The sequence below is a fragment of the Pseudomonas sp. LBUM1663 genome, from assembly GCF_059695905.1.
On record NZ_CP166792.1, the window covers coordinates 455440 to 513110 of the forward strand.

The following is a 57671-nucleotide window of genomic DNA, read 5'->3' on the forward strand; positions in this document are numbered from 1 at the left end:
GGTTCCGGCTGCTCCAGGCATTCCGGGAAATGCAGGGCCAATACGTGCTCGCCGAGTTCTTTCTGCTTCTCGGGGCGTTTGGTGTAGTAGAAATATTCGAAATGACCGAAGCGCACATGGCTCGGCGCCAGGCGCAGGACCATGGCTGCGCGTTCCTGCTTCTCGCGCCACACCGGGGTGTCGGAGCCAATCACGCACAGGGCACGGGTGGTCGGGATGTTCAGGGCATTCAGCGCTTCGGAGGCTAGAAACTCGCGAATCGAAGACCGAAGCACTGCCCGCCCATCGCCCATGCGCGAAAAAGGCGTCTGGCCGGCGCCCTTGAGGTGCAGGTCCCAGTGCTCGCCGGCCTCGTTGTAGACCTCGCCTAACAACAGGCCGCGACCATCACCCAGCTGCGGGTTGTAGGAACCGAACTGATGGCCGGAATAGACCATCGCCCGGGGCACTGCGTCGGCCCAGAGCTTATGGCCGCTGAACAGCTCGGCGAACTCCGGGGTATCAGCAACGGCAGGGTCGAGATCCAGCAGCGCCATGGCCGCAGGGCTGGCCACCACCAGGCGCGGGTTGTCGATGGGCTCGGGCAGCACATGGGCGGAAAACGTATCGCCCAGGCGGGCGAAGCGATTATCGAAGGTCAGTTCGTCGAGGGCTTTCAACGGCCATCTCCAGCAGAATGTCCGAGCATTCTGCTAGGGATAGGGCGGTTAGTCGAGCTTGGCGGGCGGCGGCTCTTGAGGAGACTTGCCATCCACCAGCGGCACGATGGTTTTGGTTTCCGGCTCGATCGGCACCATTTTGTATTCCTGGCCGTGAAGGTTCTTGAGGTAGACCTCCATCTGCCGGAACGAGATGTTGATGTGCTGCTTCTTGAACTCGCAATTGATGAAGCGGTTGACCTCGTCCAGCACCGGGTTGCGGTCACCGAGGTCACGCACGTGCATGCGCAACTCGTGGTCGAGGGTGCTTTCGCCGAAGTTCAGGAAATACACGTGGGGTTCCGGGTCTTTCAGGACACGCGGGTTATCGCGCGCGGCTTTGAGCAGCAGCTCTTTGACCAGGTCCAGGTCCGAACCGTAGTCGACGCCGAGCTTGAGGGTCACCCGGGTGATGGTGTCGGTCAGGGACCAGTTGATCAGTTGCCCGGTGATGAACGTCTTGTTCGGGACAATGATGTCCTTGCGGTCGAAGTCGGTGATGGTGGTGGCGCGGATACGGATCTTGCTGACCGTACCTGACAGGTTGCCGATGGTGATGGTGTCGCCGATCCGCACCGGGCGCTCGAACAGAATCATGATGCCGGAGATGAAGTTCGCGAAGATTTCCTGCATCCCGAAGCCGAGACCCACCGACAGCGCCGCTACCAGCCATTGCAACTTGTCCCAGCTCACGCCGAGTGTCGACAGGGTCGAGACGAAGCCGATGCCGGCGATCGCATAGGAGAGCAGCGTGGTCGTGGCGTAGGCGCTGCCCTGTGCCAGGTTCAACTTCGACAGCACAAGCACTTCCAGCAGCCCCGGCAAGTTGCGCGCGAGGGCGAAGGTGATGCCGATGATGATCAGCGCGCCAAGCATGTCGCCGATGCTGATCGGCACCATGCTCATGTTGGCGCCGGTGCCGCTGGTGTATTCATAGAGGGTGACGTTGTCCAGGTACGAAAACACCGAGATCAGATCGGACCAGACCCAATACAGTGCCGCGATGAAACCACCCAGCAGCGCCAGACGAATCAGGCGCAAGGACTGTTCGTTGACTTTCTCGATGTCCAGCGTCGGTTCTTCGATCACCGCTTCGCCGTCGCCGGCCTCTTTCGCAGCCTGGCGTTTGGCCAGGGCGCGTTGGTAGGCCAGGCGCCGTGCCGCAACGCTGAGACCGCGAACGAAGGTGGCTTCGATCACCAGCCAGAACATCAGCAGGTAAAGGGTGTTGATCAACCGGTCGCTGAGCTTCAGCGCGGTGTAGTAGTAGCCGAAACACACGGCCACGAACAACGCCACGGGCAGGACGGTGAACATGACCCCGACCGCTTTGCGGAACAGCGAAGCGTTCTGATGCGTCGGGCTGGCGATTAGCAGGCGGCTGAGCAGCCAGGCCATCAAGGCGTAGCAGATCAGCACGACAGGCATGCCGAGCACGTCATCAGCCAGCGTCGCGGGTTGCAGTTCGGCCACCGCCACCACGGCAACCAATGCCATCACCACCAGCCCGAGTCGGCGGACCCAACCCTGAAGGAATTCGACCTGGGGTTTTTCCCAGCGGAAATGCAGTTCAGCCACGCCGCCCGGCGCGAGGATCCGGTAAGCGGTGTAGAACACCAGCCAGGCCTGGGCCATTTGCAGCAGCGCCGCGCCCATGTTGGCGTTCTGCCCGCGGGCGTCGATCTGCAAGGCCAGACCGCACAAGGCCAGACCCAGCGAGACCGGCATTGCCAGCAGGATGTTGATCAGGATGGCCTGGGGCGTGTGCCACTGACTGTCGCGCTTGAAGTGGCCGATGTCCTGGTGAACTTTGCTCAGTCGGGCATACAGGCTTTTACGCCGCCACAGCAGGGCACCGATCAGCAACACCAGGGGCAGGAACAGCAACGGCCGCTGGATCAGGCCATCACTCAACTCGCTCAGGCTGGAAGCCCACGGCAGCGTGGTGACCTGCCGTTGCAGGCGTTCCGGTACGGCACGCATCCATTCCAGGTCCAGCGGCTTGTTGCTGGGGATCCAGAACATCTGCTCATCGAGGGTCGCCCGCAGGCTTTGCGCGGTGCTGAGCAGCTGTTTCTGATTGAGTTGCAAGGTGATGGATTCGTTGAGCACCGCACTCAGTTCGCGGTTCAGGCGTTCCAGCAGGTCTGCGCGGGTGGTGGCCAGTTCCAGCAGACTTTTTCGCAGCTGCGGGGTGACTTGCTCCGGCGGTTGGGTGGACAGCAGGTTGTCGACATAGGTCGCGGGGTTGCTGAGCAATTCCCGCTGCTGGCTGACTTCAAACTGGTACAGGCGAATATCGGCGATCTGGTCGGCCAGGTCGCGGTCGAGCTTGAGACGCGGCAGGGACTGTTTCTGCTTGTAGAGAATCTTCGACAGCAGCAGGCTGCCCTTGAGTACGTTGATTTGTTCGTCCAGCGCCGAATCGCTTTGGGTCACATTGTCCAGCTGCTGTTTGGTCTGCAGGTTCTGCTGGGTGACCTCATTGAGTCGGTCGGTGCTTTTGAGCAGGTAGTCCGAAAGCTTCAGGTTGGCCGCACTTTCGGTGGCCAGCAGCGCGCTGCTGCCGGACTTCTGCGCTTCGATGGACTGCTGCGTCACCGTCTCCTGGGACTGGGCCAGACGCTTCTGGTTGATCAGGGTTTGCAGCTCCTGGATTTCCTGATCCAGGCGATCGGATTTTTCGCTCAGCAAGTCGTGCTGGCTGTTACCCAGATCCTGCAACTGGTTGTTGCCGGCCAGTTCCTGGCGACGCAGCGGAATCAGCGCATTCAGTGCCGCGAGTTCGGCATTCAGCAGGTCACGCTGTTCACCGCTCAAGGTCTTGCCGGCGTCCTTGCCGGCCTTGAGGATGTTGTTGATCTGTTGAATGCGCGTCTGGCTGGCGGAAATTTCCGCCTGCGCGCGCTCGGGGCGGGTCTGTGCGGTAATCACCAGGCTGTTGGCATCGGCCAGCGCCTTCTGCAGGTCGCTTTGCTGGGTCGAGCGCTCGGTGAGCATTTGCTCAAGCTGCTGGATCGACTGGTTGGCGTAGCGTTGCGGCACCGGCGGCATTCTGGTGGCTTTGAGCTTGGCCAGCTCACGCTGGTTCTCGATGTTCTGCTTGGGCGCGGTGGCGAGCTGCTGCTTGAGTGCGACCAGCTTTTGTTCGTAGTCACGCTGGTTGCCGAGCTGGGTCAGCGTGCTTTGCAGGACGGATTGCAGGGCTTTCTGATCCGCTTCCGGCAGTTTGCGATCGGCGATCTTGTCCAGATTCGCCTGCACGGCTTCGCTGGTCGGCGGTTCGGCCGCTTGCAACGTACCGACAGAAAGACTCAAGCCCAGCAGGGCCATGATGAAAAAAGTGCGCAGGGTTGACATAGAGACCGATCGAAAACGAGACGAAGTGGGGGGCGTGTTGACGTTTAATCACGGATCGCGTTGGAGCTGTGAGCGATCCGCGCAAGGCGCGGGACGAAGGTAAGGGTTGTTTCCTTACCAAGTCCCGCAACGCAGTGCGGCTCGCTCACAGCTCCAACCCGCAGGGCCCAGCCCCGCAAAGCGCAATCCGTCGTTATTCGTCGTTCATTTGGAGCAACCAAACTTCTCTCCTCATGCCTAGTCTTGCGCTTTGCGGGGATGGGCGCGACCGTGATTAAACGTCAACACGCCCCCTAGTTTAGAGGAAGAGACCCGGACCCGGGCGACTTCCTTCGGGGAATCTGACGCCCACTTTGCCGATCTTGTTCCCCTCCATGACCGCAACAGTCCAGATGGTGTTGTTCCACTCCACCTGGTCGCCGACGACGGGAGCTCCGCCGACTTTTTGGGCAATGAAATGCCCCAGGGACATGTCCGGATCGATGCCTTCGACTTTCAATCCGTACAGCGCCGCAACCGCGGCCAGCTGGGCGTCTCCTTCGAGCACGAAGTCGCCGAAGAAGCGCAGATCGAGGCCGCGTTGCGGTGCCTGACTGAAGAGTTTTCCGAGGGCCGGAAGGTTGTGTTCATGGCCGATAACACACAGCAAATCATCGACTTCGAGCACCGTACTACCCGACGGATGGAGCAGTTGCTGACCACGAAACAACGCCGCAATACGTGTGCCTTCGGGCATTTTCAGTTCGCGAAGGGGCGAACCGATGCACCATTTCTCGGCACCGAGGCGATAAACGAACAGCTCCCACTCGCTGGTGACATGCACCTCCAGCGCTGCGCGCGAGATCGGCGCCGGCTCCGGCGGAACGGTCACTTTCAAAAGCTTCGCCACCCACGGCAGGCTCGTGCCCTGCACCAGCAGCGACACCAGCACGATAAAGAAGGCGAGGTTGAAGTAGAGCTGGGCATTCGGCAGGCCGGCCATCAGCGGGAACACCGCCAGAATGATCGGGACCGCACCGCGTAGTCCGACCCAGGAGATAAACGCCTTTTCGCGGCCGTGGAACGCCTTGAATGGCAGCAGGCCGACCAGCACTGACAGCGGTCGTGCAAACAGAATCATCCACAGCGCCAGGCCCAGAGCCGGCAGGGCGATCGGCAACAGGTCATGCGGCGTCACCAGCAGCCCCAGCACCAGGAACATGCCGATCTGCGCCAGCCAGGCCATGCCGTCGAGCATGTGCAGAATGCCGTGGCGGCTGCGCACCGGACGATTGCCGATCACCAGGCCGCAGAGATAAACCGCCAGGAAGCCGCTGCCGTGCAGGGCGTTGGTCAGGGCGAACACGACCAGGCCGCCCGCAATCACCAAAATTGGGTAGAGGCCGTTGGCGAGGTTGATCCGGTTGACCAATTGCAGCATGACCCAGCCACCGCCGAGGCCGACCACGGCACCGATGCCGAACTCACGCACGAAGTGCCCGAGCAGGCTCCAGTGCAGGCCGGTCTGGCCGCTGGCGAGCATGTCGATCAGGGTGACGGTGAGAAACACCGCCATCGGGTCGTTGCTGCCGGATTCGATTTCGAGGCTGGCGGTGACCCGTTCGTTCAGGCCTTTACCGCCCAGCAGCGAGAACACCGCCGCGGCGTCGGTCGAGCCGACAATGGCGCCGATCAGCAAACCCTGAATGATGTTCAGGTTGAACAGCCAGGCGGCGACCATGCCGGTCAGCGCGGTGGTGATCAACACCCCGACCGTCGCCAGCGACAACGCCGGCCACAACGCCACGCGAAAGCTGGATACGCGGGTGCGCAAGCCGCCATCGAGCAGGATCACTGCGAGGGCGAGGTTGCCGACCAGATACGCCGTGGGGTAGTTGTCAAAGATAATGCCGCCGCCGTCGACGCCAGCGGCCATGCCCACGGCGAGGATGATCACCAGAATCGGGATGCCGAGGCGCGAGGAAAGTGAACTCACCAGAATGCTCGCACCTACCAGCAACGCGCCGATCAAGAACAGGCTGTTGATGGTCGTCGCATTCAAAGGCAGTACTCCAGAAAGCTGAAAGGCGGGCACAAACTGACCATGCAGTCTGCGTGCCAGCGATTCTAACCTGTTGAAATGTGATGCTGTCAAAAAGCTTTTGCAGCCGCGACAACGTCACCGGGTTGAGTTCGATCCCTGTGGCGAGGGAGCTTGCTCCCGCTGGGTCGCGCAGCGACCCCGAAGAGGCGGCGCGGTGAGTCAGATTCAACGCGCAGGCCAATTGGCGACTGCTTCGCAGACGAGCGGGAGCAAGCTCCCTCGCCACAGTGAAGGTGTCGCTGCTTACAGGCTAAACCGCCCAACCATGTTGTTCAGGTCCAGCGCCAATCGCGACAACTCATTGCTCGCCGCACTCGTCTGATTCGCCCCGGTCGCCGATTGCACCGACAAATCACGAATGTTCACCAGGTTGCGATCCACTTCCCGCGCCACCTGCGCCTGTTCTTCAGCCGCGCTGGCGATCACCAGATTCCGCTCGTTGATCTCGAGAATGGCGCTGTTGATCGTGTCCAGCGAAAGACCTGCACCACGGGCAATGTTCAAGGTCGATTCAGCACGTTCGGTGCTGTTGCGCATCGAGTCCACCGCGTGTTCGGTGCCGCTCTGGATGCTGCCGATCATGCGTTCGATCTCGCTGGTCGACTGCTGAGTGCGATGCGCCAATGCACGCACCTCATCCGCCACCACCGCGAAGCCACGTCCGGCTTCACCGGCACGCGCGGCTTCAATCGCTGCGTTCAACGCCAGCAGGTTGGTCTGGTCAGCCAGGCCACGGATCACGTCCAGCACCTTGCCGATGTCACGGGATTCGTTGGCCAGATCACCAATCAGGGTCGCGGTGCTCTGCACATCGGCGCTCATGCGTTCGATGGCGCTGACGGTTTCCTGCACCAGGTCACGACCGTCGCCGGCCGAGGTGGTGGCGTTCTTCGAGGCTTCGGACGTGCTCACGGCGTTGCGCGCGACTTCTTCCACGGCGCTGGTCATTTCATTGACGGCGGTGGCGGCTTGTTCGATTTCGTTGTTCTGCTGGGTCAGGCCGCGGGCGCTTTCGTCGGTGACGCTGTTCAGTTCTTCAGCGGCGGACGCCAGTTGCGTGGCCGAGCCGGAAATCCGTTGCAGGGTGTCACGCAGTTTGTCCTGCATCTTCGACATGGCCAGCAGCAAGCGGCCGGCTTCGTCTTCGCCATCGACATGAATCGGACGAGTCAGGTTGCCCTCGGCGATTTCTTCGGCCGCGCTCAAGGCGTTGGCGATCGGCTTGGTGATGCTGTTGGTCAGCAGCCAGGCGAACAGCAGGGTCAGGGCAGTGGCAATCACCAGCAGGGTGACGACCAGGTTGAACGCCGAGGAATACTGATCCGTTGCTTGTTGATTAAGGTCGACCGCTTGTTGGTTGTTGATCAGCATCAGGCGGTTGAGCACGGCGTTGACGGCTTCAGAGTTGTTCAACAGATCGGTGTTGAGCAAGGTGCGCAGTTCTTCCACCTGGTTGTTGCGCGACAGACTCTTCATCCGGTCTTCAAGCTGACGGTACTGGCCAAGCAACTGCACGTATTGGTCGTAAGCCGCACGCTCGTCAGGGCTGCTGATGAATTTTTCATACTCAGTCTGTGCGGCACGGATCTGCTGGTTGCGCTGTTCGAACAGCTCGATGGTTTTTTGCTGCACGTCGGGTTCGCGGTTGGTCAACAAGCGATAGGACAGAACCCGAAGGCGCAGGGTCAGTTGGGTGAACTCATCCAGCGCCTTGATGCTCGGCACGCTGCTCTCGACGATGTTCTCGCCGGCGCCGCGAATCTTGCTCATCTGGTTCAAGGCAAACACACCCAGAACCAGCATCAAACCGCCAATCAGGGCGAAACCGAGGAACGCCCGCGGTGCGATATTCATATTACGAAGGGACATGCTGTTTACCAAAGTGAGCGCACCCGTGCGGCGCTGAAGCTGACGTATGAGTGACTTATCGGTCATACGACTAAAGTCTTGAGTGCCTGCGCGTTTTTGTCGCAGACGGGCTCCGGCGACGAAGTGCAGGAACCAGATCCGCCAATCACAGTCTTTAAAGCTCGCGAGGAAGGTCGCCCGCCAGGAAAATCAAGGCCTTGCGCCTGAATAACCCTGGCATCCGTGGTGACTTTTCTTTATCTTACGCGCCCTTTGAAAATGCTTGGAAAATCAAAATGTTGGAAGCATCCCTTAGCCAATTGGAACAGCTGGTCAGCGATCTGGTGCAACAGAACCAGACCCTGCTCGCCACCAACCAGACCCTGAGCGCAGAACTGGCCCAGGCCAAGGATGAAAACGAAAGCCTGCAACTGAACCTGATGGAGCAGGAAGAGAAACAAGGCGCCACCGCGGCCCGCATCCAGGCCCTGGTTGAGCGCGTCAGCGCCGGCCCGGTCAGCGCATGAATCACGGCGCCGCAGGGGTAAAAGTCGTCTCGATCCTGGGGGAGGACTATTCGATCAAGGCGCCGGCCGGGGAAGAGCAAACCCTGCTGGACGCCGCGATGATGTTGAAAGCTGCCTTGGCCGACACCAAAAGGAAGTACCCGACGCTGATCGGTGACCGACTGCTGGTGCTGGCTGCGATGAATCTGTGTTCCCAGCAGATTGAAATGCAAAAGCAGCACAAGCAGGAACTCGACCGTTACCAAGAGCAAGTCAGCGCCACGGTTGAAGTGATCTCCAAGACGATCAATCAGGCCTGATCGGCTTTGCGCACAACCAAAGAATAGATTGTCGTTTGAGTTGTATACAATCGGCACGGCTGTTGCAGTGTTTCAGCCTCTTATTCTTTGGGGGTGCTCCATGCAGTTCTGGCGACGCAGTATTCAATGGCAGTTAATCCTGAGTATGGGCACTGCCCTGCTGGTCAGTATTCTGATCGTGGTTGGCATTTATACCCTCGTGGTCAACCGCCTCGCCCAGAGCTATCTGGTTGAACAGGCACTGCCGTCGAGCATCGAAGCGATGCGCAACGACATCGAACGAATCCTCGTCCAACCCCTCACCGCCGCCAAGGACATCGCCAGCAACAGCATGGTGCGCGACTGGCTGGCCGGGGGTGAAAACAGTGCCCAGACCGCCGCATTCGTCGAGTATCTTGAAGGCATCCGCGCCGAACACAAAGCCTTCACCGCGCTGATCGTCGGCACGGCTTCAAACCATTACTTCACTGAAAAAGGCCTGGACCGGACCCTCAGCCGTTCCAACTCCAAAGACGCCTGGTTCTACGCATTTCTCGACAGCAACCAGCCGCGCACCCTCAATATCGACAATGACACCGCGACCGGAGAATTGGCGCTGTTCATCGACCTCAAGGTCGAGCAGGCCGGTAAAGTCGTGGGCGTTGCCGGGCTTGGGTTGAGCATGAAAGAGCTGTCAGAGCTGATCCACAACTTCAACTTCGGTGAGCGCGGCAAGGTCTATCTCGTGCGTTCCGACGGTTTGATCCAGGTCCACCCTGAGGCGCAATTCAGCGGCAAGCGCACCCTGGCCGAGCAAATCGGCGCACCCGCAGCGCAAGCGGTCATGGGGCAACTTTCCAGCTCAAAAGCATCTGCCACCAACAGCAGCTTCGTCCGCGATGGCGAAGACTATCTGGCGTTGAGCCTGCCGTTACGGGACCTGGGCTGGACCCTGGTGGCCGAAGTGCCACAGTCGCAGATCTACGCCGAAGCCCGTCGCGCCATGTGGATGAGCAGCGGCATAGGCCTGGCGGTGGCGCTGGTGTGTCTGTTGCTGGTGGTCTTGCTGGCCCGTGGCCTGGTGCGGCCGATCCGTCAGGTAACAGCCGCGCTGGTAGCCATCGGTAGCGGTGGGGGAGATTTGACCCATCGGTTAGATTCCAGTCGCGCCGATGAGTTGGGTGACCTGGCGCGCGGCTTCAATCGATTCCTCGACAGCCAGCGCGAGATGATCGGCGAAGTGCTGACCACCAGCGAGCGTTTGCGCACGGCCGTCGGCCAGGTGGCGCGAGTGGTGGAGAACACCGCGGAACGTTCCGGCCGTCAGCAGGAAATGACCGACATGGTGGCCACCGCCGTTCATGAGATGGGCCTCACCGTGCAGGAAATCGCCCAGAATGCGGGTAACGCGGCGGTCGCTTCGCAGAACGCCCGGGATGAAGCGATGCAGGCGCGGGAAGTGGTCGGTGGGTCGATCAGGCATATAGAAAGCATGTCCGACGAAATCGGCATCGCCGCCAGTGCCGTCGGCGAATTGGCCGATCAGGTCGCGTCCATCGATCAAGTGCTGGCAGTGATTCGCGGGATCTCCGAGCAGACCAATTTACTGGCACTGAATGCGGCTATCGAAGCTGCGCGGGCCGGGGATATGGGGCGTGGGTTTGCAGTGGTGGCGGATGAAGTGCGCACGTTGGCGCGGCGCACTCAATCGTCGACCGATGAGATCCAGCAGATGATCGGCAGCCTCAAGCAGGGTGCGGAGAATGCCGTTTCATCCATGCATTCCGGGCAGGCAGCGACGGGCACCGGCGTCGAGTCGAGCCAGCGCACTGGCGCATCGTTGACGGCGATTACCGGACAGGTCGAGCGCATCAGCGACATGAACCATCAGGTGGCGACGGCCACAGAGGAGCAGTCGGCGGTGACGGAAGAGATCAACCGGAACGTGCAGGGGATTTCCGATTTGGCCCGGGCGACGGCGGGGGAAGTGAGAGCTTGCCGTGAGGATTGCCAGACGTTGCAGAGGTTGGCGGATGATCTGGCGCGGCAGATGGGTGGGTTCAGGCTGAGCTGATAAATGTATCGCCTGTACTGACGCCATCGCGAGCAGGCTCGCTCCCACATTGGATCTGTGAACACTTGACCCTGTGGGAGCGAGCCTGCTCGCGATTGGATTTCAGCAGCAGCAAAAAATCCTGATCAAAACCACTCATCCTGCATCCCAAGACAAACATCATCCCGAGCCTCAAGAATCGCCAACTCATGGTGGCAACCCGGCACTTCCCATGTCAGGAAATATCGCGCTGCCTGCAGCTTGCCCTTATAGAAGCTCACATCCGCCGCATGCCCTTTGGCCAACCCTTCCTCGGCCCGAATGGCCTGTTCCAGCCAGCGCCAGCCAATCACCGTGTGCCCGAACACTTTCAGGTACAGCGCCGAATTCGCCAGGCTGCTGTTGACCTTGCCTTGCCCGAGATCCGTCAGTAAGCCGATGGTCACCGCTTGCAGGCGCGCCACCAGTTTCTCCAGCGGTTCACGCAGGGCGGTCAACGACTCATGCGCCTGCGACCGTTCGGCGGTGTTGGCAATCAAGCGGATCAACTGCTTGAGCCCCGCGCCACCATTCTGCGCCAGTTTGCGTCCCAGCAAATCCAGCGACTGAATCCCGTGGGTGCCTTCGTGGATCGGGTTCAAACGGTTGTCGCGGTAATACTGCTCCACCGGGTATTCGCGGGTGTAACCATGGCCGCCGAGAATCTGGATCGCCAGTTCGTTGGCCTTCAGGCAAAACTCCGAGGGCCAGGATTTGACGATGGGAGTCAGCAAATCCAACAGCTCGTGGGCCTGCTTGCGCTGGTCTTCAGTCTCCAGTGTGGTGGTGTCATCGAACAGTCGCGCTGCGTACAGCCCAAGGTCGAACGAGCCTTCGACGTAGGCTTTCTGCGTCAACAACATGCGCTTGACGTCAGCGTGCTGAATGATCGGCACCGGCGCGGTGTTGGGGTCCTTGCTGTCCGGCACGCGACCTTGCGGACGTTCGCGGGCGTATTCCAGGGAATACAGATACCCGGCGTAACCGAGCATCACCGCGCCCATGCCGACGCCGATCCGCGCCTCGTTCATCATCTGGAACATGTAGCTCAGACCGTGGTGCGGTTTGCCCACCAGGTACCCGACGCACTCGCCGTTGTCGCCGAAGTTCAGCGCGGTGGACGTGGTGCCGCGCCAGCCCATCTTGTGGAACAGCCCCGCCAGCAAGACGTCATTGCGCTTGCCGAGGCTGCCGTCATCGTTGACCAGGAACTTGGGCACGATGAACAGCGAAATCCCTTTCACCCCGGCCGGTGCATCCGGCAGTTTCGCCAGGACCATGTGCACGATGTTTTCCGACAGCGGGTGATCGCCACCGGAGATGAAAATCTTGTTGCCCTTGAGTCGATAGGTGCCGTCAGACGCAGGCTCGGCGCGTGTACGAATATCCGACAGCGAAGAACCGGCGTGCGGTTCAGTTAGGGCCATGGTGCCGAAGAAGCGACCGTCGATCATCGGTTGCAGGAAGCGTTGCTTCTGTTCGTCGGTGCCGAAGCTTTCAATCAGGTTCGCCGCGCCCATGGTCAGGAACGGGTACGAGGTCGACGCCGCGTTGGCTGACTGGAAATGCGCGAAGCAGGCCTGGGACAACAATGTAGGAAGTTGCATGCCGCCGGCGTCGAAACTGCGCGCTGCGTTGAGGAAACCGGCTTCGAGGAATGCATCCACCGCCGGTTTCACTTCCGGAATCAGAATCGCCTGACCGTTCTCGTAGCGCGGCTCGTTTTCGTCGTTCTTGCGGTTGTGCGGGGCGAAGAACTTTTCGGCGATGCTGCGGGCAGTGCCGATGGCGGCATCGAAGGTTTCGCGGTTGTGCTCGGCGAAACGCTCACGCTGGGTCAGGCCTTCGGCATCGAGGACTTCGTACAGCTCGAAAGCCAGATTGCGGGAACTGAGCAACGTCTCGGACATGGCGGCCTACCTTTTTTTGGAATGGACCGAGTCTAGGCGTGGGAATAAAGACTGAACAGGATGATTGATGAGCGTGATGGTGTGTTGCAGACACCGCTAATCAAATGTGGGAGCGGGCTTGCTCGCGAAGGCGGTGTAACAGTCAATATTGATGTCGACTGACACTCCGCCTTCGCGAGCAAGCCCGCTCCCACAAGGGGTTTTGCATACCGGGCAGCCATTGCGGTTGCCCGGTCTTGTTGCGTTTAACCGATCGTCATCAAGCTCGCATTACCACCCGCTGCAGCGGTGTTAACGCTCAACGCCCGCTCAATCACCAGACGCTCCAGCGCAATGCTGGTCTCGCCCTGGGACAGGCCATGAACCCCGACAATCGCGCCGGCACGCTTGGCCACTTGCTGGCACACCGCACGCAGCTGGTCGGAATGGCCATGATGCAGAACCGCATCAAACACCACTTCGTCCTTGCTCCAGTCGGAAACAAGCTTGATTCGCGCCTGAACTTCCTTCGGCAGACGTGCGAACACAGCCTTGGTCAATTCAGCCTCCGGCCACACCGCCGAACCGCCGACAGCCAATACCGCCGCCAATTGAGTCAGCAGGTCGCCTTCGACTTCCGCCAGGCACAGCACGTGTTCACGCGGCAGGATGGCGTAGCTGTTGCGCTCGCCGGTCGGCCCCGCCAAGACACGGGTGATACCGCTTTGCGATTGCGCCGCGAACTGCACACACAGCGTGCTCAGGTCAGCGAACTTGTTGCTGTCGGCCCAGGCCTTCAGGGCTGTCAGCGGTTTGCTCATTGCATCACGCAGACGAACGTCTGGTGCGGCAATCGCGTCGCCGCGAGCGAAGGATTGTTCGATCGCATCGGTAGGACGCGTGGACAGCAGACGGTACAGGTACAGCGGACCACCGGCCTTCGGACCAGTACCCGACAAGCCTTCGCCGCCGAACGGTTGCACGCCAACCACGGCACCCACGATGTTGCGGTTCACGTAGACGTTACCGGCGTTGACGTTGTCGATCACCTTGGCGATGGTCTCGTCGATCCGGGTGTGCACGCCCAGCGTCAGGCCGTAGCCGGAAGCGTTGATCTGACCGATCAGTTGGTCGATGTCTTTGCGCTTGTAGCGAACCACGTGCAGCACCGGACCAAAGATCTCACGTTGCAGCTCGTCGAAGCTTTCCAGTTCGATCAGGGTCGGCATCACGAAGGTGCCGCGTTTGACTTCTTCGCTGTTGGCGATCGCCACCTGATACACGTTGCGACCTTTGTCGCGCATGGCCTGGATGTGCTTTTCGATGCCCGCTTTAGCTTCGGCGTCGATCACCGGGCCAATGTCCACGGACAGGCGCTCAGGGTTGCCGAGGCGGCATTCAGCCATGGCGCCCTTGAGCATTTCGATGACACGGTCAGCGGAATCTTCCTGCAAGCACAGCACGCGCAATGCCGAGCAACGTTGACCGGCGCTGTCAAAGGCCGACGATACGACGTCGATCACAACCTGTTCGGTCAGTGCCGAGGAGTCGACGATCATCGCGTTCTGGCCACCGGTTTCGGCGATCAGCGGAATCGGACGACCTTGAGCATCCAGGCGACCCGCGACGTTACGTTGCAGCAAACGAGCAACTTCGGTGGAGCCGGTGAACATCACGCCTTTGACCCGATCGTCGCCGACCAGACGAGCGCCGACGGTTTCGCCACGGCCCGGCAGCAGTTGCAGCACGCCTTCCGGAATCCCGGCTTCGAGCAACAAACGCACGGCTTGTGCAGCCACCAGCGGAGTTTGCTCCGCTGGTTTGGCCAGTACCGGGTTACCGGCGGCCAGTGCTGCAGCGACTTGACCACTGAAGATTGCCAGCGGGAAGTTCCATGGGCTGATGCACACCACTGGGCCCAGTGGGCGGTGGGCGTCGTTGGTGAAATCGTTGCGTGCCTGCACTGCGTAGTAACGCAGGAAGTCCACGGCTTCACGCACTTCGGCGATGGCGTTGGCGAAGGTCTTGCCGGCTTCGCGAGCCAGCAGGCCCATCAGCGGCTGGATCTCGCCTTCCATCAAGTCAGCGGCACGCTCCAGAATCGCAGCGCGTTCGGCGGGTGGGGTGGCCTGCCAGATCGGTGCAGCGTTCAGGGCGCACTGGATCGCGTTGTCGACGTCTTCGACGGTCGCTTCTTGTACGTGACCAACCACGTCACGCAGATCGGACGGGTTGAGGACTGGCGCAGGCGTTTCGGAGCTGGACGCGCAACCGAGCATCGGCGCGGCTTTCCAGTGGTTGTGAGCGGTGGCCAGCAGGGCGCAAGACAGGGAAGCCAGACGATGTTCGTTGGCCATGTCGATGCCGCTGGAGTTGGCGCGCTCGGCACCATAAAGATCACGCGGCAGCGGGATACGCGGGTGCGGCAGGCCGAAGCCGCCTTCCAGCATCGCCATCTGCTCGATGCTGGCCACTGGATCGGCGACCAACGCCTGAATCGAGATCGACTGATCGGCGATCTGGTTGACGAACGAGGTGTTCGCGCCGTTTTCCAGCAGACGACGGACCAGGTACGCCAACAATGTTTCGTGAGTGCCGACCGGTGCGTACACGCGGCACGGTCGGTTCAACTTGCCATCGGAAACTTTGCCTACAACCTGTTCGTACAACGGTTCGCCCATGCCGTGTAGGCACTGGAACTCGTACTGGCCGGGGTAATAGTTCTGGCCGGCAATGTGGTAAATGGCCGACAGGGTATGGGCGTTGTGCGTGGCGAACTGCGGGTAGATGACTTCCGGCACCGAGAGCAGTTTGCGGGCGCAGGCGATGTAGGAAACGTCGGTGTACACCTTGCGGGTGTAGACCGGATAGCCTTCCAGCCCTTCGACCTGGGCGCGCTTGATTTCGCTGTCCCAATACGCGCCTTTTACCAGGCGGATCATCAGGCGATGACGGCTGCGACGAGCCAGGTCGATCACGTAGTCGATCACATACGGGCAACGCTTCTGGTAAGCCTGGATCACGAAACCGATGCCGTTCCAGCCGGTCAGTTGCGGCTCGAAGCACAGGCGTTCCAGCAGATCCAGCGACAGTTCGAGGCGGTCGGCTTCTTCGGCGTCGATGTTCAAACCGATGTCGTACTGCTTGGCCAGCAGGGTCAGCGACAGCAGCCGCGGGTACAGCTCGTCCATCACACGCTCGTACTGCGCGCGGCTATAACGCGGGTGCAGTGCCGAGAGCTTGATCGAAATGCCCGGGCCTTCATAAATCCCACGACCGTGGGACGCTTTGCCGATCGAGTGGATGGCTTGTTCATACGAGGCCAGGTATTTCTGGGCATCGTGCTCGGTGAGTGCGGCTTCACCCAGCATGTCGTAGGAATAGCGGAAACCTTTGGCTTCGAACTTGCTGGCGTTGGCCAGGGCTTCGGCGATGGTTTCGCCAGTCACGAACTGCTCGCCCATCAGGCGCATGGCCATGTCGACGCCCTTGCGGATCATCGGCTCGCCGCTCTTGCCGATGATGCGGCTCAGGGAGGACGTCAGGCCCGCTTCGTTATGGGTGGCGACCAGTTTGCCGGTCAGCAACAAGCCCCAAGTCGCGGCGTTGACGAACAGCGACGGGCTGTTACCCAAGTGCGGGTGCCAGTTGCCGGTGCTGATCTTGTCGCGGATCAGCGCGTCACGGGTGCCTTTGTCCGGGATGCGCAGCAGCGCTTCGGCGAGGCACATCAGCGCGACGCCTTCCTGGGACGACAGGGAAAACTCCTGCAACAGACCCTGAACAATTCCGGCACGGCCGCCGGCGCTCTTCTGATTGCGCAGTTTCTCGGCAATCGAGGAGGCGAGCTTGTTGGTGGCTTCGGCCATCGCCGCCGGCAGACGCGCCTGCTCGATCAGCATCGGCACCACTTCAGGTTCCGGGCGACGGTAAGCGGCAGTGATCGAGGCGCGCAGTACCGATTGCGGCAGGATGCTTTCGGCGAACTCGAGGAAGCACTGGTGGGCGTGATCCAGAGGCGCATCGACGGTTTCGTCGGAATCCTTGGTCAAGCCGCTCAGCTCGGTCAGGGTTGCACCACCCTCGAGTTTTTCCAGGTAATTGAAAATTGCCTGCTTGATCAGCCAGTGCGGCGTGCGATCAATCGAGGTCGCGGCCGCCTTGAGGCGTTCGCGGGTCGGGTCGTCAAGTTTGACCCCAAGGGTGGTGGTAGCCATATTTTTATCCTCATGTTTGCCACGACCGCGTGGCATCAGCTGGCGGCAAGATTAGCTGGGCAACCTTTGAGGTGCAACCGGGTGCAACCCTTTTTTTGTCGGAATAATAAGCAGCTCGTCAGGAAATAAATTCCGGAACGAACGTACCGCGCCGGCTTGGTGCTTTTCATTCTAGTAAACCGACAGGACTGCCCTAAAAGGGAGCAAAAAAAGGGGTTTTTCAGGTAAATCCGACTAGGTGCAACTTATTCTCAAAAAATGGGTTGCACCTTATTTGCTTTGTTGAATAGCATTCGCGGCCAAGGTGCAACCGGTCATAAAAGACAGGTGTACCGGCTGATGGCTTTCCTGGGGAAACATCAGTCATAAATGCGTGGGACCTGAAATCGTCTGTCAAACGTCGTCGTTTGCGCGCGGTTCACCAGCCGCCGCTACATAAAAACAAAGCCAGGGCGAAACTTAATGAGCGTTAGCAATCCAACTCTGATCACGTTCGTGATCTACATCGCAGCAATGGTGCTGATCGGCTTTATGGCCTATCGCTCCACCAACAACCTTTCTGACTACATTCTGGGCGGTCGCAGTCTGGGCAGCGTCGTGACTGCATTGTCCGCCGGCGCCTCCGACATGAGCGGCTGGTTGTTGATGGGCCTGCCGGGCGCTATCTACATGTCCGGTCTTTCCGAAAGCTGGATCGCCATCGGTCTGATCATCGGTGCTTACCTGAACTGGCTGTTCGTCGCCGGCCGTCTGCGCGTGCAGACCGAGCACAACGGCGATGCATTGACCCTGCCGGATTACTTCTCCAGCCGCTTTGAAGACAAAAGCGGCCTGCTGCGGATCATCTCTGCCATCGTGATCCTGGTGTTCTTCACCATCTACTGCGCTTCCGGCATCGTGGCCGGCGCCCGTCTGTTCGAAAGCACCTTCGGCATGTCCTACGAGACTGCACTGTGGGCCGGTGCTGCGGCGACGATTGCCTACACCTTCGTCGGCGGTTTCCTGGCCGTGAGCTGGACGGACACCGTACAAGCCACGCTGATGATCTTCGCCCTGTTGCTGACGCCGATCATCGTGCTGCTGGCCACCGGCGGCGTCGATACCACGTTCCTGGCCATTGAAGCGCAGGACGCCAGCAACTTCGACATGCTGAAAAACACCACCTTCATCGGCATCATCTCGCTGATGGGCTGGGGCCTGGGCTACTTCGGCCAGCCGCACATCCTCGCGCGCTTCATGGCGGCGGATTCGGTCAAGTCGATTGCTAAAGCACGTCGCATCTCCATGGCCTGGATGATCCTGTGCCTGGGCGGCACCGTCGCTGTAGGTTTCTTTGGTATCGCGTACTTCTCGGCGCACCCTGAACTGGCCGGTCCTGTGACCGAAAACCACGAGCGTGTGTTCATCGAGCTGGCGAAAATCCTGTTCAACCCATGGGTTGCCGGTGTACTGCTGTCGGCCATTCTGGCTGCCGTCATGAGCACCCTGAGCTGCCAGTTGCTGGTGTGCTCGAGCGCCCTGACCGAAGACTTCTACAAAACCTTCCTGCGTAAAACCGCTTCCCAGGTTGAACTGGTCTGGGTCGGCCGCGCCATGGTGCTGCTGGTTGCCCTGATCGCAATCGCGTTGGCCGCTAACCCGGAAAACCGCGTACTGGGTCTGGTCAGCTACGCCTGGGCAGGTTTCGGTGCTGCGTTCGGTCCGGTTGTCCTGATCTCCGTGATCTGGAAAGACATGACCCGCAACGGCGCACTGGCCGGCATCCTGGTCGGCGCGATCACCGTGATCGTGTGGAAACACTTCGAGCTGCTGGGCCTGTACGAAATCATCCCTGGTTTCATCTTCGCCAGCCTGGCGATCTACATCGTCAGCAAACTGGGCGCGCCGACTCACGGCATGCTTCAGCGTTTCGCCGCTGCCGAAGCTGATTTCCGCCTGAACAAGTGATCGGAATGAGCTGATGCTCTGACCGTTCGCCGAACATCAAAACGGCCCGCTTCCTTATGGAGGCGGGCCGTTTTTTTTGGTTTGCAGGAAATGTCTGTAGCCAAACATCCCAACTTTTGAAGGACAAATCCCTAAAAAAGTAGGGAAAATCTGATTTTCCTGTCCCTCCCTCAACACCCCTTGTCGCTCATGCAGAATCGCCCGCCCTCATTCTGCAGAGACACATCGGATGTTCGCTCCTGCCAATCAACCGCGTTTCACGTTGACGATCGACGGCGTCCAGATTGAGCTCAAGGTGCTTGAGTTCACGGGCACGGAAGCCATCAGCCAACCCTACCGTTTCGACCTGGAACTGGTCAGCGACCGGCCGGACATCGAGCTCGAAAGCCTGCTGCATCGTCAGGCCTTTCTGAGTTTCGATGCACAAGGTTGCGGCATACACGGTCAGATCTTTCGCGTCGGTCAAAGCGATTCCGGGAAACGTCTGACGGGCTATCAAATCAGTCTCGTACCGCGACTGACCTACCTCAGTCAGCGCATCAACCAGCGGATCTTCCAGCACAAAAGCGTGCCGGCGATCATCGCGCAGGTCCTCAAGGACCATGGCATCCAGCGCGATGCCTTCGAATTTCAACTCGGCAGCGACTATTCACCGCGCGAGTACTGCGTGCAATACGCCGAAAGCGACCTCGCGTTTATCCAGCGCCTGTGTGCCGAAATCGGCATTCATTACCACTTCCAGCACAGCCCCGACGGGCATCTGCTGGTGTTTGGCGATGACCAAACGGTATTCCCGCGCCTGCCCGAGCCGACGTTGTACCTGCCGGGCAGCGGCATGGCAGCGGACGCGCCGGCCATCAAGCGTTTCAACGTTCGCCTGGAGACCCGCACCACAGCGGTCAACCGTCGCGATTACGACTTCCAGAAACCGCGTCTGACCCTTGAAAGCCGTGTTGATAGCGAGCAGCGTCCGGTGCTGGAGGATTACCACTTTCCCGGTCAATTCACCGACCGCGAGCATGGCAAACAGCTAACGCAGCGAGCACTGGAGCGGCACAACGCGGACTTCCGCCAAGCCGAAGGCCGTGGCGACGATGCGGCCTTGGTCAGCGGACATTTCCTGCACCTTGCCGAGCACCCGCGTCAGGCGTGGAACGATCTGTGGCTGATCACTGGCATTGAACACCGTGGCCGACAACCGCAAGTGCTGGAAGAGTCCGCCACCAGCGACGACCCGGACGATTTCCAGGGTTACCGCAATACGTTTCTGGCGACGCCGTGGGACGTTTCGTTTCGCCCACCGCTGGGGCCGGAAAAGCCCCGCATGCTCGGTTACCAACCGGCGGTGGTCACCGGCCCGGTCGACAGCGAAATCCATTGCGATGAGTTCGGTCGGGTCAAGGTCCAGCTCGCCTGGGACCGCGACGGTCAGCTCAACGAGCATTCCAGTTGCTGGCTGCGCGTGGCTACCGGTTGGGCCCACGACCATTACGGCAGCGTGCTGATCCCGCGAGTCGGCATGGAAGTGCTGGTGGGTTTCATCGACGCCGATGCCGACAAACCGCTGGTAATGGGTTGCCTGCCCAACGCTGCAACACCGGTGCCGCTGGATCTGCCCGCCGACAAGACCCGCAGTATTTTCCGCAGCCAAAGTAGTCCGGGCGGCGGCGGTTACAACGAATTGCGCATCGAGGATCGCAAAGGCGCCGAGGAAATCTACCTGCGCGCCCAGCGAAACTGGACGCAGCATGTGTTGAATGATCAACAGGTGCAGGTCGATAACCAGCGCAGCATCGTCGTCACGGGGACCGCTCGCCATGAGCTGAAGGCTGACGAACAACGCATCACCCATGGCCAGCGACAGACCGAAGTGAAGCTCGACGATCATCTGGTGGTGATGGGCGACCGGCACATCCGCGTCACCAGCCAGGCACTCACCGCCAGTCAGCAATTCCATGTCAGCGCCGGCCAGCAAGTGGTCATCGATGGTGGTGCCAGCGCGACGATTCAGGCGGGTGGGCAGTGGATCAACATCGGTCCTGGTGGAATTTTCAGCAGCGTGCCGATTCAGGTCGGTGGTGCGTTGATGCCGCCGATGGCCGCTGAGCCAGTGTCGCCAAATACTCCGTTGAAACTCGTCGCCGCCCCGGCAGCGGTGCTGAGTGCCGCACAGATCATGAGCCTGCAAAGCGATGCGCCGTTCTGCGAAGAATGCGAGCGCTGCAAGGACGGTGTCTGTGCTGCCTGATTGCTTGTCACCTCGTGAATGGCTGGAACGGCAGCCACTGAAACCGTCGGAACAACTGTTCGCGATCTTCAGCAATGCCAGCACGGCTGAGCCGTTCAAAGCGTGGCGGCAGTCAGTCGCCGCTCAAGCGCCTAATCCGATCTGGGCCGACACCGCTTACGCCGAGTGGGAGCCGGTCATGCCCTACGTCGGAATCGTCTCGGCTGAGGGTGAGTTTCTGGAGTGGGTTGCCACGACCGAGTCTCGCGACTGGGGTTGGCTGGCGGTTTCTTCTGCCTCTCAAGATGCATTGGTCGAGCATCTGCGCAGCCTCACTCAAGTGCTATTGCCCAACGGTAATGCGGTGTTTTTCCGCTTCTGGGATGGGCGTTATCTGTTGCCGATTCTTCAGTCTGCCGACGTAAACCCTACGCAATTAATGCCGGTGATTGACCGCTGTTTGATCAATGGGCAGCCGCTCGATATCGGCGGAAGTGCATTGAAAACTTCCAGGGTTTTTCCGTGGTGGGAAGTTTCCGAATCGCTGCTCGAAGACCTCGCCGCCGAGTCCGCGACAACCCGCATCAACAACTTGATGAAGTGGTTGAGCGAGGACCGTCCTGATCTTTTTGAGGCGTTTTCTGAGCATGTGTTGCGGCACAAGGTGGTGATCTTTCTGCAAGCGCCTGACTTGCCTCAAGCACCGAAACAAGCCTTGGCTGATTACCTGATGGCGGAGCTGAACTGATGGATCAGATTGTGCGCATCGAGCAGGAGCTCGACGGTTTTAAAGACACGTTGGTTTTGTATCGCGAGCAGCTTGGCGAATTCTTGAGCCGGAATGCGGACAAGGTCAGTCGGGCGATGGACATGCCTTCGCTGTTGGACATGGAGCGGCTGATAAAGCTTGGCGATTCGACTACCGCGGTGAGTAGTCGCGACGATGATTTTTTCTCGGGTTTGGCGCGGTGTCCTGCGAATGGAATTCTTGAGATCGAGAGCAAGTTTGAATCGGTCTATGACATCCCGTTGGGGAATATTTCGGTCGAGGTGATTGCCAGTGATGGTGGAGAGAGCAAGTCGGTCACGCTCGATGAAAATGGTAAAGGACAATTCAAAGGCACGGCCGGCAAGTTCTATCGCGTTCATGTCGAGCGTGAAGTTTCATCGGATCAAATTGAGGATCTGTTCTCCTCTTACGATGGCCTGACTCAAGAGCTGGAAAGTTGGCTGCGCAAGGAGTGGGAAGGCTTCAAGCCGCAATGGTCGAAGTCGACTTTTGTGGCCGCTGGTAATGGAATACTCGCGGGAAGTTGGGCGGCGGTGATTGGTGTATGGGACAGCATCAGCCTGCTCTCGGACATTCTTCAGGATCCACGAAAGTTCGTTGACCGCTTGGGTAGCGGCGCCGACCAACTTGCCGAGCTGGCGGAAAAATTTCCGGCAACGATGGAAAAGGTCCAGCTGCTGATTAGTGATGAAGCAGCCCTCTGTGTGTTGCTGCGCACGGCCAGCCTCTGGTTGGAGATGCTGCCCCCCAGCGAAATCGCCGGCAAAACCGCCGAAGCGATTTCAACCGTGGTGGTGCAACTGCTTATCGATATTCTGATCGGGGTTGTTCTGACTTTTGCGGGCGCAGGTGCAGGCATTGCCTATTTGGGTATGCGCCTTGCCAGCTACGGCGCCCGGATCGTCGATGCAGTAGTGGGTTTCGTCAAAGCGATCTTCAGCATTATCAACAGCTTCATTACTTATGTTGATCGATACAAAAAAGTAGCCGCGCGCGGTGTGGCCGCGGGTCTCAAACAAGGTCGCATGCAACTGCGTTGGGATGCCAAGCGCAACACCACGCTCAAGCAAAACGAGCACCACGACAACGTTCCGGATCAGGCAAAAAACCCCAACGGCGACAGCGCCGATTCCGTCGATAAAACCGCCACCAACAAATGTCCGGTCTCGATGGTCACCGGTGAAGAACTACTCACCCTCACCGACGGTTCGCTGGACGGCATCCTGCCGTTCGACTTCACCCGGCTCTACCGCACCAGCGCTGCCGAAATCGATACCGGCCTCGGATTCGGCTGGAGCCATTCGTTATCCCATCGACTGGAAATCGACGGTGAAACGGTCATCTGGATCGACCACGAAAACCGTCGCACCACTTTCCCTCTGCCCAACAGCGAACGCCCAGCGATCCACAACAGCCTCTCGCGCGCCGCGATTTATCGGGGTAACGAACCCGAAGAACTGATCCTCGCCCAGGCCGGCGAAGAAGCACGTTTCTACCATTTTCATAATGGTTTTCTCACAACCATCAGCGACGCTTACGACAACCGCCTGCGCATCACCCGCGACCGCCTTGGCCGCATCCAACGCCTCGACAACGGCGCCGGCCGCGCCCTGCTGTTGCGCTATGAACGCAACCATCTGGTTGCCGTCGACTATCAGATTTTTGTCCCGGCCCAAACCCTCGAAGAAGCGTGGCAGACCGAGCAGACCCTGGTCGGTTACCGCTACGACGAACGCGACCAACTCATCGAGGCCTCCAACGCCGCCGGCGAAAGCGAGCGCTACGACTACGACGATCAGCACGTCATTCTTCAGCGGCAACTGGCCGGTGGGACGAGTTTCTTCTGGGAGTGGGAAAGGTCCGGCAAGGCTGCCCGATGCATCCGCCACTGGGCCTCGTTTGCGCAGATGGATGCGCGCTATGCCTGGGATGACGAGGGCAGCGTCACCGTCCACAACATCGATGGCAGCGAAGAGGTTTACGTCCATGACGACCGAGCGCGGCTGATGCGCAAGGTCGAACTGGATGGCGGCGAACACCTCAAGGCCTACGACGACCAAGGCCGATTGATTACCGAGCAAGACCCGCTTGGCGCCGTCACCGAATACCGCTACGACGAAGTCGGACGCCTCGTGGCGCTGATTCCCCCGGCAGACGAGCCGACGTCCTACGAGTACCGCAACGTTTTCCTGCACGCCCGTTATCGCGGCAAAGCCGTGTGGAAATATCAGCGCAATGCCCAGGGCGATGTCACCGAAGCGACCGATCCCGACGGCCATGTCACCCACTATTACTACGACGACAAAGGTCAGTTGCTGTCGATCCGCTACCCGGACACCAGTCGGCATGTGTTCGTCTGGAATGGCTTGGGGCAACTGGTCGAAGAGACGCTGCCGGACGGTGGTGTACGGCGGTTTTCCTACGATGCGCTTGGGCGGCAGATTACCCGGCAGGACGAACACGGCGCGGTCACAAAGTCCCAATGGGATGCCATCGGCCGACTGATCCAGACCACGCTGCCTACCGGTGCCGTTCGAGCCTTTACCTACAACGCTTACGGAAAAATCACCGCCGAACGCGACGAACTGGGCCGCGTTACGCGCTACGAATACGTCGACGATCTGCATCTGGTCAGCCGCCGAATCAATGCCGATGGCACCCAGCTCAAGTATCGCTACGACAACGCGCAGCTGCTTCTTACCGAGATCGAAAACGAATCCGGCGAAAAATATCAGCTGGACTACACGCCCAACGGATTGATCCGACAGGAAACCGGCTTCGACGGACAACGCACGGCGTATGCCTACGACCTCAACGGCCACCTGCTGGAAAAAACCGAGTTCGGCGACGACGGCTCGCAGTTGATCACGGTCTATGAGCGGGACTCGGCAGGGCGGTTGCTGGTCAAGACGCTGCCCGACGGCATCAAGGTCGAATACCGCTACGACAGCCTCGGCCGACTGATCGGTGTCGATGACGGCCACGACCATCCGTTGGAATTCGAGTACGACCAACAGGACCGCCTGATCACCGAGCATCAGGGGTGGGGCACGCTCCGTTATGGCTACGACGCCTGCGGCCAGCTCAATCGCCTGCGCCTGCCGGACGGCAGCAAACTCGATTACCACCACGCCAAGGGCGGCGCGCTGACCGCCATTGACCTCAACGGCGCGCGGCTCACCACCCACCAATTTACCTTCGGTCGCGAGCAGCAACGTCAGCAAGGCCAACTGCTTAGCGAATATGCCTACGACGATCAGGGCCGATTGAAGGCCCATGCTGTCAGACAGCAGCAGCAAACGCTGTATCGCCGCGACTATGCCTACAGCGCCAACGGCAATTTAGACAACATCGCCGACACCCGCCACGGCCAACGCAACTACCACTACGACCCGCTCAACCGTCTGACCCGCGTGCGCCACACCCGCGACGACCCGCCGGAAAGCTTCGCCCACGACCCGGCGGGCAACCTGCTGATGCAGGATCGGCCCGGTTTGGCGACCGTTAAAGGTAATCGCCTGCTGATGCAGGGCGACCGGCATTACGACTACGACGCCTTCGGCAACCTCATCCGCGAACGCCGCGGCACCGCGCAAAAACTCGTCACCGAATACCGCTACGACTGCCAACACCGATTGGTCGGCGTCACGGCCCCGGACGGCCGCTGCTCAAGTTACCGCTACGACGCCTTCGGCCGCCGCATCGCCAAAACCATCGACGGCAACACCACCGAGTTCTTCTGGCAAGGCGACAATCTCATCGCCGAAAGCAGCCGCGAACACTACCGCAGCTACGTCTACGAACCCGGCAGCTTCCGCCCCCTCGCCCTGCTCGACGGCAAAGGCCCGCGCAAGGCTTGCCCGTTCTACTACCAACTCGATCACCTCGGCACGCCGCAGGAACTGACCGATTTTGGTGGCGAGATCGTGTGGTCGGCGAAGTACAACGCCTACGGCAAAGTTACGCAGCAGGCGTTCGGCGGGGGCGAGCAGCTTGAACAACCGTTGCGGTTTCAGGGGCAGTACTTTGATGCGGAGAGCGGTCTGCACTACAACCGGCATCGGTACTATGATCCGGAGATTGGACGGTACCTGACGCCGGACCCGGTGAAGTTGGCGGGTGGGCTGAATCAGTACCAGTACACGCCGAATCCGACGGGGTGGGTTGATCCGTTGGGGTTGAGCGGGAGTTGCCCGCCACCGAATAAGCCTGGGTGTGGGGCGCCGGATGATGTTAGTGAGACGGTTGTTGATGGCGGTGAGGTAAAAACTCCAAGCGCGAAGTCGCGTCCTAAAAATTTTAGGAATGATGAAAAGCTTGACCTTCATTATAAAAAACACGGGAAAAAAGAGTTCGACGCTCAGAGCAAAGAGGAATACCTACAAATTTCTCGTGATGTAGTGGACCAAGGCATAAAAGTGAAATATCCGTATGAAGGAGAAGTTAGAGTCGCCTATTTGCAACTGCTGGGAAATTCACAGAGGAATGGTGATACAAAGTTTGCATTTGTCGGTACTAATAATAATGGCGATATCACGACCCTGCATGTCAAAAGTGGAAAGGATTTCTGGAAAATGTTAAACGGTGATGCAAAGGATAACGAGTTGAGGCCAGTAAATGACTAATAAGTATAGTGCGTTTGTCATGGAGATTGACGAGATCGTCGAAGAGGCGGTTGTTTTGCTTGTCAATGGCGTAATAGTCCAATGCTTTATTAACTACTGTCCATTTAAAGTTGAAGTCGGTAAAACTTACGAGGTTGAGTTTGAAATGGTTTTGCCTGACAGCGTCGGCATGGAAGTAAGTCTGGATGAATATGTCGGAGTTGAAATGGAGGACGACAGTTTTTCATGTGTGGTGGCGGGCTATTTAGATGGTGCTGTATTAAGATCTTTTATTGATTTCGATGCTCAAGATATTCATTATGACTACCCGTTTTTTAACCAAAAATTTATTAAAATAAATGTGATTCGTATTGATGTGGCTTTCTGATTTTGGTGCCGGATTTTTGAGCGGCGGGGGATGGAGATATTCTCAATTCGCGGGCAGACCAACAAAAGCAACAAATAAATCCGTCCTCTTTTTGGTCCGTATTCTATTGTGTCCAGTTATGGTCGGTTTTTTGAAAAATGACGTTATTAATGCCTATTAAAAAATTGATTTCTACACTGCGAGCTATGTATAAAAGTTGGGCAGATCGTTCGGTTTCTGCTATTCAGCAACAAACCACTTGCTGCGAACTTAATGGTGAAAGCAAGAGGTGGAGAGCCGTTCCAAGCTCTAGGTTTATAAGCCATAGAGCGCAGTTGAATGCTTATAATGAAGCGATGACAAGGGAGGCTAGAAAAATGTCTCGTTTTACTGGGGAGGATAGTAAAGGAAATTTGTTAGTAAGAGTGGAGGCTGAAAATGTAGGTGAGGGATATGAGCCTAATCCTTCAGATCCAGCCAATCCGCGTTTCATTCCTCAGATGAATGCCTTTGAAATGAAATTCGACTTTGAGACATTGCAGCCTATAGCGCTTTATCCGGTAGAGAAAATTTAATGCTGATGCATCCGTATCTGAACGTTCCATATAATCCAAGTGTAGAGCACTTTCTCGGTGGGTTCGATATATATGATCGCGAGGAGAGTCTTGGGGTTGAGTTGTCGGCGTACGATCCTGAGTGTCCTTCAGATAGAGAATTTTTAATATCCCGGTTTATTATCAAGCGCTTCGCTGCGTTGAGTTATCGGCACAAGTTTTTTTTGTTCTTTGTGTTGAGAGAGGCTCTTGATGGTGACTCGAGTGTGTTTGCTGAAATTTTGGAGCATAATTCGAGGTCTCATTCCTCGCTTCCTCTTGGGTGGAATGAAATGAAAGATCCAAAGGCGTTTTTTGAGGATGTGTACGTCAAATTGTCCGAAGCGTGGGTTGATGATCTGTATAAGGCGAGTCAGGAGGACTTTTCAACTTGGTGAGGGTTAGTACTTAAACTAAGGCTCAGGATGCAGAATAATGAACGCTAGATTTTTCGAGTTATTCAAATTCCTTGCTCAACAAATTAATCCGTACCATTTATGTTGATGAGTGGTATTTGACGGACTGCTGCTTTGAAGATAGTGAAATCTAGTCGCTTTGATGATGTCGACCACGATATTGGATATGAGTACCGTGGTTATAACTACGGCATACAGAGCGAGGAGAATGTGTTTCTGATCAGAACTTACGATGACGAGCCCGGACAGGCAACAGTAGTGCGTCCGACTACAATGTCTAAAAACGGTAACCTTAGAAAGCTTGTTGAGTTATTACAATCCGAGCTAGGAGTGTCCAAGATTTTTCTCTACAAGGGCGATTTGGGGTGCTACGCCGAGATCGATCTTGATAGCTTGGCGTTCTGTTCCGTCTGAAGTCGGCGGCAAGAGAGTGGCAGGCGTTTTTGCACACTCTGGGCCAAATTCTGTCGTTGCTGAGCGGCAGCTATAGGTTGTGGATTCAACAGGTGGCGAAATCAAGCCAAGCTTCATTGGAGCCGTTCGCCACGTTTGCTTTTCTGAGCGAAATTTCTGGGCAAGGTCGTCGGAAGTTTCCTTCAAGTCGTGGCGGCTTTCATGAACTGGTGGGAAGCGTGCTCCATCGATAGTCTCTGGTCGTCACTGAAAATTCAGTGATGGGGTGTAGGAACCCTTCAATACTAGAGAGGACGCTTTGGCGTCGACACCTGAATTGCGGCCATCAACGTGCGTCCGTAAGATCAGTTGCGGCGGCTGTGCGCGGGCACGCTTCGGTGTGGTCGAGTTCTCTGGTCTCGATATTCCTACCCCGCGTATAGCTGCCACCCAAGCCTGTAGGAAGGCCGATGGTAGCGCCCATTACTACCAGAGGTTTCAATTATGAAAAATCTTCACCCCGATCCACCCTACGAAAAACCAATCCCCCATCCCAAAAACCGCTTCATGGCCCTCACCAGCAACTGCACCGACATGCCCACGCTGTTCGTCGATACCCACGCGCCGCTGGATGTTTTATACGACGCCGCCAACTATCGAATTCGCGCCGTGACCCAGGTGCTCGAGAACATGTCGATGCGCGGTTCGGTTGAGTGTGAGTCGTTCATTCTTAGTGATTTTGCGTTGCTGTGTGCCATTCCGTTGCGGGATGGGTGCGATGTGCTGGATATAGTGGGGCGGCGGTTGAGGGCGCGGCCTTCGGAGTAACGTCCAGTTGCTTCTGTGGCGATGGGTTTTCCCTCGCCGCAGACGTTAGTCGGAAATAAACCGGTCTTGAGTCTTAATGAAGCGGTCGAATGCCACAGAGTTGTAAACTTCCAAACACCCATAAAACACTATCCTTTGGCTGGAGTGCTTGCTGGTCGAGGATGTCTGTTTGTAGGCCGTTAATATGTAGTCAGTTGTTTTTTTGTAGGGGTCGTGCAGTACCTGGAGCGTGTCTTCATTTTGAAGAATGGTGTGCATTCCTTTGCCCACGAATGAGAAGGCGCCCGCGGTCAGGCCGATGTCTTTCTCTAATGCTGACTTTTCATTGAATGGCTTCAAGATGCAGTGACTTAGGCCATAGTTCTTTAACGATTGACGCGCTTCTTCGGTGTGTTGTTCGTTAGAAGCGACGAAGCCTGAATACAGCAGGCATAAAAAAGAAATGGCTGGAATACGCATTGGTTTTTCGACTTCCTATCGGACGTTGAGGTCAGTGTAGCGCTAGGGCGTTGGTAAGTATCTTTTGTGGTCGACCGAGGATTCGGGGGTGTCAGGAATCTCCGGATGGCAGGTTTTAGGGCTGCTTCGCAGCCCAACGGGGGCAAGCCCCCTCGCCACAGGTTTTGTGTCCGGCCGGAGATTGTGGCTGTTGCGACCGGCCGCTCAGCCGCGAAGCCCTGACGTTCGCCTCGGTACAAGGTAAACTTCCCGCCCTTCGCAGGAGCAATCATGAATTATCGTCACGCCTTCCATGCCGGCAATCACGCCGATGTGTTCAAACACCTGACTTTGACCCGCCTCATCGCCTTGATGTCGCGCAAGGAGCAGCCGTTTGCCTATCTCGACACTCACGCCGGCATTGGTCTGTATGACTTGCAGGGTGATCAGGCGAGCCGTACCGGTGAGTACCTGGAAGGCATCGCGCGGTTGTGGGATCAGCCGGATTTGCCGGAACTGACTGCCGATTACATGAAGGTGTTGCACGACATGAACCCGGATGGCCAGTTGCGCTATTACCCGGGGTCGCCGGAGTTGGCGCGGCGTCTGACGCGGCCGCAGGATCGGGTGATGCTTAACGAGAAGCACCCCGAGGATGGCGTGTTGCTCAAGGACAACATGGCCGGCGACCGTCGGGTGAAGGTGCATCTGGGCGAAGGCTGGCATGTGCCGCGGGCGATGTTGCCGGTGCAGGAGAAGCGGGCGGTGATGTTGATTGATCCGCCGTTCGAGCAGCTCGATGAGATGCAGCGGTGCGCGGCGTCGTTGAAAGAAGCGATTGGCCGGATGCGCCAAACCGTGGCGGCGATCTGGTACCCGGTGAAGGACCAGCGCATGTTGCGTCGTTTTTATCAGGATCTGGCCGGCACGGGCGCGCCGAAGTTGTTGCGCGTGGAGTTGCTGGTGCATCCGCTGGATACGCCGAACAGTCTGAACGGGTCCGGGTTGGCGATTGCGAATCCGCCGTGGGGGCTGGAAGAGGAATTGCGTGAGTTGCTGCCGTGGTTGTCCAAGAAGCTTGGGCAGACCCAGGGTGGGTGGCAGATGGATTGGTTGATTGCTGAGTAATTTGTGGCGAGGGAGCTTGCTCCCGCTGGGGCGCGAAGCGGCCCTAAAATCGGTTTCGGTGTTCTTTCAGTAAGAACCTGCATACCGAATTACGACTGCTTCGCAGCCGAGCGGGAGCAAGCTCCCTCGCCACAGGTGTTGCGCTAAATCAGATCGGGCAGGTCACGCCCGTGCCGCCAATCCCGCAATACCCTTCAGGGTTCTTCGCCAGGTACTGCTGGTGATACGCCTCGGCGAAGTAGACCGTCGGCGCTTCGTCGATTTCAGTGGTGATTTCTCCTTTCCCAGCCTTGGTCAACTCGGTCTGGAACACGTCCTTGCTGTGCCTGGCGGCGTCCAGTTGCGTCGGGTTGGTCGCATAGATCACCGAGCGATACTGCGTGCCGATGTCATTGCCCTGACGCATGCCTTGGGTCGGGTTGTGCAGTTCCCAGAACATTTTCAGCAGCTCTTCGTAGCTGACTTTTGCCGGTTCGTAGACCACCAGCACCACTTCGCTGTGGCCGGTCAGGCCCGAGCAAACTTCTTCATAGGTCGGGTTCGGCGTAAAACCGCCTGCATAACCCACTACCGTGCTGACCACGCCTTCACGTTGCCAGAACCTGCGTTCCGCACCCCAGAAGCAGCCCAGGCCGAAGATCGCGAAATCCACGTCCATCGCGAACGGGCCCAGCAGCGGGGCGTCGTGGACGAAGTGTTTTTCCGGCAGGTTCATTGGGGTTTCGCGGCCAGGCAGAGCTTGTTCTTTAGTAGGGAGCACGTTTTTGTTCACCAGGATTTCCGAGCGCAAGACCATCATCAGTCCCCTCAGTCAGGTTGAATGTAAATTGTCAGACACGCAGTTTGCCCAATGCTGGCCGGTTACGCACTACCCCTGTTGGAGCGAACCTGTGGCGATGGGGCTTGCGCCCGTTGGGCTGCGAAGCAGCCCCAAATATCTGAGGTACCAAAGATCTTGTGAGTGCAGCGCACTCAAACGGGAGCAAGCCCCCTCGCCACAGGGATTGCGGGTGTTTCAGAGGGGATTTTGCGGTGTGCGGTCAGACGAGCGGGCCGCGCGGGTAGCGCTTGAGCTTTTCGATCAGCTCGGCGCCCGGGATGGGGCGGTCGAACAGGTAGCCCTGGCCGACATCGCAGCGGTGACGCCGCAAAAACGCAAGCTGCTCGGCGGTCTCGATGCCTTCCGCCACAACCTTGAGTTTCAGGTTGTGGGCCATGGCGATCACCGCGGAGGTGATTTCCATGTCGTCCTGGTTGTCCGGGATTTCGTGGATGAAGCTGCGATCGATCTTGATGATGTCGATCGGGAATTTTTTCAGGTAACTGAGCGACGAGTAACCGGTGCCGAAGTCGTCCATGGCCAGGGTCAGGCCCAGGCGCTTGAGCTGATCGAGCTGCAAGTGGGTGTCTTCGGTGGCTTCCAGCAGCAGGCCTTCGGTCAGCTCAAGTTCCAGCAGGTTCGCCGGCAGCGCTTCTTCCTTGAGGATGTTGGCGATGGACGCCACCAGGTCAGGGTCGGAGAACTGCTTGGGCGACAAGTTGATCGCCACCTGAAGATTGCCCAGGCCGGCGGCGGTCAGGTCTTTGCTCATGCGGCAGGCCTGGCGGGCGATCCATTTGCCGATGGGGATGATCAAGCCGGTTTCTTCGGCGACGCTGATGAACTGGTCCGGGCGGATCATGCCTTTTTCCGGGTGGTTCCAGCGCAGCAGCGCTTCCATGCCCAGCAGGCGACCGCTGCGCAGGCACAGTTTGGGCTGATAGAACACATCCAACTCATTCTGGGTCAGGGCGCGGCGCAGGTTGTTTTCCACGAACAACTTGTAGCTGGCCTCGGCATTCAACGCCTCGGTAAACACCTGGACCTGGTGTTTGCCGTTGGCCTTGGCCTTGTGCAGCGCCAGGCCGGCGTTGCGCATCAACGTCTGTGGATCGCGACCGTGCAGCGGCGCGCAGGCCAGGCCCACGGAGCCGGTCACGCTGATCAACTGGTTGTCGACGAACATCGGCTTGTCGAGGGTCGCCAGCAATTGGTTGGCGACTTGCTGGCCCACCGCCAGGTCGGTGTTGTCGAGCAGTACGGCGAATTCGTTACTGGCGAAGCGCGCCAGGCTGCCACTCGGGCTCAGGCTGTTGCGCAGGCGTCGGGCCAGGCTGATCAGCAGTTTGTCGCCGGTCTGGTGGCCGAGGCTGTCGTTGATGCGCTTGAAGTTGTCGATGTCCACCAGCAACAGGCTGATCGGCGTATCGCTGTCCCGGGCGAAGCGTTCGTCGAGGTTGCGGATGAACGCCGGGCGGTTGCCCAGGTTGGTCAGGTTGTCGGTGTAGGCCAGGCGCTCGATGCGCTGCTGGGCGAGCTTGGTCTGGGTGATGTCTTCGTAGATGCCGATGTAATGCGTCAGCTCGCGGTTGTCGCCGTAGACCTTGGAAATCGACAACTGGCCCCAGTAGGGTTCGAGGTTTTTACGGCGGCTCTTGAACTCGCCCTGCCAGCTATTGCTCTTGGCCAGCGCCGAGGGCGCATCGAACAGCAGCTCGCTGAGGTTTTCCAGGGCCGGCAGTTCCGACAGCCGCTGGCCGTGGACTTCTTCGGTGCTGTACTGGGTGATCGCCGTGAAGCTCGGGTTGACGTACTCCACCACGCCATCGCAATTGACCAGCAAAAAGGCGTTGGCGCTTTGCTCGACCGCACGCTGGAACAGGTGCAAGGCACTCGTGGCGGTACGGCGGTTGTGGTTGTTGATGACTTGGGCGAACTGATCGGCCAGTTCGCCGGCGAAGGCGATTTCGTCCGACTGCCAGGCGCGGGTCGCGCCGGTCTGTTCCAGGCACAGCACGCCAACCACCTGGCCGTCGACGCGGATACTGGCGTCGAGCATCGCGTTCACATCGCGCGGGCGCAGGTGTTCGGCCATCTCCCGGGTACGCGGGTCGCGCATGGCGTTTTGCGCATCGATAGCGCGGCTGCTGTGCAAGGCATCGAGGTAATCCGGGAAGCCGCTGACGTCGATCGGATCCGGCAGCTGGTATTCCCCGGAGGTGCGGTGATAGGCCGAGATCGGCACCAGCAGCGAGCCTTCGAGGTTCCACAGGCTCGCGCAGTCGATTTCGTAGATATCGCAGGCGCAGCGGGTGATCAGTTCGGCGGCTTCTTGTAGGGAATTGTTGGTGCTGTAGCGCTGACGGGTCAGCAGCAGGATCAAGTCTTGCTGGGCGCGGACCCGATCCAGATGCTGCAGTTGCTCCAGCTGGGCGCGCTGATTGAGTTCCAGCGCGATTTGCAGGCGCGAGTTCTGGGTTTCCAGGTCCAGCGACGGCAACAGTGCTTCACCCTCGAACAAGCCGTCCACGACCATCAGGTAGCCGCGCAGCAGGTGTCGATTGTGTTGTCGGTAGGCTTCACCCAGTTCGAGCAGGCTCAGGGAGCCTTTGGCGGTGTGCAGGTTGTAGCGGATCAGGTAATGCGGGCTGTCGCTGAGTTGCTGCTGAATAGCGTCGTGCAGCTGATAGCGCGCTTCGGGCTCCATCAGGCTGGCGTAAGGTGAGTCGACCAGGGCACAAAGCTCCACGGCCGGCAGACCAAACTGTCGTTCGCAATTGGGATCGAGAAACAGGAGTGCCCAGCTAGCTTCATTCAGCCGTTCGAAACGCAGCATGCCGAGCCGCGAGGGCACAGGCAATTGCGTCACTACCTCGGCCACCATACGGCTGGCGGCATCGGGTTGGCTTTTCATGAGGGAAACTCGCTTCGAATGTGCTGATCGCGCCGGGCTCTCGCCCTCTTTACTGTTGTCTGCGGCAAGGTTGCATCATTGCGACACTGACTGACAAGAGACATGAAGGCCAAGTGCTATAAGAATATGTCGGCAGGGGCGAAGATTTCTCCAGCCAAGGCCGAAAACTAATGCATTTGGCCTTCTGTGGCGAGCAAGCTTGCTCGCCACAGGTGCTCGGGGTTTAACGTATGGGGATGCCGATCGATTGAAGTAGCTGGCCATCGCGGTCGTGATAATTGACCTGAATCTGCTCGCGATCCACCACCAGGTGGGCAAAGTTGTCTTCGCTGATCACTTTGCTGGTCAATTCATGCCGATAGTCTCCCGCTGCGGTTCGCGCCAGCGCCTGACCGAGAATGAAGGTGGACGCGGAGGCATACGGCAGCAATTTGCTGTTGCACAGCGGGGACGAGACGATGGTGTGCACGTCGAAGTCCGGATCCTCGCTGTGGGTCAGGCGACTGGTCAGGGAGCCGTGGACATCGCCTGAAACGAAGATGACGTTCTTGATGCGATGCGTGCGAATCGTCTCCAGCAACCGCAGGCGTTGTTCCGGGAAGGCTTTCCAGGCGTCATCACCGTTGAGTTTGCGGTCGGGATAGAACATCACGCTGGTGACCACGAACTTGACCCGGGCCGGGCTGTGGATCAGCCATTTGCACAGCGCCTGTTCCTGCTCATCGTCGAGGATGCGGCGATCATCGGCCGATAAGTTGCGACGGGTTCGGCTGTCGGTGACAAACCATTCAATATCGCCTTCGGCGAACTGATACCCATACTGTTCCAGCTTTCGGCTTACTTGACCGTTGGCTAATAAGTCATGCGCCGGACTGTGGCTCGCTTGGTATATCTCATAGGCTGCCATGGCGTTCTTATATAAATAGGCATCGGCCTTGCTTTCGTTGGTGGGCCAGTTGTCTTCTATTTCATGATCGTCGAGGATCATATAAGTCGAGGTGTTGGACATTAACCTGGCGATATTCGGCTGGGAAAACGCCGCGCGATATTTGCTGAGTATTTCCTTGTATTCCCGGTCGGGAGCAATAACGTTCAGGTCATCGACATAAATTTGATCACCCGTCATCAACATCGCGCTGATGGGCGGCTTGGCCTGCTGCGCAAGTTCGGTGATCGAGGCAAAAATCCGGTCGCCCAGACGAGGTGCCGAAGGGATTCCTGCGGTCATGCGCAGGTAGCGGCATGAGCCGACGATGTACGCCCGCGGTGTGTTGGCCTTGCTGGACAGGGTGCGAAAGCGATAAATCCCCCGTGGCCATTGCAGCGGCAGTTCCTGAACGGTCTCCACGGTGTGCACCGGGCTCATGGGGCTGAACCATCCAGCCTGGTATTCGTACTCGGTGTCGGTGGCGAGGTTGTTGAGTGCAATCACATCGGACATATCGCGCAAGATCGACAGTTTGGCAAAGACACCTTGCGACCAACGCTCTTCTCCCGCGCGTCGATAACGAATGCCGGCAAATACCAGTGAGTGACCTTGAAGTTCTCCGCGCAAAAAAATACGTACGTGGTTAGTTGTAGTGTGGCCAATAATAGGGCCGACAGTTGGTTTGAGCATGTTCGAGTCCGTTCGAAATAACGTTAACTAAGCAAGTGAGCTTTTCAGTATTTATAAGAAAATTCTGTCGAACTAAGCCTAGTTATTAAACAGCAAAAAATATCGAGCGAAAGTCGCCATGAGTTGTGGGCGATGTAAACCACGACTGTAGGAAGATGCTTTATTCAAGGCAAAAAAAGCCCCGCCAAATTGGCGGGGTTGAGGTACGAGCGTGGCGCTCGGAAAACGTGGAGCGCGACAGGCCCTCCGGTGAAGGAGGGCCGGCCGGTGTTACAGCAAGATGGTGCGGATGTCCGCCAGCAGGTCGCTCAGACGCTTGGTGAAGCGTGCAGCAGCGGCGCCGTTGATCACACGGTGATCGTAGGACAGCGACAGTGGCAGCATCAGTTTCGGCTGGAAGGCTTTGCCGTCCCAGACTGGCTGGATGGTTGCCTTGGAAACACCGAGGATCGCCACTTCCGGCGCGTTGACGATCGGCGTGAAGCCGGTGCCGCCAATGTGGCCGAGGCTGGAAATGGTGAAGCAGGCGCCTTGCATGTCGTCAGCGGTGAGCTTTTTGTCGCGGGCTTTGGCGGCCAGCACAGCGGCTTCGGCTGCCAGTTGCAACAGGCTCTTCTGGTCGACGTTCTTGATGACCGGTACCAGCAGGCCATCAGGGGTGTCGACCGCGAAGCCGATGTTCACGTACTTCTTGCGGATGATCGCCTTGCCGCTTGGCGCCAGCGAACTGTTGAAGTCCGGCAGTTCCTTGAGCAGGTGCGCGCACGACTTGAGCAGCAGCGGCAGGATGGTCAGCTTGACGCCGGCCTTCTCTGCGACGGCTTTCTGAGCGATACGGAACGCTTCCAGGTCGGTGATATCAGCCGAATCGAACTGAGTCACGTGCGGAATGTTCAGCCAGCTGCGGTGCAGGCTCGACGCGCCGATTTGCATCAGGCGGGTCATCGGCACTTCTTCGGTTTCACCGAAGCGGCTGAAGTCCACGACCGGAATCGGCGGGATGCCCGCGCCGCCGGTTGCGCCAGCAGCGGCTGCCGGTGCTTCCTTGGCCTTCTGCATCATGGCTTTGACGTAAACCTGCACGTCTTCTTTCAGCACACGACCGTGCGGGCCGCTTGCGCCGACCGCGCTCAGCTCGACGCCGAATTCACGGGCCAGTTGGCGTACAGCCGGGCCAGCGTGAACCTTGGCGCCCGGCTTGGCCGGAGCAGCCGCGGGTGCGGCAGGTGCCGGAGCAGCAGGCGCCGCAGCGGCTGGAGCAGGGGCGCTAGGTGCGGCAGCAGCGGCCGGAGCCGGTGCAGCAGCAGGCGCAGCGCCTTTGACTTTCAGCTTCAGGATCAGGTCGCCGGTACCGACTTCGTCATCCAGCTTGATGGAAACGCTTTCCACCACGCCAGCGGCAGGCGATGGAATTTCCATGCTCGCCTTGTCGGATTCCAGGGTAATCAGCGACTGATCGGCGGTGACGGTGTCGCCCGCCTTGACCAGCACTTCGATGATCTTGGCCTTGCCCGACGAACCGATGTCCGGGACATGAATGTCCTGAACGCTGTCGGCAACCGGTGCGGCCGGGGCCGCAGCGGCAGGCGCCGGAGCAGCGGCAGCAGGCGCAGCCGCCTGAGCTGGCGCGGCAGCAGCCGGTGCCGCAGCACCCGCCACTTCCAGGTCCAGAATCAAGTCGCCAGTGCCGACTTCGTCGTTGAGCTTGACGCTGATGCTCTTGACCACGCCAGCGGCAGGCGATGGGATTTCCATGCTGGCCTTGTCGGATTCCAGGGTGATCAGCGATTGATCAGCCTCGACGGTGTCGCCGACCTTGACCTGGATCTCGATGATCTGGGCCTTGCCCGCCGAACCGATATCCGGCACGTGCACTTGCTGAACCGAAGCGGCAGCAGGCGCGGCGGCTGGCGCTGGAGCAGCGGCGGCGGCAGGCGCAGCAGCCGGTTTTGCTTCAGCTTTTGGCGCCTGCGCAGCGGCAGCCGCAGGGGGCGGTGCAGAGGCCGGGGCAGCGGCACCTTCGACTTCCAGCTCCAGCAGTTCGTCGCCTTCTTTCAGGCGATCGCCCAGCTTCACTTTCAGGCTCTTGATGATGCCGGCCTTCGGCGCAGGCACTTCCATGCTCGCCTTGTCCGACTCAAGCGTCAGGATGCTCTGGTCGGCTTCGATACGGTCGCCGACCTTCACAAACAGTTCAATTACTTCACCTTCACCGCTGCCGATGTCAGGTACGCGAATGAGTTCGCTCACAGAGTGTCTCCTCAGCAGTCCAGTGGGTTGCGTTTTTCCGGGTTGATCCCGAACTTGGCGATGGCCTCGGCCACCACTTTAGGTTCGATATCACCACGGTCAGCCAGTGCTTCCAGGGCTGCCAACACCACGAATTGACGATCGACTTCGAAGAAGTGACGCAGCTTCTTGCGGCTGTCACTGCGGCCGAAACCGTCGGTGCCCAGGACTTTGAATTCCTTGGACGGGACCCACTGACGAATTTGCTCAGCGAACAGCTTCATGTAGTCGGTAGACGCGATGACCGGACCTTTACGGCCGTTCAGGCACTCTTCGACATAGCTCAGTTTAGGCTTCTGGCCCGGGTGCAGACGGTTGGTGCGCTCGACGGCCAGGCCATCGCGACGCAGTTCGTTGAAGCTGGTAACGCTCCAGACGTCGGCGGCAACGTTGAACTCTTCACGCAGAATCTTCGCTGCTTCACGGACTTCACGCAGGATGGTGCCGGAGCCCATCAGCTGAACGTGGTGCGCCGCTTCGCGGGTGTCTTCTTCGAGCAGGTACATGCCCTTGATGATGCCTTCCTCGACACCGGCCGGCATGGCAGGCTGCTGGTAGGACTCGTTCATCACGGTGATGTAGTAGAAAACGTCCTGCTGCTCTTCGGTCATCTTCTTCATGCCGTCCTGGATGATCACCGCCAGCTCGTAGCCGTAGGTTGGATCAAAGGTGCGGCAGTTCGGGATGGTGCCCGCCAGGATGTGGCTGTGACCGTCTTCGTGTTGCAGGCCTTCGCCGTTCAGTGTGGTCCGGCCGGCGGTGCCGCCGATCAGGAAACCACGAGTGCGGCTGTCGCCAGCGGCCCAGGCGAGGTCGCCGATACGCTGGAAGCCGAACATCGAATAGAAGATGTAGAACGGCAGCATTGGCTGGTTGTGGCTGGAGTACGAAGTACCGGCAGCGATGAAGGAGCTCATGGCGCCCGCTTCGTTGATGCCTTCTTCGAGGATCTGGCCCTTCTTGTCTTCCTTGTAGAACATCACCTGGTCTTTATCGACTGGCTCGTAGAGCTGGCCGACGGAGGAGTAGATGCCCAACTGACGGAACATGCCTTCCATACCGAAGGTACGGGCTTCGTCCGGGATGATCGGGACGATGCGCGGGCCGATTTCCTTGTCCTTGACCAGTTGCGCGAGGATCCGCACGAAGGCCATGGTGGTGGAGATTTCACGGTCGCCCGAACCGTCGAGGATAGCCTTGAGGGTATCCAGCGATGGGGTCGGCACGCTGAAGCTTTGTGCGCGGCGCTGTGGCACGAAACCGCCCAGTGCAGTGCGGCGCTCGCTCAGGTAGCGGGCTTCGGCGCTGTTTGGCTCCGGTTTGAAGAACGGCAGGTTTTCCAGTTCGGAATCCTTGACCGGAATGTCGAAACGATCGCGGAACAGCTTCAGGCTTTCAACATCAACCTTCTTGGTGTTGTGCGCGGTGTTCTTCGCTTCGCCGGCACCAGTGCCATAACCCTTGATGGTCTTGGCCAGGATGACGGTCGGTTGTTCTTTGTGGTTGACCGCTTCGTGGTACGCCGCGTAGACCTTGTACGGGTCGTGGCCGCCACGGTTGAGTTTCCAGATCTCGTCGTCGGACAAATCAGCAACCATCGCCTTGAGTTCTGGCGAGTTGAAGAAGTGTTCACGCACGAACGCGCCGTCTTTGGCTTTGTAGTTCTGGTACTCGCCGTCGATGACTTCGTCCATGCGACGTTGCAGGATACCGTCGACGTCTTTGGCCAGCAGTGGGTCCCAGAAACGGCCCCAGATGACTTTGGTCACGTTCCACTGGGCACCGCGGAACACGCCTTCGAGTTCCTGGATGATCTTGCCGTTGCCGCGAACCGGGCCGTCGAGGCGCTGCAGGTTGCAGTTGATGACGAAGATCAGGTTGTCGAGCTTCTCGCGGCCAGCCAGCGAGATCGCGCCCAGGGATTCCGGCTCGTCGCACTCGCCGTCGCCCAGGAAGCACCAGACTTTCTGCTTGCCTTCAGGGATGAAGCCACGGGCTTCCAAGTACTTCATGAAGCGTGCCTGGTAGATCGCCTGGATCGGGCCCAGACCCATGGATACGGTCGGGAACTGCCAGAAGTCAGGCATCAGCCAAGGGTGCGGATAGGACGAGAGGCCCTGGCCGTCGACTTCCTGGCGGAAGTTGTTCATCTGGTCTTCGGTGATGCGGCCTTCCATGAACGCACGGGCGTAAACGCCTGGCGAGGTGTGGCCCTGGAAGTAGATCAGGTCGCCGCCGTGTTCGTCGGTCGGGGCCTGGAAGAAATAGTTGAAGCCGATGTCATACAGGGTGGCGCTGGAGGCGAAGCTGGAGATGTGACCGCCCAGGTCCGAATCTTTCAGGTTCGTGCGCATCACCATGGCCATCGCGTTCCAGCGTACCAGCGAGCGAATGCGGCGTTCCATGAACAGGTCGCCAGGCATGCGTGCTTCGTGGGTAACGGGAATGGTGTTGCGGTATGGCGTGGTGATGGCGTAAGGCAACTGCGAACCGCTGCGGGTTGCGAGTTCGCCCATACGGGTCATCAGATAGTGAGCGCGGTCTTCGCCTTCTTTGTCGAGAACCGATTCCAGGGCGTCCAGCCATTCCTGGGTTTCGACGGGATCGAGGTCTTGCATGGCTTGCTCCAGGGCGGAAAGGCTTCCAGAATCGGTTGCCTGAGTTTGCGACTGGCCTTGTGGGCAGACGATATAAATTCTTGGATTGCCGAGTGGTAGGTTCCGGCGGCGTGTAGTTTTACTACAAATCATCGGGCATTTCAGCTATCTGGATGTATATACGAGTAGTAAAACTACAGATGAGCGGCTTGTGGCCTCCGGCTGCGTTGTGAGAATAATCGTTAAGGTTGGTCTTTTGCCAACCGAAAAAGGTGAAAGCTTGATGCTGTCTGCCAAAAATAAAGAAATTTCAGCTATTTCTAACCTTTGTTCGACAGTCGATCACGTAGTGCATTTTGAAAATTCACTACATGCCGCCCTCTACACGCCGATCAAGGATAGACCATGAGCCTCCCTCCGCTTGCCGAACTGCCCGGCATTCTCCTGCCGTTTGTCACCCGCGCCGAGCAGTCGTTCCGCACCGCCGTTGCCGAACTCGACGAAGCCCATGGCCTGCCTGCCTGGACGCCTGAACGCTGGGCGCAATTCGCCCGCGTCACCGCCGCCAGCGACTTCGTGACAGAACAGAGTGTGCGTGACCCCTTGATGTTGCTGGCGCTGGTGCAGTCCGGTGAACTGGACCGCAGCTTCGCGCCCGGCGAGTTGTGCGGGCAGATCGCGGCGGCGGTGAATGCGGCCGAAACCGAAGACGAGTTAGGTCGTGCATTGCGCCGTCAGCGCACCCGTCAGCAAGTGCGGATCATCTGGCGCGACCTGACTCGCCAGGCCGACCTGGTCCAGACCTGTCGCGACCTCTCGGACATGGCCGATGCGAGCATCGATCAGGCCTATCAGTGGTTGTACTCGCGGCATTGCCAGCAGTTCGGCGTGCCCACCGGCCGGCGCAGCGGCGAGCCGCAGCAGATGGTCATTCTCGGCATGGGCAAGCTCGGTGCGGTGGAGCTCAATCTGTCGTCGGACATCGACCTGATCTTCGCCTACCCCGAGGGCGGCGAAACCGTCGGCGTGAAACGCTCGCTGGATAATCAGGAATTCTTCATTCGTCTCGGCCAGCGCCTGATCAAGGCGCTGGACCCGATGACCGTCGACGGTTTTGTCTTCCGCGTCGACATGCGCCTGCGGCCCTACGGTTCGGCCGGTGCCCTGGTGTTGAGCTTCAACGCGCTGGAGCAGTATTACCAGGACCAGGGGCGCGACTGGGAACGCTACGCGATGATCAAGTCGCGGGTGGTGGCCGGCGATCAAGTGGCCGGCGCGCAACTGCAAGAGATGCTGCGCCCGTTCGTTTATCGGCGTTACCTCGACTTCTCGGCGATCGAAGCGCTACGCACCATGAAGCAGCTGATCCAGCAGGAAGTGCGGCGCAAGGGCATGGCTGACAACATCAAGCTCGGTTCCGGCGGCATCCGCGAAGTGGAGTTTATCGCCCAGGCGTTCCAGCTGATCCACGGCGGTCGCGACCTGAGCCTGCAGCAACGCCCTCTATTAAAAGTACTGAGCACCCTGGAAGGTCAGGGCTACCTGCCGCCGGCCGTGATCAGCGAACTGCGCGAAGGCTATGAATTCCTGCGGTACACCGAGCACGCGATTCAGGCGATTGCCGACCGCCAGACCCAGATGCTGCCGGACGGTGCGCAGGATCAGGCGCGCATTGCCTTTATGTTGGGCTTCGCTGACTGGGAGGCTTTCCATGCTCAGCTTATGTATTGGCGCGGCCGCGTGGCCTGGCACTTTGGTCAGGTGATCGCCGATCCCGATGAAGAGGAAGGCACTGAAAGCGAAGTGGTGGTCGGCGGTGAATGGCTGCCGCTGTGGGAAGAAGCCCAGGATGAAGAGGCCGCCTGCCGTCAGTTGGAAGAAGGCGGTTTTGCCGATGCCACCAAGGCCTTGAAGGCGTTGGCCGGTTTGCGCAGCAGTCCGCAACTGCGCGCGATGCAACGCTTGGGGCGCGAGCGCCTCGATGCGTTTATTCCGAGGTTGCTGGCTCAGGCGGTCGAGCATGCCAATCCGGATCTGGTGCTTGAGCGCGTGCTGCCGCTGGTTGAAGCGGTGGCCCGTCGCTCGGCGTATCTGGTGTTGCTGACCGAGAACCCCGGCGCGCTGCGACGTTTGCTGACCTTGTGTGCCGCGAGCCCGTGGATCGCTGAGCAGATCACCCGCTTCCCGCTGTTGCTCGACGAATTGCTCAATGAAGGCCGATTGTTCAAGCCGCCCCTGGCGCCGGAACTGGCCGCTGAATTGCGCGAGCGCCTGACGCGGATTCCCGAAGACGACCTCGAACAGCAAATGGAAGCCCTGCGGCATTTCAAGTTGGCGCATCGTTTGCGGGTCGCCGCGTCGGAAATCGCCGGCAGTCTGCCGTTGATGAAAGTCAGCGATTACCTGACCTGGCTGGCTGAAGCGATCCTTGAGCAAGTGCTGGCCCTGGCTTGGCGCCAGACCGTGGCCAAATACGGCACGCCGTTGCGCACCGACGGCAGCTTGTGCGATCCGGGCTTCATCATTGTCGGTTATGGGAAAGTCGGCGGCCTCGAACTGGGGCATGGTTCGGACCTGGACCTGGTGTTCATCCACGACGGTGATCCGCAGGCGGAAACCGATGGGGCGAAACCTATCGACGGCGCGCAATTCTTCACCCGCCTGGGGCAGCGGATCATTCACTTGCTCACGGCTCAGACCAACTCCGGCCAGCTGTATGAAGTCGATATGCGGCTGCGGCCTTCCGGCGCCTCTGGTTTGCTGGTGAGTTCGGTCGGGGCGTTTGCCCGCTATCAGGAAAACGAAGCCTGGACCTGGGAACATCAGGCGCTGGTGCGGGCGCGGGTGCTGGTGGGCAGCCAGGATGTCGGCCTGGCGTTCGAGAAGGTTCGCGCGGCGATATTGGGCAAACCACGGGACCTTGCGACCTTGCGTCAGGAGGTCAGCGAAATGCGCGCCAAGATGCGCGATAACCTCGGCAGCAAGAGCACCGCGGCCGGCACCGCGGCAAATGCCTTCGAGGCCACGGCGCCGTTCGATCTCAAGCAGGACGCCGGAGGTATCGTCGATATTGAATTTATGGTGCAATACGCGGCCCTGGCGTGGTCCGAAACACACCCGCCATTGCTTCGCTGGACGGATAACATCCGCATTCTGGAAGAGCTGGAACACGAAGGGCTGATGCCCGCCGAAGACGCCAGCCTGCTGCGCGAGGCTTACAAAGCCTACCGCTCCGCCGCGCACCGGCAGGCCTTGCAGAAGGACGCCGGGGTGATACCGGGCGACCAGTTTGTCGATGAACGCCGGCAGGTATTGCGGATTTGGCGTGAGTTGGGGCTAAGCTGAAGCTGACCTGGAAGGTGGCGGGCTTTTGTGGCGAGGGAGCTTGCTCCCGCTCGGCTGCGAAGCAGTCGTAACTCAGTCGGCGCGGTTCGCCAGATGAAACTCAGTGGCAGGTTTTGGGGCTGCTTCGCAGCCCAGCGGGAGCAAGCTCCCTCGCTACACAGTTTTATGCTGACTGAAATTGATGTGTATGAAATTGATCCGACGAGCCCCAACCGGCTCGTCCAAATGACCTGGCAGCCAAGGCTGCGGGTGCTGGATTCTCGAGGCGGGGAGGCGTATGCCTCCCCGGTTCGTTTTTGGAAACCACATGAAAATTCTGATCGTTGGGCCCAGTTGGGTCGGTGACATGGTGATGGCGCAGACACTGTTTCAGTGTCTCAAGCAACGCCACCCGCAATGCGAAATCGACGTCCTGGCCCCCGAATGGAGCCGGCCGATCCTGGAGCGCATGCCCGAAGTCCGTCAGGCCTTGAGCTTTCCGCTCGGTCACGGTGCTTTGGAGCTGGCGACGCGTCGGCGCATCGGCAAATCCCTGGCCGGCCAGTACGACCAGGCGATCCTGCTGCCGAACTCCTTGAAGTCGGCGCTGGTGCCGTTCTTCGCCGGGATCCCGACACGCACAGGCTGGCGCGGCGAGTTCCGCTACGGCTTGCTTAATGACGTGCGCACGCTGGATAAAGAACGTTATCCGCTGATGATCGAGCGCTTCATGGCGCTGGCTTATGAGCGCGGTGCCGAACTGCCGACACCGTATCCACGGCCAAGCCTGCAGATCGACCCGGTCACCCGCGAGGCGGCGCTGGCCAAGTTCGGTCTGGCCCTCGACCGTCCGGTGTTGGCGCTGTGCCCCGGCGCCGAGTTCGGCGAATCCAAGCGCTGGCCGTCCGAGCACTACGCCAAGGTCGCCGAAGCGAAGATCCGCGAAGGCTGGCAAGTCTGGTTGTTCGGTTCTAAAAACGATCACGCGGTCGGCGAAGACATCCGCGCGCGACTGATTCCCGGCCTGCGCGAAGAGTCGGTCAACCTCAGCGGCGGCACCTCCCTGGCCGAGGCCATCGACCTGATGTCCTGCGCCGACTCGGTGGTGTCCAACGACTCCGGCCTGATGCACGTCGCCGCCGCGCTAAACCGCCCGCTGGTGGCGGTCTACGGTTCGACGTCGCCGGGCTTCACGCCACCCTTGGCCGAGCACGTCGAGATCGTGCGTCTGGGCCTCGAATGCAGCCCGTGCTTCGATCGCACCTGCCGCTTCGGTCATTACAACTGCCTGCGCCAACTCATGCCGCAAGCGGTGAACGAAGCCTTGCAGCGGTTGCAGGGCACTGTGATCGAGGTCAAATAGTTTGCGCGTTCTGCTGATCAAGACTTCTTCGCTGGGCGACGTGATTCATGCGTTGCCCGCGTTGACCGACGCGGCGCGGGCGATCCCCGGCATCACGTTCGACTGGGTGGTGGAAGAAGGCTTCGCCGAAATCCCGACCTGGCACCCGGCCGTGGGCAAGGTGATCCCGGTGGCGATCCGTCGCTGGCGCAAGAACCTCTGGCAAACCTTCAAGAGTGGCGAGTGGAAGCGCTTCAAACAAAGCGTTCGCGCCACCCCATACGATCTGGTGATTGATGCCCAGGGCCTGCTGAAAAGCGCCTGGTTGACGCGCTATGTCAAAGCGCCGGTCGCCGGGCTCGACAAGGACTCGGCGCGCGAGCCAATCGCCGCACGTTTCTATTCCAGGCGCCTGGCCGTGGGCCGTGGACAACACGCGGTAGAGCGGGTGCGTCAATTGTTCGCCCTGGCTCTGGGCTACGACCTGCCCAAAGGCCTGGGCGATTACGGGCTGAACGTCGAGCGCCTGGTGGAGCTGCCGCGCAAGAATCCCTACGTGCTGTTTCTGCACGGCACCACCTGGGACACCAAGCACTGGCCGGAAGCCTATTGGCGTGAACTGGCCGAACGCGTTGGTTATCTCGGCGTCGCCGTGAAGCTGCCATGGGGCAATCCCATCGAGAAAGCCCGGGCCGAGCGCATTGCCGCAGGGTTCCGGCATGTCGAAGTGCTTCCCAAGCTGAACCTGGCGGGTGTCGGCAAAGTGTTGGCCGGCGCTCAAGCCTGCGTGGCCGTGGACACCGGTCTCGGTCATCTGGCCGCCGCGCTCGACGTACCGACCCTGTCGCTGTTCGGCCCGACCAACCCGGGGCTGACCGGCGCCTACGGCAAGGCGCAGATTCACATCGCCAGCGATTTTCCCTGTGCGCCGTGCCTGCAAAAGAAATGTACGTATCAACCGACGGCCGAAGATGCCCGTCAGTTCGACCTGAAACGCGAGTGGCCCCTGTGCTTCACGCGTCTGAATCCCGAGCGTGTCGCGACCCGACTGAGCACGTTGTTACTGGCTGAGGAGCTGCGCTGATGCAATTGGCATTCGTCTTGTACAAGTACTTTCCGTTCGGGGGTTTGCAGCGCGATTTCATGCGCATCGCCCTGGAATGCCAGCAGCGCGGCCATCAGATTCGCGTCTACACGCTGATCTGGGAAGGCGATGTCCCGCCGGGTTTCGAAGTGCTGGTGGCGCCGGTCAAGGCGTTCTTCAACCATCGGCGCAACGAGAAACTCAGCGAATGGATGGAAGCGGACCTGGCCAAGCGTCCCGTGGACCGTCTGATCGGTTTCAACAAGATGCCGGGCCTGGACGTTTACTACGCTGCCGACGGCTGTTTCGAAGACAAGGCGCAGAACCTGCGCAACTCGCTGTACCGTCGCTGGGGCCGCTACCGGCACTTCGCCGAGTACGAGCGCGCGGTGTTCGCCAAGGACGCCAAGACCGAAGTGCTGATGATTTCCGAAGTCCAGCAGCCGCTGTTCATCAAGCATTACGACACACCGCTGGAACGCTTCCATTTGCTGCCCCCGGGCATCTCCCAGGACCGTCGCGCACCGGCCAATGCCGCCGAGATTCGTGCCGATTTCCGTCGCGAATTCAACCTCAAGGACGATGAGCTGTTGCTGGTGCAAATCGGCTCCGGGTTCAAGACCAAAGGCGTTGATCGCAGCCTCAAGGCGCTGGCCGCGTTGCCCGCTGATCTGAAGAAACGCACCCGGCTGTTTGTAATTGGCCAGGATGACCCCAAATTGTTCCAGATGCAGAGCGCCACTTTGGGGCTCGGCGACAACGTGACGTTCCTCAAGGGCCGCAGCGATATCCCGCGTTTCCTGCTGGGTGCCGACCTGCTGATTCATCCGGCGTATAACGAAAACACCGGGACTGTGTTGCTCGAAGCCCTGGTGGCCGGGTTGCCGGTGTTGGTGAGTGCGGTCTGTGGTTACGCCCATTACATCGCCGAGGCCGACGCCGGTCTGGTGTTGGACGAACCGTTCGATCAGGCGCAACTGACTCAGTACCTGACCGGCATGTTGAACGACGCTCAAGCACGGGCGGCCTGGAGCCGCAACGGTCTGGCCTTCGCTGAGACGGCCGACCTCTACAGCATGCCGCAGCACGCGGCCGATGTGATTCTGGCGGAGCACGCTTAATGAAGTTGATGCTGGCTGAACCGTTCAAGAGCCTTTGGGCCGGACGCGATGCGTTCACCGAAGTCGAAGGCTTGCAGGGCGAGGTTTACCGTGAACTGGAAGCGCGCCGGACCTTGCGCACTGAAGTGAACGGCAATGGCTTTTTCGTAAAGATCCACCGTGGCATCGGCTGGGGCGAGATCTTCAAGAACCTGCTGACGGCCAAGCTGCCGGTGCTCGGCGCGGGTCAGGAGTGGAAGGCCATTCAACGCCTGAAAGAAGTCGGCGTGCCGACCATGACCGCCGTCGCTTACGGCGAGAAGGGCAGCAACCCAGCGGATCAGCATTCGTTTATCGTCACCGAAGAGCTGGCGCCCACCGTCAGCCTCGAAGACTTCAGCATCGACTGGATCAAGAACCCGCCCGAGCCAAGACTCAAGCGCGCGCTGATCGCCGAAGTCGCGCGCATGACCGGCATGATGCACCGCGCGGGGGTCAACCACCGCGACTGCTACATCTGCCACTTCCTGCTGCACACCGATAAACCGGTGACGCCTGACGACTTCAAACTCTCGGTGATCGACCTGCACCGCGCCCAGACCCGCCCGGCGATCACCCAGCGCTGGCGCAACAAGGATCTGGCGGCGCTGTACTTTTCAGCCTTGGACATCGGTCTGACCCAGCGCGACAAGCTGCGATTCCTCAAGGACTATTTTCAGCAGCCGCTGCGCCAGGTTCTGGCTGAAGAAGCGTCGCTGCTCGCCTGGCTTGAAGGCAAGGCCAACAAACTCTACGACCGTAAACAGCGATACGGGGATGCGCTCTGATGCCGGGTTGGAAACTGGAACCTGAATACAGCGACCTGGCGGAAGATTTTGGCAGCCTGGAAGCGGTGTTCGCGCTTCAAGGCGAACGCTTGACCCGCGACCTGTTGTCCGAAGTCATCCGCGTCAATCGCAACGGCGTCAATTATTACGTCAAACGTTACGTAGGTGCCGGCAAAGGCCTGCGCCGTTATTTGGGTAAGCCTCGGGTCAAGGCCGAATGGCAAAACCTCAAACGCTTCGGCAAGTGGGGCATTCCGACCGCTGAAGTGGTTGCCTGGGGGCTGGAACGGCGCGGCGCGGCGTATGCCCGTGGCGCGATGATCACCCGTGAACTGCCCAACACCGAAGACTTGTCGGCCCTCGCCGACCGCCACGATCCCAAGTTGGCGGACCGCGCCTGGGTCGACACGGTCAGTCGTCAGTTGGCCGGTTATACCCGGACCATGCACGACAACCGTTTCACCCATAATGATTTGAAGTGGCGCAATCTGCTGATCGACGATAAAGCCAAGCTGTTCCTGATCGATTGCCCCAACGGCGATTTCTGGCGCGGCTTCTGGCTCAAGTACCGGATCACCAAGGACCTGGCCTGCCTCGACAAGGTGGCGAAATATCACCTGTCGGCCACCCAGCGCCTGCGCTTTTACCTGCAATACCGCCAGCGTGACCGGCTGAACGCCGACGACAAAAAACGCATCCGGCACGTGGTGAGATTTTTCGAGGGGCGCGAATGACTGATTTTCTGGCCGCTGAAGACCGTGCGCTACTTGAGCGTCATGGCCTCGGCACGTTCGACGCACTGTGGGCCAAGCAGCTCGACGCGGTGGATGAACCTAATACCGTCGGTGGCGGCTGGAGCAGCGTGTTTCGGCTGGATCTGGAAGGTCATGGTTACTACCTCAAGCGCCAGAGCAACTACCTGACGCGTACCCTTCATGCGCCGTTTGGCGAACCGAGTTTTGCCCGCGAGTTTCGCAACATCAGTCGTTATCAGAAGCTGGGTATTCCAGCGCTGAAAGCGGCATTTTTTGGTGAGCGCAAAGTCGACGGGGAAGTACGGGCGATTCTGTTGACGCGCGCGCTGGACGGTTGGGATGACCTGGATTCGCTGTTGCAGCGCTGGTCGGACCTGAGCGAAGCGCAACACACGGCCATTATGAAATCCTGTGGCGAACTGGCGCGGCACCTGCACGGCGTGCGTCAGCTTCATGGTTGCTTCTACCCCAAGCACATTTTTCTGCAGGCCACGGGCGACGGTTATCAGGCGCAGTTGATCGACCTGGAAAAAACCCGGCCGTTGCTGTTCGGCCAGCGTGACCGAGTCAAGGACCTGGAACCGTTGCTGCGCCGTGCGCCGGAATGGACTGAAGCTCAGTTGCGCGAGTTGCTGGCAGTTTATGTGGATCAGCCACCGGACAGTTCGCTGGTGGACAGTTGGGTTTCGCGCCTGGCCGCGCGACGCAGTCACAAGGAGGCTCGCTGATGCGCTTGTCCGAACTGAAAGGCGCCGGCCGCAGTCCGAGCCTGCCGATGAGCATTTCACTGGCCGATGCCGCCGGACCTGCCGAGTTGCAGTTGCTGAGCCTGTTGCGCGTGTTGCCGGGGCAGCGTTATGTCGGCGCCGGCGTGTGGCGCGGTCGGCCGGTGCTGGCCAAGCTGTTGGTCGGCAGCAAGGCCGCGCGGCATTTTCAGCGTGAACTGGACGGCGTGCGCTTGCTCGCCGATCAAGGGCTGACCACGCCGCAGTTGCTGGTGGACGGCCTGAAAGAGGGCGAGGGCGGTTGGTTGCTGTTCGATTTCCTTGAAGGCGCCGAGAGCCTGGGGGATACCTGGAAAAAAGTCGAACACCTGCCGGTGCTGGCGGATATGCAAGGGGCTGTGCTGGCCGAGGCGTTGGGCGCTATCGGCCAAATGCATCGCAAGGGGCTCTGGCAGGAAGACCTGCACCTGGACAACCTCCTGCGTCAGCGAGGCCGGTTGTACCTGATCGATGGCGGCGGCGTCTGCGCTGAAACCCCGGGCCAGCCGCTGTCACGGCAGAAAGTCCTGGAAAACCTCGGCGTGTTTTTCGCCCAGTTGCCCAAGTCACTGGAACCGTTCACCGAAGAACTGCTGGTGTATTACCTGTTGAGTAACGGCGAACACGCGTTGCCGATGGAAGCGTTACAGAAGCAGATCGACAAGGTTCGCAGCTGGCGCTTGAAGGACTACCTGATCAAGGTGGGCCGCGAGTGTTCGTTGTTCAGCGTCCAGCGCAGGGCTTTTGGCTTGCGGGCTATTCGTCGCGACGAAGAAGCGGCGATGTTGCCGGTGCTGGAGCAGGCCGATGCCTTGCTTGATCAGGGTTATTTGTACAAGACCGGCGGCGCAGCGAGTGTAGGAAAAGTCGAGGTTGATGGTCGGACGCTGGTGATCAAGCGCTACAACATCAAAGGCTTAGCCCACTGGCTCAAGCGCTTCTGGCGTCCGAGCCGTGCCTGGCATTCGTGGCGCGAAGGCAATCGCCTCGCGTTCCTCGGCATCGCCACGCCCAAGCCGTTGGCGTTGCTGGAGAAGCGTTTTCTCTGGCTGCGCAGTCGGGCGTATCTGGTGACCGAGTACCTGCCGGGGCCGGACATCATTGAGCGCTTTGCGCCGTATGTTGAGAGCGGTAATGCGCCCGAGGCTGAATTGCTGGCGCTGGATCATTTGTTTGCCGAGCTGATTGGCGAGCGCATCAGCCACGGGGATTTCAAGGGTCACAACCTGTTCTGGCAGCAGGATCGCTGGGCGCTGATCGATCTGGATTCGATGTGTCAGCATGGCTCGGTGGGGAGCTTTGCCCCGGCATATGCACGGGACCGGGCTCGGTTCATGCGTAACTGGCCGGAGAGCAGTGCGCTCTATCAGGTCATTGATCAGCGTCTGCCCAAAGACATCTCTGGCGCGGCCTGAATCGGGTCTTCGACCCTATCGCGAGCCTGCTCGCTCCCACAGTGGTTTTGTGTCGTACACATAAATTGTGTGCGACGTAGAACCACTGTGGGAGCGGACTTGCTCGCGAAGGGGCCAGAACAGTCACCCGAGATTAAGGGGACAAGTTCTTGTGAACTGTCCTACATGATCCCCAGACCCCATGAACTGTGCCCTGAAGAGCCGCGATGCTAGTTTGCCTCACGTTCACGGAGGGCAAATCTTGACCATAAAAACGGCTGTTGCAATCGGTACTTTTTCACTGGCTTTATCGGGTTGCGGGACCGCACTGACGGTGCTGCAAGATGACGAAGACGCCGCTCGCGGCCTGCGAAAACAAAAAACCTACTGCCAGTCCATCCCCCGCATTTACAGCGGTATGGCCTACGACTTCTGCATCTTGAATGCCCCGCCAGATCCCACCGGCTTCCTCGTCCCCTTCGTATTGCTGGACCTGACCCTGTCGGGGGTCATGGACACCGTTTCCTTGCCCTATACGATTTACCGCCAGGCCACCGACGGCAACCTCGGTATTTACTGGCGGGCAGGGCGCGGGTAGCTCTTTTGTATTCCGGCGTGTCAGTGCTACACCTAACGCACTTGACTAGAAAAACAAAAGGAAGAATAGGTCGTGCCAACCCCGATTTTGCCGTCTCAACAGTTTTTCCTTTTTGAAAACGAAAGCGAATTCGAAGCCAGTGTTGAGGCGAAAAAACTTTTACCTCCGTTCGGGAGGTACAGTGATTTCATAATCTATGTGGATGAAAGCGGCGACCATGGGATGCAAACATTAGATTCAAACTATCCAATGTTTGTGCTCGCATTTTGTGTGTTTCATAAAAGGCATTATTGCGAGAAGGTTATTCCTGCCCTTCAGAAGTTTAAGTTCAATCATATGGGGCACGACTTGGTTGGTTTGCATGAGTTGGAAATTCGGAAAGAAAAGGGCGCGTTCTCTAGTCTGTTCACGTCCAGACAACACAAACATACCTTTCTGGAAGAGTTGACGGGCATCATTGAAGCAAGCAATTTCGTGCTGATTAGTTGCGTTATCGACAAAGCCGCTCTTCGCGAAAAACAAGGTCCTGTTCACAACCCTTATCACGTCGCCCTCGGCTTTTGCCTTGACACGCTTTATGAGTTTTTACAGGAAAAGAATCAACAGAGTGCTCTTACTCACGTGATTTTCGAGCGTCGCGGTAAAAGAGAGGATAACGAGCTTGAACTGGAGTTTCGTCGCATGTGCGATGGCGCGAACCGATTGGGCATTCAATTGCCGTTCGACATCGTCTTTGCAACCAAACAAGTGAATTCCACGGGATTACAATTAGCGGATCTTGTTGCAAGACCGGTTGGCATGAGCGTCCTGCGGTCAGGGCAAGAAAATCGTGCCTTTGACGTGCTCAAGCGTAAGTTCTACTGCAGCGGTGGTCGCGAAAACGTGGGGGAGGGTTTCGAAAACTGGGGTTTGAAAATTTTCCCTGTTTCAGAAAGCGAAAAGCCCCGATGAAACTCACCGAGGCCATAACGCCGACCGGGATCCCCCAGTCCATTTGCGCAGGAGTCTATGTTGAGGTCCTTCATCTGTCAACGCATCAGCCTGCCACTTCCCGCTAGAGGCTTGCGGCAGCTTTTAAGCTATAATCCCGCCCTTTAGCTGTCTCTCGCCCCTTGCGAGGGGCACATCAATTTTTGAGGCGCTTGTCGCCTGCATGCAGACTAAAGAGGCTAGACCCCTGTGGCATTGACGATTCTTGGCCTGTCCGGCGCCCTTAGCCATGATCCTTCCGCAGCCTTGTACATCGACGGCAAGCTGGTCGCGGCGGCTGAAGAAGAGCGCTTTGTGCGCGATAAACATGCAAAGAACCGCATGCCTTACGAATCGGCGAAGTTTTGCCTCGAACAGGCGGGCATCAAGCCGGCCGACGTTGATGTGGTGGCGATTCCATTTGCACCGATCAGTCTGTTCGGCAAGGCTCGCTGGCAGTACGCAAAGCGTTACTGGTACGCCCCGGATCGCGCTCTTGACGCGATCCTGATGGGTAACCGTCGCTACAAGCGTTATCGCAACAAGATTGTCTGGTGTCTTGAGCAACTGGGCTTCGATCCGAAGAAAATCAAGATCGAACCGGTCGAGCACCACCTGGCCCACGCCTCCAGTGCTTACCACTGCTCCGGTTTCAAAGAGAAAACCGCGATCCTGGGGATCGACGGCAAGGGTGAGTACGCCACGACCTTCTTCGGTTACGGCGAGAACGGCAAGATCCACAAGATCAAGGAATTCTTCGATCCTGACTCCCTCGGCGGCCTGTATGGCGCGATCACCGAGTTCCTCGGTTTCGATATGCTCGATGGCGAATTCAAGGTCATGGGCATGGCGCCGTATGGCGACGCCAGCAAATACGATTTCTCGCGCCTGGCTTCGTTCGAAAACGGCGAGCTGGTGATCAACACCGACTACGCCAACGTCATCGGCCTGCGTCGCTACAAAGAGAAAGGCAAAGGCTACTACTTCTCGCCGAAGCTGATCGAGTGGCTGGGACCGAAGCGCGAAGGCGACATCGCTGACGAGCCGTACATCCACTACGCCGCGAGCATTCAAGCGCTGTTCGAAAAAATCTCGCTGCAGATGATCGACTACTACCTGGGCGACGTGCTCAAGGAGACCGGCAAGCTGGCCTACGCCGGTGGCTGTGCGTTGAACGTCAAGCTCAACCAGAAAATCATTGCCCGCGACGACGTCAAGGAACTGTTCGTACAGCCTGCCTCCGGCGACGCCGGCACTGCGGTCGGTGCTGCGGCCTATGTGTCTCATGCCCGTGGCGTACCGGTCGAGAAGATGGAACACGTCTACCTCGGTCCGTCGTACACCAACGAAGACGTGCTCGCTGCCTGCGCCCGTCACCCGAGCAAGCCGGTATGGCGCAAGCTCGAAAACATGCCGGAAAACATCGCCAAAATCATGGTCGATGGCAATCCGGTAGCCTGGTTTCAGGGGCGTATGGAGTTCGGTCCGCGCGCCTTGGGCGGTCGTTCGATCATCGGTTGCCCGAGCGCGGTCGGCGTGGCTGACCGCATCAACCACCAGATCAAGTTCCGCGAGCGCTGGAGGCCTTTCTGCCCGTCGATGCTCGACACCGTCGCCCCGCAGATGATCAAGATCGATCACCCTGCGCCATTCATGACCTTCACCTTCGAAGTGGCTGAAGAGTGGAAGACCCGCGTGCCGGAAGTCGTCCACGAAGACGGCACTTCCCGGGCCCAGGTGCTCAAGCGCGAATACAACCCGCGCTACTACGACATGATGAAGGCGCTGGAAGTGCTGACCGGCAACGGCGTGTCGCTGAACACCTCGCTCAACCGTCGTGGCGAGCCGATGATCTGCTCGCCGACCGACGCGTTGAACATGTTCTTCGGTTCCGATCTACAGTATTTGATCATGGAAGACATCCTGGTGGTCAAAGAGGGCGCCAACGCTTATGACACGCTCGGCTGAACGCCATGTGTTGCAGTTCTGCCACGGCTATGACGGGCCGTTCCTGGACTGCGCCCGGCAGTACGCCAGCCTGTTTGCGGGGACGGGTTATCGGGTGACCACGGTCTTTTTGACCGGGGCCGCCGATAGCGAAGTTGCCGCGAACTGCGCTTCCGATGAAGTGCTGTTCATGGAATACAGCTCCAAGGCCATTCGTGGCCTGAAGCTGGGCGCTATCGGCGATCTGCGCAAGATCGCCGCCTCGCGCAATTTCAGTTTCTGCATTGCTCACCGCTTCAAGCCGATCTACATCGCCTTGCTCGGCACCTCGCTGCCGGTGATTGGTGTGCATCACGCGTTTGGCGATTACAAACGCGGCACCCGCAAACTCTTCGCGCATATTTTCCGCAAGCGCCTCAGCCTGCTCGGGGTCTCCGATGCGGTGCGTGACGACATGCGCCGTTGCCTGCCGAAATGGCCGGCCGGGCGGATTCAGACGCTCTATAACCGTGTCGATGTGCAGGCGTTGCAGACCAGCCAGGTGTCGGTCCGTGAGGCCCGGGAAACCCTCGGTCTGTCGGCGGATGCCTGGATTGTCGGCAACGTCGGGCGGCTGCACCCAGACAAAGACCAGACCACGCTGCTGCACGGATTTGCCGAGGCATTGCCGGGCTTGCCGGGCAACAGCCAACTGGTGATCCTCGGTAGTGGTCGCCTGGAAGAGGACCTCAAGGCCCTGGCCCGGGAACTGGGTATCGGCGACCGCGTGCTGTTCCTCGGCCAGGTGCCGGATGCCCGTCGTTACTTCCGAGCCTTCGATGTGTTTGCCTTGAGCTCTGATCACGAGCCCTTCGGCATGGTGCTGCTTGAAGCCATGGCCGCCGGCGTCCCGTTGCTCGCCACCGCATGCGGTGGAGCGAAGGAGGTCGTTGAAGGGGTGGGCATTCTGTTCCCCCTGGGCGATGCCGAACACTTGGCCCAAGGGCTGCAACATCTGGCCGCGATGGACGACCAGCAACGTCACCAGTGCGCCGAGCTGATGCTCGATCGCCTGCGTGAGCGTTTCTCCGACCGAGCGGTACGCGATGCTTTCTGGCATTTGCCGCACGTCACCGAACTGGCACCGAGGGGCTGATGCTCAACCGATTTCAAGGCTGGCGCGAACGGGGCTGGGCGGTGGTCGACGCCTCGACTTATGCACAGGCCTGGCAACGTTTTGGCGGCAGCGTCGCGACCCATCCCCTGGTGGTTGAACGTCTGGCACAGTTGGCCGACATCCCGGTGCGTTACCTGGCCTGGGAGCAAAACGGTGAAGTGAAAGCCGCCATCCCGACCTGGGGCCGCAACCTGGCGCTGTCCAAAGACGTACTCAAGCGCCGTGGTAAAAAAGGCCTGTTCGACCTTGGCAATGCCGAGTTGATCTTGCCGGCCGCCGCTGATGCGCAGGCGCCGCTGCGCCATCGCGGACGTTATTTGTCGGCGCTCAGTGAAGGCCGTTTCACCGGCATCAAGTTGCAGACCGAACAACTGGCCATGGCCCGCACGCCCGAAGAGTTGTCGAAGAAGTTTCGCTACAACCAGCGCCGTGAATTGCGCTTGCTGGAAGAGGCGGGCGGGGTGGTGCGGCCGGTCGCCGAGTTCTCCAGCGCTGAGCTGGCCGCGATCTACTGCGACCTGTTCCAGCGTCGCTGGGGCTTCCCGGCCACCGGCGCCGAACGCATGGCGGAGGTGATCGAGCTGCTTCGGGACTTGCTGATCGGCTCGGTGATTTTTCTCAACGATGCACCGATTGCGATTCAACTGGTGTACCGCGTCGAAGCGCCGGAGTGGATCAGCGTCGAGTACATCAATGGCGGTGTCGATCCCGAAACGCGCGAGTTCAGTCCCGGCAGCGTGCTGAGTTTCCTCAACACCCAAAGTGCCTGGGAACATGCGCGGGCCCTGGATAAACCCTTGCGGTTTTCCTTCGGTCGCGCCGACCGAGAATACAAGGACCGCTGGTGCAATCCCGTGCCGGTCTTCACCGTGTGAGTGAACCCATGAGCCGCAAACAGCAACTGCTCAAGCGCCATCGGCGCAACAAACGGATCGGCCTGTTGATCGCGCTGGTGCTGTTGATTGCCATCGGCGTGCTGGTGGCGTGGTGGTTGCCGCTGGTGCTCGCGGTGCTGGGCTGGATTGCCCACGAGGCATGGTTCGCCGACCATTTGTTTTATTCGCCGAAAGACGATTACCACTACAGCTTCCCGCCCTACACCCCACAGCCCAAGGTGCATCTGGACGGTGAGCGTCTGCGCCTGGACGAAGGTGTGATGCTGGTCGACGATGCAACGCTGGTGTTGGCGTTGCGGGTAAAAAGCACGTGGCTGGGGCGCTTTATCGACCCGATGGTCGAGTTGCTGGGAGGCGACAACCCGGACCGACAAACCTTTGAACGCGGTGTGAATGGCCTGCGTTATCTGAACCTCAGCGGTCAGGCGCGAGTGCTGTCGCGGGGCGAGTTGCGCCTGCACGGACGCTTCTGCCGCTTGCTCGGTGAGCCGGTGCTGTGGGCGCTGGAGCAACCGGATTATCGCCGCCAGCGGGTGATGGTGATCGCGCCCCAC

At 59.2% G+C, this 57671-nt stretch carries 38 protein-coding genes and 1 pseudogene (2 of these 39 only partly in view); 27 read left to right on the top strand and 12 right to left on the bottom strand.

What is annotated here, in order from left to right; genetic code table 11:
• From selO to ACA075_RS02135, 4 genes are all read right to left on the bottom strand, one after another.
• Positions 1-659, bottom strand: the beginning of a protein-coding gene (gene selO / locus ACA075_RS02120) for a protein adenylyltransferase SelO (RefSeq protein ID WP_497297089.1). 805 nt of this gene lie to the left of the window's left edge; the window shows 659 of its 1464 coding nt (coding positions 1-659); its start codon is at positions 657-659; its stop codon lies beyond the left edge, outside the window.
• A 48-nt stretch (positions 660-707) separates the two neighbouring features.
• Positions 708-4058, bottom strand: a complete 3351-nt coding sequence (mscK, locus tag ACA075_RS02125; protein ID WP_497297090.1) for a mechanosensitive channel MscK — start codon at positions 4056-4058, stop codon at positions 708-710.
• 298 nt (positions 4059-4356) lie between these two features.
• Positions 4357-6099, bottom strand: coding sequence for a potassium/proton antiporter (locus ACA075_RS02130; protein WP_219093470.1), 1743 nt, complete (start codon positions 6097-6099; stop codon positions 4357-4359).
• 285 nt (positions 6100-6384) lie between these two features.
• The gene (locus ACA075_RS02135; protein ID WP_219093473.1) at positions 6385-8010 is read right to left on the bottom strand and encodes a methyl-accepting chemotaxis protein; all 1626 of its coding nucleotides are present in this window, start codon (positions 8008-8010) and stop codon (positions 6385-6387) included.
• Between the two features lie 275 nt (positions 8011-8285).
• Here ACA075_RS02135 and ACA075_RS02140 point away from each other — a divergent pair, with 275 nt between their 5' ends.
• The 4 genes and pseudogenes from ACA075_RS02140 (at position 8286) to ACA075_RS02155 (ending at position 10868) form a co-directional block, all read left to right on the top strand.
• A complete protein-coding gene (locus ACA075_RS02140) occupies positions 8286-8516 on the top strand; it encodes a hypothetical protein (protein ID WP_094469479.1) in 231 nt (76 codons plus the stop codon).
• Complete coding sequence (locus ACA075_RS02145) at positions 8513-8815, top strand: cell division protein ZapA (protein WP_010464343.1); 303 nt, start codon at positions 8513-8515, stop codon at positions 8813-8815. Before ACA075_RS02140 ends, ACA075_RS02145 begins: the two co-directional genes overlap by 4 nt.
• Positions 8816-8960: 145 nt before the next feature.
• A pseudogene (locus ACA075_RS02150) lies at positions 8961-10004 on the top strand (HAMP domain-containing protein); the annotation flags it as partial.
• A gap of 132 nt (positions 10005-10136) precedes the next feature.
• A complete protein-coding gene (locus ACA075_RS02155; protein ID WP_497299187.1) occupies positions 10137-10868 on the top strand; it encodes a methyl-accepting chemotaxis protein in 732 nt (243 codons plus the stop codon).
• Positions 10869-10993: 125 nt separating this feature from the next.
• Here the strand turns inward: ACA075_RS02155 and ACA075_RS02160 are convergent, their stop codons facing one another.
• Entirely contained in the window at positions 10994-12796 is a 1803-nt protein-coding gene (locus ACA075_RS02160; RefSeq protein WP_497297091.1) for an acyl-CoA dehydrogenase, read from the bottom strand.
• A gap of 245 nt (positions 12797-13041) precedes the next feature.
• Entirely contained in the window at positions 13042-16992 is a 3951-nt protein-coding gene (gene putA, locus ACA075_RS02165; RefSeq protein ID WP_497297092.1) for a trifunctional transcriptional regulator/proline dehydrogenase/L-glutamate gamma-semialdehyde dehydrogenase, read from the bottom strand.
• A gap of 462 nt (positions 16993-17454) precedes the next feature.
• Between putA and putP the strand changes: the two genes are divergently transcribed.
• From putP to ACA075_RS02205, 8 genes are all read left to right on the top strand, one after another.
• The gene (gene putP, locus ACA075_RS02170) at positions 17455-18939 is read left to right on the top strand and encodes a sodium/proline symporter PutP (protein ID WP_497297094.1); all 1485 of its coding nucleotides are present in this window, start codon (positions 17455-17457) and stop codon (positions 18937-18939) included.
• A 229-nt stretch (positions 18940-19168) separates the two neighbouring features.
• Positions 19169-21187 carry a type VI secretion system Vgr family protein gene (locus ACA075_RS02175; RefSeq protein ID WP_497297096.1) on the top strand — a complete coding sequence of 673 codons (2019 nt, stop codon included), beginning with the start codon at positions 19169-19171 and terminating at the stop codon, positions 21185-21187.
• Positions 21177-21914 carry a DUF4123 domain-containing protein gene (locus ACA075_RS02180; protein WP_497297097.1) on the top strand — a complete coding sequence of 246 codons (738 nt, stop codon included), beginning with the start codon at positions 21177-21179 and terminating at the stop codon, positions 21912-21914. Before ACA075_RS02175 ends, ACA075_RS02180 begins: the two co-directional genes overlap by 11 nt.
• Complete coding sequence (locus ACA075_RS02185) at positions 21914-26581, top strand: RHS repeat-associated core domain-containing protein (protein WP_497297098.1); 4668 nt, start codon at positions 21914-21916, stop codon at positions 26579-26581. Before ACA075_RS02180 ends, ACA075_RS02185 begins: the two co-directional genes overlap by 1 nt.
• Positions 26574-26948, top strand: a complete 375-nt coding sequence (locus tag ACA075_RS02190) for a UCP019853 family protein (RefSeq protein WP_497297099.1) — start codon at positions 26574-26576, stop codon at positions 26946-26948. Before ACA075_RS02185 ends, ACA075_RS02190 begins: the two co-directional genes overlap by 8 nt.
• A gap of 149 nt (positions 26949-27097) precedes the next feature.
• The gene (locus ACA075_RS02195) at positions 27098-27502 is read left to right on the top strand and encodes a hypothetical protein (RefSeq protein ID WP_497297100.1); all 405 of its coding nucleotides are present in this window, start codon (positions 27098-27100) and stop codon (positions 27500-27502) included.
• On the top strand, positions 27502-27918 hold the full coding sequence (locus ACA075_RS02200; protein ID WP_497297101.1) for a hypothetical protein: 417 nt from the start codon (positions 27502-27504) through the stop codon (positions 27916-27918). Before ACA075_RS02195 ends, ACA075_RS02200 begins: the two co-directional genes overlap by 1 nt.
• A 915-nt stretch (positions 27919-28833) precedes the next feature.
• Positions 28834-29157 (top strand): hypothetical protein, encoded by a 324-nt coding sequence (locus tag ACA075_RS02205; RefSeq protein WP_497297102.1) that lies wholly within the window; start codon positions 28834-28836, stop codon positions 29155-29157.
• Between the two features lie 45 nt (positions 29158-29202).
• Here ACA075_RS02205 and ACA075_RS02210 read toward each other — a convergent pair whose 3' ends face one another.
• Positions 29203-29616 carry a T6SS amidase immunity protein Tai4 family protein gene (locus tag ACA075_RS02210; protein ID WP_497297103.1) on the bottom strand — a complete coding sequence of 138 codons (414 nt, stop codon included), beginning with the start codon at positions 29614-29616 and terminating at the stop codon, positions 29203-29205.
• 270 nt (positions 29617-29886) lie between these two features.
• On the opposite strand from ACA075_RS02210, the gene ACA075_RS02215 reads away from it, so the two are divergent.
• Positions 29887-30723: a 23S rRNA (adenine(2030)-N(6))-methyltransferase RlmJ gene (locus tag ACA075_RS02215; RefSeq protein ID WP_008025084.1), complete on the top strand. Its 837-nt coding sequence runs from the start codon at positions 29887-29889 to the stop codon at positions 30721-30723.
• 148 nt (positions 30724-30871) lie between these two features.
• Here the strand turns inward: ACA075_RS02215 and msrA are convergent, their stop codons facing one another.
• The 5 genes from msrA to aceE all read right to left on the bottom strand — a co-directional run bounded on the left by msrA (position 30872) and on the right by aceE (position 40982).
• Positions 30872-31519 carry a peptide-methionine (S)-S-oxide reductase MsrA gene (gene msrA / locus ACA075_RS02220; protein ID WP_497299188.1) on the bottom strand — a complete coding sequence of 216 codons (648 nt, stop codon included), beginning with the start codon at positions 31517-31519 and terminating at the stop codon, positions 30872-30874.
• Positions 31520-31763: 244 nt separating this feature from the next.
• Positions 31764-34457 (bottom strand): sensor domain-containing phosphodiesterase, encoded by a 2694-nt coding sequence (locus ACA075_RS02225; RefSeq protein ID WP_497297104.1) that lies wholly within the window; start codon positions 34455-34457, stop codon positions 31764-31766.
• 223 nt (positions 34458-34680) lie between these two features.
• A complete protein-coding gene (locus ACA075_RS02230; protein WP_497297105.1) occupies positions 34681-36075 on the bottom strand; it encodes an alkaline phosphatase D family protein in 1395 nt (464 codons plus the stop codon).
• 270 nt (positions 36076-36345) lie between these two features.
• Complete coding sequence (gene aceF, locus ACA075_RS02235) at positions 36346-38325, bottom strand: dihydrolipoyllysine-residue acetyltransferase (protein ID WP_497297106.1); 1980 nt, start codon at positions 38323-38325, stop codon at positions 36346-36348.
• An 11-nt stretch (positions 38326-38336) separates the two neighbouring features.
• The gene (gene aceE / locus ACA075_RS02240) at positions 38337-40982 is read right to left on the bottom strand and encodes a pyruvate dehydrogenase (acetyl-transferring), homodimeric type (RefSeq protein ID WP_497297107.1); all 2646 of its coding nucleotides are present in this window, start codon (positions 40980-40982) and stop codon (positions 38337-38339) included.
• Positions 40983-41366: 384 nt separating this feature from the next.
• Here aceE and glnE point away from each other — a divergent pair, with 384 nt between their 5' ends.
• The 14 genes from glnE to ACA075_RS02310 all read left to right on the top strand — a co-directional run.
• Positions 41367-44306, top strand: coding sequence for a bifunctional [glutamate--ammonia ligase]-adenylyl-L-tyrosine phosphorylase/[glutamate--ammonia-ligase] adenylyltransferase (gene glnE / locus ACA075_RS02245; protein WP_497297108.1), 2940 nt, complete (start codon positions 41367-41369; stop codon positions 44304-44306).
• Positions 44307-44613: 307 nt separating this feature from the next.
• Positions 44614-45648: a lipopolysaccharide heptosyltransferase II gene (waaF, locus tag ACA075_RS02250; RefSeq protein ID WP_497297109.1), complete on the top strand. Its 1035-nt coding sequence runs from the start codon at positions 44614-44616 to the stop codon at positions 45646-45648.
• A 1-nt stretch (position 45649) separates the two neighbouring features.
• Positions 45650-46711, top strand: a complete 1062-nt coding sequence (gene waaC, locus ACA075_RS02255) for a lipopolysaccharide heptosyltransferase I (protein ID WP_497297110.1) — start codon at positions 45650-45652, stop codon at positions 46709-46711.
• Positions 46711-47832 carry a glycosyltransferase family 4 protein gene (locus ACA075_RS02260; protein ID WP_077747649.1) on the top strand — a complete coding sequence of 374 codons (1122 nt, stop codon included), beginning with the start codon at positions 46711-46713 and terminating at the stop codon, positions 47830-47832. The genes waaC and ACA075_RS02260 overlap by 1 nt, the downstream gene beginning before the upstream one ends.
• On the top strand, positions 47832-48638 hold the full coding sequence (gene rfaP / locus ACA075_RS02265) for a lipopolysaccharide core heptose(I) kinase RfaP (RefSeq protein WP_497297111.1): 807 nt from the start codon (positions 47832-47834) through the stop codon (positions 48636-48638). Before ACA075_RS02260 ends, rfaP begins: the two co-directional genes overlap by 1 nt.
• A complete protein-coding gene (locus ACA075_RS02270) occupies positions 48638-49372 on the top strand; it encodes a lipopolysaccharide kinase InaA family protein (RefSeq protein ID WP_497297112.1) in 735 nt (244 codons plus the stop codon). Before rfaP ends, ACA075_RS02270 begins: the two co-directional genes overlap by 1 nt.
• Positions 49369-50121 (top strand): lipopolysaccharide kinase InaA family protein, encoded by a 753-nt coding sequence (locus tag ACA075_RS02275; protein WP_497297113.1) that lies wholly within the window; start codon positions 49369-49371, stop codon positions 50119-50121. The genes ACA075_RS02270 and ACA075_RS02275 overlap by 4 nt, the downstream gene beginning before the upstream one ends.
• Positions 50121-51572: a lipopolysaccharide kinase InaA family protein gene (locus ACA075_RS02280; RefSeq protein WP_497297115.1), complete on the top strand. Its 1452-nt coding sequence runs from the start codon at positions 50121-50123 to the stop codon at positions 51570-51572. The genes ACA075_RS02275 and ACA075_RS02280 overlap by 1 nt, the downstream gene beginning before the upstream one ends.
• Before the next feature lie 241 nt (positions 51573-51813).
• Complete coding sequence (locus ACA075_RS02285; protein ID WP_497297116.1) at positions 51814-52149, top strand: YceK/YidQ family lipoprotein; 336 nt, start codon at positions 51814-51816, stop codon at positions 52147-52149.
• Between the two features lie 72 nt (positions 52150-52221).
• Positions 52222-53100: a DUF3800 domain-containing protein gene (locus tag ACA075_RS02290; RefSeq protein ID WP_497297117.1), complete on the top strand. Its 879-nt coding sequence runs from the start codon at positions 52222-52224 to the stop codon at positions 53098-53100.
• Positions 53101-53328: 228 nt separating this feature from the next.
• Entirely contained in the window at positions 53329-55086 is a 1758-nt protein-coding gene (locus tag ACA075_RS02295; protein ID WP_497297119.1) for a carbamoyltransferase family protein, read from the top strand.
• Complete coding sequence (locus ACA075_RS02300) at positions 55070-56200, top strand: glycosyltransferase (protein ID WP_497297120.1); 1131 nt, start codon at positions 55070-55072, stop codon at positions 56198-56200. Before ACA075_RS02295 ends, ACA075_RS02300 begins: the two co-directional genes overlap by 17 nt.
• Positions 56200-57096 carry an antimicrobial resistance protein Mig-14 gene (locus ACA075_RS02305; protein WP_497297122.1) on the top strand — a complete coding sequence of 299 codons (897 nt, stop codon included), beginning with the start codon at positions 56200-56202 and terminating at the stop codon, positions 57094-57096. Before ACA075_RS02300 ends, ACA075_RS02305 begins: the two co-directional genes overlap by 1 nt.
• An 8-nt stretch (positions 57097-57104) precedes the next feature.
• Positions 57105-57671, top strand: partial view of a PIG-L family deacetylase gene (locus ACA075_RS02310; protein ID WP_497297123.1) — the 5' portion only. The gene runs 837 nt beyond the window's last position; only the first 567 of its 1404 coding nucleotides appear in the window; its start codon is at positions 57105-57107; its stop codon lies off the right edge, out of view.

What these genes read in the sequence shown, in the direction of transcription:
- mscK (WP_497297090.1), bottom strand. Translation starts at nt 4,058, where the DNA reads ATGTCAACCCTGCGCACTTTTTTCATCATGGCCCTGCTGGGCTTGAGT.
- ACA075_RS02135 (WP_219093473.1), bottom strand. Translation starts at nt 8,010, where the DNA reads ATGTCCCTTCGTAATATGAATATCGCACCGCGGGCGTTCCTCGGTTTC.
- ACA075_RS02140 (WP_094469479.1), top strand. Translation starts at nt 8,286, where the DNA reads ATGTTGGAAGCATCCCTTAGCCAATTGGAACAGCTGGTCAGCGATCTG.
- ACA075_RS02145 (WP_010464343.1), top strand. Translation starts at nt 8,513, where the DNA reads ATGAATCACGGCGCCGCAGGGGTAAAAGTCGTCTCGATCCTGGGGGAG.
- ACA075_RS02155 (WP_497299187.1), top strand. Translation starts at nt 10,137, where the DNA reads ATGGTGGCCACCGCCGTTCATGAGATGGGCCTCACCGTGCAGGAAATC.
- ACA075_RS02160 (WP_497297091.1), bottom strand. Translation starts at nt 12,796, where the DNA reads ATGTCCGAGACGTTGCTCAGTTCCCGCAATCTGGCTTTCGAGCTGTAC.
- putA (WP_497297092.1), bottom strand. Translation starts at nt 16,992, where the DNA reads ATGGCTACCACCACCCTTGGGGTCAAACTTGACGACCCGACCCGCGAA.
- putP (WP_497297094.1), top strand. Translation starts at nt 17,455, where the DNA reads ATGAGCGTTAGCAATCCAACTCTGATCACGTTCGTGATCTACATCGCA.
- ACA075_RS02175 (WP_497297096.1), top strand. Translation starts at nt 19,169, where the DNA reads ATGTTCGCTCCTGCCAATCAACCGCGTTTCACGTTGACGATCGACGGC.
- ACA075_RS02185 (WP_497297098.1), top strand. Translation starts at nt 21,914, where the DNA reads ATGGATCAGATTGTGCGCATCGAGCAGGAGCTCGACGGTTTTAAAGAC.
- ACA075_RS02190 (WP_497297099.1), top strand. Translation starts at nt 26,574, where the DNA reads ATGACTAATAAGTATAGTGCGTTTGTCATGGAGATTGACGAGATCGTC.
- ACA075_RS02195 (WP_497297100.1), top strand. Translation starts at nt 27,098, where the DNA reads ATGCCTATTAAAAAATTGATTTCTACACTGCGAGCTATGTATAAAAGT.
- ACA075_RS02200 (WP_497297101.1), top strand. Translation starts at nt 27,502, where the DNA reads ATGCTGATGCATCCGTATCTGAACGTTCCATATAATCCAAGTGTAGAG.
- ACA075_RS02205 (WP_497297102.1), top strand. Translation starts at nt 28,834, where the DNA reads ATGAAAAATCTTCACCCCGATCCACCCTACGAAAAACCAATCCCCCAT.
- ACA075_RS02210 (WP_497297103.1), bottom strand. Translation starts at nt 29,616, where the DNA reads ATGCGTATTCCAGCCATTTCTTTTTTATGCCTGCTGTATTCAGGCTTC.
- ACA075_RS02215 (WP_008025084.1), top strand. Translation starts at nt 29,887, where the DNA reads ATGAATTATCGTCACGCCTTCCATGCCGGCAATCACGCCGATGTGTTC.
- msrA (WP_497299188.1), bottom strand. Translation starts at nt 31,519, where the DNA reads ATGGTCTTGCGCTCGGAAATCCTGGTGAACAAAAACGTGCTCCCTACT.
- ACA075_RS02225 (WP_497297104.1), bottom strand. Translation starts at nt 34,457, where the DNA reads ATGAAAAGCCAACCCGATGCCGCCAGCCGTATGGTGGCCGAGGTAGTG.
- ACA075_RS02230 (WP_497297105.1), bottom strand. Translation starts at nt 36,075, where the DNA reads ATGCTCAAACCAACTGTCGGCCCTATTATTGGCCACACTACAACTAAC.
- aceE (WP_497297107.1), bottom strand. Translation starts at nt 40,982, where the DNA reads ATGCAAGACCTCGATCCCGTCGAAACCCAGGAATGGCTGGACGCCCTG.
- glnE (WP_497297108.1), top strand. Translation starts at nt 41,367, where the DNA reads ATGAGCCTCCCTCCGCTTGCCGAACTGCCCGGCATTCTCCTGCCGTTT.
- waaF (WP_497297109.1), top strand. Translation starts at nt 44,614, where the DNA reads ATGAAAATTCTGATCGTTGGGCCCAGTTGGGTCGGTGACATGGTGATG.
- ACA075_RS02260 (WP_077747649.1), top strand. Translation starts at nt 46,711, where the DNA reads ATGCAATTGGCATTCGTCTTGTACAAGTACTTTCCGTTCGGGGGTTTG.
- rfaP (WP_497297111.1), top strand. Translation starts at nt 47,832, where the DNA reads ATGAAGTTGATGCTGGCTGAACCGTTCAAGAGCCTTTGGGCCGGACGC.
- ACA075_RS02270 (WP_497297112.1), top strand. Translation starts at nt 48,638, where the DNA reads ATGCCGGGTTGGAAACTGGAACCTGAATACAGCGACCTGGCGGAAGAT.
- ACA075_RS02275 (WP_497297113.1), top strand. Translation starts at nt 49,369, where the DNA reads ATGACTGATTTTCTGGCCGCTGAAGACCGTGCGCTACTTGAGCGTCAT.
- ACA075_RS02280 (WP_497297115.1), top strand. Translation starts at nt 50,121, where the DNA reads ATGCGCTTGTCCGAACTGAAAGGCGCCGGCCGCAGTCCGAGCCTGCCG.
- ACA075_RS02300 (WP_497297120.1), top strand. Translation starts at nt 55,070, where the DNA reads ATGACACGCTCGGCTGAACGCCATGTGTTGCAGTTCTGCCACGGCTAT.
- ACA075_RS02305 (WP_497297122.1), top strand. Translation starts at nt 56,200, where the DNA reads ATGCTCAACCGATTTCAAGGCTGGCGCGAACGGGGCTGGGCGGTGGTC.